31 protein-coding genes are annotated in these 43687 nt (G+C 73.0%); 21 read left to right on the top strand and 10 right to left on the bottom strand.

Annotated features, from left to right (window positions below):
* Positions 1-494 precede the first annotated feature (494 nt).
* Both recA and recX read left to right on the top strand, forming a co-directional pair.
* Positions 495-1619, top strand: coding sequence for a recombinase RecA (gene recA, locus AC5K6T_RS31440; protein WP_493214430.1), 1125 nt, complete (start codon positions 495-497; stop codon positions 1617-1619).
* A 4-nt stretch (positions 1620-1623) separates the two neighbouring features.
* The gene (gene recX / locus AC5K6T_RS31445) at positions 1624-2361 is read left to right on the top strand and encodes a recombination regulator RecX (protein WP_493214431.1); all 738 of its coding nucleotides are present in this window, start codon (positions 1624-1626) and stop codon (positions 2359-2361) included.
* Between the two features lie 596 nt (positions 2362-2957).
* Here recX and AC5K6T_RS31450 read toward each other — a convergent pair.
* The 5 genes from AC5K6T_RS31450 to AC5K6T_RS31470 form a co-directional block, all read right to left on the bottom strand.
* Positions 2958-4622, bottom strand: a complete 1665-nt coding sequence (locus AC5K6T_RS31450) for an FAD-dependent monooxygenase (protein WP_493214432.1) — start codon at positions 4620-4622, stop codon at positions 2958-2960.
* A gap of 213 nt (positions 4623-4835) precedes the next feature.
* Complete coding sequence (locus AC5K6T_RS31455) at positions 4836-5753, bottom strand: amino acid ABC transporter permease (RefSeq protein ID WP_493214433.1); 918 nt, start codon at positions 5751-5753, stop codon at positions 4836-4838.
* Positions 5750-6427 (bottom strand): amino acid ABC transporter permease, encoded by a 678-nt coding sequence (locus AC5K6T_RS31460; protein WP_493214434.1) that lies wholly within the window; start codon positions 6425-6427, stop codon positions 5750-5752. Before AC5K6T_RS31460 ends, AC5K6T_RS31455 begins: the two co-directional genes overlap by 4 nt.
* Positions 6428-6506: 79 nt before the next feature.
* Positions 6507-7352 (bottom strand): glutamate ABC transporter substrate-binding protein, encoded by an 846-nt coding sequence (locus AC5K6T_RS31465; RefSeq protein ID WP_493214435.1) that lies wholly within the window; start codon positions 7350-7352, stop codon positions 6507-6509.
* 224 nt (positions 7353-7576) lie between these two features.
* The gene (locus tag AC5K6T_RS31470) at positions 7577-8353 is read right to left on the bottom strand and encodes an amino acid ABC transporter ATP-binding protein (RefSeq protein ID WP_493214436.1); all 777 of its coding nucleotides are present in this window, start codon (positions 8351-8353) and stop codon (positions 7577-7579) included.
* A gap of 287 nt (positions 8354-8640) precedes the next feature.
* Between AC5K6T_RS31470 and AC5K6T_RS31475 the strand changes: the two genes are divergently transcribed.
* Entirely contained in the window at positions 8641-9327 is a 687-nt protein-coding gene (locus AC5K6T_RS31475; RefSeq protein WP_493214437.1) for a response regulator transcription factor, read from the top strand.
* A 9-nt stretch (positions 9328-9336) separates the two neighbouring features.
* Positions 9337-10755 carry a sensor histidine kinase gene (locus AC5K6T_RS31480; RefSeq protein WP_493214438.1) on the top strand — a complete coding sequence of 473 codons (1419 nt, stop codon included), beginning with the start codon at positions 9337-9339 and terminating at the stop codon, positions 10753-10755.
* Positions 10756-10932: 177 nt separating this feature from the next.
* On the opposite strand, the gene AC5K6T_RS31485 is transcribed toward AC5K6T_RS31480, so the two are convergent.
* A complete protein-coding gene (locus AC5K6T_RS31485) occupies positions 10933-11931 on the bottom strand; it encodes a TAXI family TRAP transporter solute-binding subunit (RefSeq protein WP_493214439.1) in 999 nt (332 codons plus the stop codon).
* A gap of 69 nt (positions 11932-12000) precedes the next feature.
* Between AC5K6T_RS31485 and AC5K6T_RS31490 the strand changes: the two genes are divergently transcribed.
* The 3 genes from AC5K6T_RS31490 to AC5K6T_RS31500 all read left to right on the top strand — a co-directional run bounded on the left by AC5K6T_RS31490 (position 12001) and on the right by AC5K6T_RS31500 (position 15173).
* Positions 12001-12420, top strand: coding sequence for a pyrophosphohydrolase domain-containing protein (locus AC5K6T_RS31490; RefSeq protein WP_493214440.1), 420 nt, complete (start codon positions 12001-12003; stop codon positions 12418-12420).
* A 91-nt stretch (positions 12421-12511) separates the two neighbouring features.
* A complete protein-coding gene (gene miaB / locus AC5K6T_RS31495; protein ID WP_493214441.1) occupies positions 12512-14041 on the top strand; it encodes a tRNA (N6-isopentenyl adenosine(37)-C2)-methylthiotransferase MiaB in 1530 nt (509 codons plus the stop codon).
* A gap of 412 nt (positions 14042-14453) precedes the next feature.
* The gene (locus AC5K6T_RS31500) at positions 14454-15173 is read left to right on the top strand and encodes a class III extradiol dioxygenase subunit B-like domain-containing protein (RefSeq protein WP_493214442.1); all 720 of its coding nucleotides are present in this window, start codon (positions 14454-14456) and stop codon (positions 15171-15173) included.
* 457 nt (positions 15174-15630) lie between these two features.
* Here the strand turns inward: AC5K6T_RS31500 and AC5K6T_RS31505 are convergent, their stop codons facing one another.
* Together AC5K6T_RS31505 and AC5K6T_RS31510 are read right to left on the bottom strand one after the other, a co-directional pair.
* Entirely contained in the window at positions 15631-15912 is a 282-nt protein-coding gene (locus AC5K6T_RS31505) for an antitoxin (RefSeq protein ID WP_493214443.1), read from the bottom strand.
* Positions 15913-15936: 24 nt separating this feature from the next.
* Complete coding sequence (locus AC5K6T_RS31510; protein WP_493214444.1) at positions 15937-16206, bottom strand: hypothetical protein; 270 nt, start codon at positions 16204-16206, stop codon at positions 15937-15939.
* A gap of 179 nt (positions 16207-16385) precedes the next feature.
* Between AC5K6T_RS31510 and miaA the strand changes: the two genes are divergently transcribed.
* From miaA to hflX, 6 genes are all read left to right on the top strand, one after another.
* Entirely contained in the window at positions 16386-17324 is a 939-nt protein-coding gene (gene miaA, locus AC5K6T_RS31515) for a tRNA (adenosine(37)-N6)-dimethylallyltransferase MiaA (protein WP_493214445.1), read from the top strand.
* A 108-nt stretch (positions 17325-17432) separates the two neighbouring features.
* The gene (locus AC5K6T_RS31520; protein ID WP_493214458.1) at positions 17433-17936 is read left to right on the top strand and encodes a hypothetical protein; all 504 of its coding nucleotides are present in this window, start codon (positions 17433-17435) and stop codon (positions 17934-17936) included.
* Between the two features lie 560 nt (positions 17937-18496).
* Positions 18497-19381, top strand: coding sequence for a diaminopimelate epimerase (gene dapF / locus AC5K6T_RS31525; protein WP_493214446.1), 885 nt, complete (start codon positions 18497-18499; stop codon positions 19379-19381).
* 423 nt (positions 19382-19804) lie between these two features.
* The gene (locus AC5K6T_RS31530) at positions 19805-22051 is read left to right on the top strand and encodes a RelA/SpoT family protein (protein WP_493214447.1); all 2247 of its coding nucleotides are present in this window, start codon (positions 19805-19807) and stop codon (positions 22049-22051) included.
* Between the two features lie 362 nt (positions 22052-22413).
* Entirely contained in the window at positions 22414-23919 is a 1506-nt protein-coding gene (locus AC5K6T_RS31535; RefSeq protein WP_493214448.1) for a M1 family metallopeptidase, read from the top strand.
* A gap of 411 nt (positions 23920-24330) precedes the next feature.
* Positions 24331-25824: a GTPase HflX gene (gene hflX / locus AC5K6T_RS31540; RefSeq protein ID WP_493214449.1), complete on the top strand. Its 1494-nt coding sequence runs from the start codon at positions 24331-24333 to the stop codon at positions 25822-25824.
* 354 nt (positions 25825-26178) lie between these two features.
* On the opposite strand, the gene AC5K6T_RS31545 is transcribed toward hflX, so the two are convergent.
* Positions 26179-27399, bottom strand: a complete 1221-nt coding sequence (locus tag AC5K6T_RS31545; protein WP_493214450.1) for a trypsin-like serine peptidase — start codon at positions 27397-27399, stop codon at positions 26179-26181.
* 559 nt (positions 27400-27958) lie between these two features.
* Here AC5K6T_RS31545 and AC5K6T_RS31550 point away from each other — a divergent pair.
* From AC5K6T_RS31550 to AC5K6T_RS31565, 4 genes are all read left to right on the top strand, one after another.
* Entirely contained in the window at positions 27959-29542 is a 1584-nt protein-coding gene (locus tag AC5K6T_RS31550) for an aminotransferase class III-fold pyridoxal phosphate-dependent enzyme (RefSeq protein ID WP_493214459.1), read from the top strand.
* Between the two features lie 300 nt (positions 29543-29842).
* Positions 29843-31933 carry an IucA/IucC family protein gene (locus AC5K6T_RS31555; protein ID WP_493214451.1) on the top strand — a complete coding sequence of 697 codons (2091 nt, stop codon included), beginning with the start codon at positions 29843-29845 and terminating at the stop codon, positions 31931-31933.
* Positions 31934-31992: 59 nt separating this feature from the next.
* A complete protein-coding gene (locus tag AC5K6T_RS31560; protein ID WP_493214452.1) occupies positions 31993-32859 on the top strand; it encodes a GNAT family N-acetyltransferase in 867 nt (288 codons plus the stop codon).
* A gap of 404 nt (positions 32860-33263) precedes the next feature.
* A complete protein-coding gene (locus AC5K6T_RS31565) occupies positions 33264-35240 on the top strand; it encodes an ATP-dependent DNA helicase (protein ID WP_493214453.1) in 1977 nt (658 codons plus the stop codon).
* Between the two features lie 486 nt (positions 35241-35726).
* Here AC5K6T_RS31565 and lexA read toward each other — a convergent pair whose 3' ends face one another.
* On the bottom strand, positions 35727-36506 hold the full coding sequence (gene lexA / locus AC5K6T_RS31570) for a transcriptional repressor LexA (protein WP_493214454.1): 780 nt from the start codon (positions 36504-36506) through the stop codon (positions 35727-35729).
* Positions 36507-37188: 682 nt separating this feature from the next.
* On the opposite strand from lexA, the gene nrdR reads away from it, so the two are divergent.
* The 4 genes from nrdR (at position 37189) to AC5K6T_RS31590 (ending at position 43685) form a co-directional block, all read left to right on the top strand.
* On the top strand, positions 37189-37752 hold the full coding sequence (gene nrdR / locus AC5K6T_RS31575; RefSeq protein WP_493214455.1) for a transcriptional regulator NrdR: 564 nt from the start codon (positions 37189-37191) through the stop codon (positions 37750-37752).
* 336 nt (positions 37753-38088) lie between these two features.
* Positions 38089-40983, top strand: a complete 2895-nt coding sequence (locus AC5K6T_RS31580; protein ID WP_493214456.1) for a vitamin B12-dependent ribonucleotide reductase — start codon at positions 38089-38091, stop codon at positions 40981-40983.
* A gap of 196 nt (positions 40984-41179) precedes the next feature.
* Positions 41180-42016, top strand: a complete 837-nt coding sequence (locus AC5K6T_RS31585) for a hypothetical protein (protein ID WP_493214457.1) — start codon at positions 41180-41182, stop codon at positions 42014-42016.
* Positions 42017-42116: 100 nt separating this feature from the next.
* Positions 42117-43685, top strand: a complete 1569-nt coding sequence (locus AC5K6T_RS31590) for an IS1182 family transposase (protein WP_493214460.1) — start codon at positions 42117-42119, stop codon at positions 43683-43685.
* The last annotated feature ends 2 nt before the right edge of the window (positions 43686-43687 follow it).

The raw sequence follows: 43687 nt of genomic DNA on the forward strand, positions 1-43687 counted from the left end.
CGGTGGTTCGGTGCGTCGGCGGCGGGCGGGCGCGGTGGGTCCGCGGCGCGCGGGCGGTGTGCCTGCCGGTCCGGCCGGGCGCAGGCGCACGTCGGCCGGGATGCCCGTCGTACGTGCGACGGCCCCCGCCGCAGAGCGGCCCCGCCGGGCCTTTGCCGGGCTGCCGCCGACTCGTGCGGCGGGCCGTTGCGGCAAACCGTTCGCCGCACCGTTCGCCGAACCTTTCGCCGAACCGTTCGGCGGGCCGTGCCGGGAGCCCGTTTCGCGGTCACCGCCGCGGGTGCTCCGCGGCGGTGCGGAGCGCTTGACACAAAAATCGAACATCCATTCTTATGGAGGTTCCGGCAAGGCTCTCGCCGGGTGCTTTCGTGCGGTTCATGACGAGAAACGCCCGAGTTATCCACAGGCCGGACCTGCGTCGGGGCGCATTGTCAGTGGCAGGCGCTAGCGTCTTTGACGTGAAGCGATCGACTCAAGCAAACCGGGTGGAACCCATGGCAGGAACCGACCGCGAGAAGGCCCTGGATGCCGCGCTCGCACAGATTGAACGGCAATTCGGCAAGGGCGCGGTCATGCGCATGGGCGAGCGGTCCCAGGAGCCCATCGAGATCATCCCGACCGGATCGACCGCCCTCGACGTGGCCCTCGGCGTCGGCGGCCTGCCGCGCGGCCGTGTCGTCGAGATCTACGGACCGGAGTCGTCCGGCAAGACCACGCTGACCCTGCACGCGGTGGCGAACGCGCAGAAGGCAGGCGGCCAGGTCGCGTTCGTGGACGCCGAGCACGCCCTCGACCCCGAGTACGCGCGCAAGCTCGGCGTCGACATCGACAACCTGATCCTCTCCCAGCCCGACAACGGCGAGCAGGCCCTGGAGATCGTGGACATGCTGGTCCGCTCCGGCGCCCTCGACCTCATCGTCATCGACTCCGTCGCCGCACTCGTCCCGCGGGCGGAGATCGAGGGTGAGATGGGCGACAGCCACGTCGGGCTGCAGGCCCGCCTCATGAGCCAGGCCCTGCGGAAGATCACCAGCGCGCTCAACCAGTCCAAGACCACGGCCATCTTCATCAACCAGCTCCGCGAGAAGATCGGCGTGATGTTCGGCTCCCCGGAGACCACGACCGGTGGCCGGGCGCTGAAGTTCTACGCCTCCGTGCGCATCGACATCCGGCGCATCGAGACCCTGAAGGACGGCACGGAGGCGGTCGGCAACCGCACCCGGTGCAAGGTCGTCAAGAACAAGGTCGCCCCGCCCTTCAAGCAGGCCGAGTTCGACATCCTCTACGGCCAGGGCATCAGCCGTGAGGGCGGCCTGATCGACATGGGCGTGGAGCACGGCTTCGTCCGCAAGGCAGGCGCCTGGTACACGTACGAGGGCGACCAGCTCGGCCAGGGCAAGGAGAACGCGCGCAACTTCCTGAAGGACAACCCCGACCTGGCCAACGAGATCGAGAAGAAGATCAAGGAGAAGCTCGGCGTCGGCGTGCGCCCCGAGGAGCCCGCCGCCGAGCCGGGCGCCGACGCCGCGGTCTCCGCTCCCGCCCAGGACGCCAAGCCGGCGACGGCCCCGGCAGCCGCGAAGGCGGCCAAGCCGAAGACCGCGGCCGCCAAGAGCTGACCGCGTGACACGGCGAACCGACTGGGCCGAGTACGCCCACCCCGGCACGCCCCGGCAGCCGGGGCGGGAGGACGACGGGGTCGCCGACGGGCACGGCGACGACCGGCCGGACGGTGCACCACGGTCCGGTGGCGACCGCTCACGCAGGGGGCGTGGGCGCCGTCGGCGCGGCGGACCGGGCCCGTACCCCGCAGACGGAGACGCCCCCACCTCGTCGAGGGCCGGGACGGGGGAGCCTCCGGGGGACCCGGTGGAGCAGGCACGGGCGATCTGCCTGCGTCTGCTCACCGGGACCCCACGCACCCGCAAACAGCTCGCGGACGCCCTGCACAAGCGGGAGATCCCCGAGGACGCCGCCGAGGCCGTGCTGTCCCGGTTCGAGGAGGTCGGCCTCATCGACGACGGCGCGTTCGCCGACGCCTGGGTGGAGTCCCGTCACCACGGGCGGGGCCTCGCCCGCAGAGCCCTCGCCCAGGAGCTGCGCACCAAGGGTGTCGACTCCTCACTGATCGACTCGGCCGTCGGCCGGCTCGACTCCGCACAGGAGGAGGAGACCGCCCGCGACCTCGTCACCCGCAAGCTGCGTGCCACCCGGGGCCTTGACCGTGACAAGCGGCTGCGCAGACTCGCGGGCATGCTCGCCCGCAAGGGCTACCCCGAGGGCATGGCACTGCGCGTGGTCCGGCAGGCGCTGGAGGAGGAAGGAGAGGAGACCGGCTTCATGGAGGACGAAGGGCTCTGAGACGCCGCCGGAAACCTGCCGTCCGGCCCGCCTCGACCCTCCCCGGCCTGTGACTCTCCCCACCTGGACTCCGTGCGAGCCCACCTCTCCGGATCCGCGGTCCGGCTGGATCCGTGGCCCGGCGCAGGCGCGCGGAACCGGCGCGAAGCGACGGCCGTACGACGCAACAGCTCAGCACCCAGGTGGACACGGCGCGCTGAAGGAGCCGGTCCGGCCCACTCCGCGCCCGAACCCCCTGCGGGCGCGTGGCCCGGGGCAAACTGGCCGCAGCCCCGCAGCCCCGCAGCCCCGCAGCCCCGCAGCCCCGCAGCCCCGCAGCCCCGCAGCCCCGCAGCCCCGCAGCCCCGCAGCCCCGCAGCCCCGCAGCCGCTGTGGCGTGACGGCCGCGGCACGGCGGCAGGACTCGGCGCGCCGGTGCTCAGCGGATTCGGCGCCGACCTCGCCGACGCGCGTCGGCCAGGTCCCGGCCACGTGCCGCCCGAACCCGAGCGAGTGCCACGAAGAGCAGACCGACGACGAGGCGCGGGGAGCAGACCGACGACGAGGCGCGGGCCGGCCGTCGCACGGCGTGCACGGATCACGCTGCCCAGGAGGAGTCACGGCCCGGCGGACGCCGGCGACGCCGAAGCCGCGGGCTCCGTCCGGACCGGTCCGCCGAGGGCCGCCTCCGCCGCCGCGTACAGGTCGGCCGGGCGTACCCCGTTCAGGGCCGTGACCAGGTGGCCGTCCGGCCGGATCAGCAGCACGGTGTGGGCGGCCGCACCGGGATAGCTCTCCGCGACCAGCAGCTCCGCCGGATGCGGAAGGGCGGTCACCGCCGCGGCCAGACGGGGCATGAGGCCGGCCGACACCCAGTGCCGGCGCTCCCACACCCCGGTACCCGGCGCGACCAGCACCACCAGCAGCGCACTCCGGCCGAGGCGCTGACGCAGCGGGACGAAGCTGCCGTCCTCGGCCGTGACCGTCACATCGGCGACCGGCGCGCCCGGCGCCGTGTCCACCGGCACCTCCGCCTCGATGTGGCGCGGCGCGAGCGGGGAGTCGCCGTGGACGCCCGGCGCACCCAGCGCCCCCAGCCCGAGGTGGCCGTCGGTGAGCAGCGTGTCGTGCCCCCGGCCCGCTCCGGGCACGTAGGTGCGCAGCCCCTTGCCGCCGCGCAGCAGCGGCAGCACCTGGTCGGCGGCGCGCAGCCGGGCCGCCACCACCGCGCGCCGCTCGGCCTGGTAGCTGTCCAGCAGGCTCTCGTGCGGCCCGTGGTGCCAGGCCAGGGCCAGCTTCCAGGCGAGGTTGTCGGCATCCCGCAGCCCTTCGTCCAGGCCCTGGGTGCCCAGCGCGCCGAGCAGATGCGCGGCGTCACCGGCGAGGAACACGCGGCCCGCCCGCCAGCGCCGGGCCAGCCGGTGGTGCACCGTATGCACGCCGGTGTCCAGCAGCTCGTACGGCGGAGTGACGCCCTGCGACCAGCCCGCGAGTGTCTCCCTCACCCGGGCCACCAGCAGTTCGGGCGTGACCAGGTCCTTGCCCGGCGGCAGCAGCCAGTCGAGCCGCCAGACCCCCTCCGGCAGCGGACGCGCGGTCACCTCCCCGGCCGACGGGCCCGACATCCGCCACGGCGGCGTCCGATGGAGCAACGCGCGGCCGGGCCAGGGAAGTTCCGTGCGCAGTGCGGCCACGGCGTGCCGCTCCACCGCCGTACGGCCGGGGAAGCGGATGTCCTGGAGCTTGCGCACGGTGGAGCGGGGGCCGTCGCAGCCGACCAGGTAACTGCCCCGCCACCAGGTGCCCCGCGGACCCCGGGTGCGGGCGGTGACCCCGGAGGACTCCTGCTCCAGGCCGTCGAGCCTGCTGTCCACGGCGAGGCGTACCAGGCGCTCACCCGCCAGCGCGGCGCGCAGCGCACCCGTGAGGACATGCTGGGCGAGGTGCAGCGGGGCGGCCGCCGGCACGGCCTCGCCCGTGGTGTTCGGGGCGTCAGCGGGGTGGGGCGCGTCCGGGACGGCCAGGTCGATCTCACGCATGACCTGCCGGCGCCGCATCGAGCGCCAGCCGGTCCAGCGGGCGCCCGCCCGCGCGAGCGGCACCCCGGTCAGCCGCTCCACCAGTGCGGCGGTGTCCTCGCGCAGCACGACGGTCCGGGCGAGCCGGGGCTCGTCCTTGCCGGGTCCCTCGTCCAGGACGACGGACGGCACCTCCTGGCGGGCCAGCGCCAGGGCGAGCGTGAGCCCGACGGGCCCCGCTCCGACGATGATCACCGGATCCACGGCGCGGCGCCCCCTGCTCGTGACGGCGTCTCAGGAGACAGATGTGAACAGGAGGTTTGAGCAGGGTGCACGATCACAGAACGTATGCAACCCATTGCCGGTGCTTGCGTCAAGTGACGAAGGCAGTGGCGCGAACGCCACTGCCCTCATGTCGTCTGTGCGGGCCTGCCACGGGCGGGGAACCCGGCGCCGGACGCCGCGTGAGCCGCCCCGTCAGCCGCCGCCGGTGCCACTGCCGCCGCCGGTGCCGAAGCCGCCCTGCACCGCGGCGGGGTTGACCTCCTCCGGCTCCTCGGCGGCCAGCACCGCGCCGGTGGACCGCTTGCTGCGCCGCAGCCGCTTCTCCAGCCAGCCCGCGAAGCTGGTCAGGGCGAAGTTGACGACGATGTAGATGATCGCCACGACCACGAAACTGGGAATGACGTTGGCGTAGAACGCCGCCAGCGTGCCGCGGGAGTTGAGCAGCTCCGTGAAGCCGATCATCACACCGCCCAGTGCGGTGTCCTTCACGATGACGACGAGCTGGCTGACGATGGCCGGCAGCATGACCGTGACCGCCTGCGGCAGCAGGATGGTGGTCATGGTCTGCCCCTTGCGCAGCCCGATGGCCTGGGCGGCCTCCGTCTGGCCCTTGGGCAGCGCGAGGATGCCGGCGCGGACGACCTCGGCGAGGACCGAGGCGTTGTAGAGGACCAGACCGGTGACGACCGCGTACAGCGGCCGCTCGCTGGTGCTGACATCGGTGGAACGGGCGTAGAACTCGTTCGCGAACAGCATCAGCAGCAGGACCGGGATGGCCCGGAAGAACTCGATCACCACGCCGGCCGGGACCCGCACCCACCGGTGGTCGGACAGCCGGGCGATGCCGAAGAGCGCGCCGAGCGGCAGGGCGATGACCATGGCGAGCGCCGCGGCCTTGAGCGTGTTGACGAGGCCGGGCAACAGGTACGTCGTCCAGGCCTCGGTCTCGGTGAACGGCTTCCACAGCTTCCACGCCAGCTGGCCGTTGTCGTCCATGACCCGCCAGATCCACCACAGCAGCACGGTGAGTCCGGCGAAGAAGGCGACGGACAGCAGCAGGTTGCGCCGCCTGGCCCGGGGGCCCGGGGCGTCGTAGAGGACCGAACTCATCGCTTCACCGCCAGTCGCTTGCCCAGCCAGCCGAGGAGCAGGCCGGTGGGCAGGGTCAGTACCACGAACCCGAAGGCGAAGACCGCACCGATCAGCAGGGTCTGGGCCTCGTTCTCGATCATTTCCTTCATCAGGTAGGCCGCCTCGGCCACGCCGATCGCCGCCGCCACGGTGGTGTTCTTGGTCAGCGCGATCAGCACGTTGGCCAGCGGGCCGATGACCGCGCGGAACGCCTGCGGCAGCACGATCAGACGCAGCACCTGGGTGAAGTTGAGGCCGATCGCGCGCGCCGCCTCCGCCTGCCCCACGGGCACGGTGTTGATGCCGGAGCGCAGCGCCTCGCAGACGAAGGCCGCGGTGTAGGCGACCAGGCCGAGGACGGCCAGCCGGAAGCCCTGGACCTTGAAGTCGTCCGGGGCGCCCATGGTCACCCCGAAGATGTCGGCCAGGCCGAGCGAGGTGAAGACGATGATGACCGTGAGGGGGATGTTACGGACGATGTTCACGTACGCGGTGCCGAAGCCGCGCATCAGCGGGACCGGGCTGACCCGCATGGCGGCCAGCAGGGTGCCCCAGACCAGTGAGCCGAGGGCGGAGAAGACGGTCAGCTGAACCGTCACCCAGAACGCGCCCAACAGGCTCGGGTCGTGGTAGTCAGAAAGAAAGTCGAACACTGTCTCCCGCGCTTCCGGGTGTAGGGGTGTGCGGGCACGCCGCCCCCGCGCGGGGGCGGCGCACCGGTCGTCCGGAGCGTCAGCTCTTGATGTCGCCGATCGCCGGAGCGGGCTCGTTCTGGTAGCCGGCCGGGCCGAAGTTGTCCTTCACGGCCTGCTCCCAGGCGCCGTCGCCGACCATCTTCTCGAGGGCCTTGTTGATCTTGTCGAGGGTGGCCGTGTCACCCTTCTTCACACCGATGCCGTAGTTCTCGTTGCTGAGCTTCAGGCCGGCGAGCTTGAACTCGCCCTTGTACTGCTCCTGGGAGGCGAAGCCCGCCAGGATCGAGTCGTCGGTGGTCACCGCGTCCACCGCGCCGCTCTGCAGACCCGCGATGCACTCCGAGTAGGAGCTGTACTCCTTGAGCTGGGCGTCCGGGGCGATGTCCTTCTTGACGTTCTGGGCCGAGGTGGAGCCGGTCACCGAGCACAGCTTCTTGCCGTTGAGGTCGGTGCCCTCGCTGATGTCGGAGTCGGCCTTGATCAGCAGGTCCTGGTGCGCCAGCAGGTAGGGGCCGGCGAAGTCGACCTTCTGCTTGCGCTCGTCGGTGATCGAGTACGTGGCGGCGATGAACTGCACGTCCCCGCGGGACAGGGCGTTCTCCCGGTCGGCGCTCTTGGTCTCGACGAACTCGATCTGGCCGGGCTCGTAGCCGAGCTCCTTGGCCACGTAGGTGGCCACGTCGACGTCGAAGCCGGAGAAGTCGCCGCCGGCCTCCTTCAGGCCGAGGCCGGGCTGGTCGTACTTGATGCCGATCTTGATCTTGTCGCCACCGGAGCCGCCGGAGCCGCTGTCGCTGTCGTTGTCGTCGCCCCCACAGGCCGTCGCGGTCAGGGAGAGGACGAGCGCGGCGGCGGCCGCGGCGGAGACCTTGCGGAGCTTCATGGTGAACATCCTTCGTGTGGAGAGGAGATGCCGTGGAGCGGGTGACACGCACGTCGCGGGCGGCGACGCGGGCTTCTCGGGGTGACGCACGCATCGCGGGCGACGCGGGCTTCTCGACGTGACACGGACGTCACGCCGGGGGTGACGCTGGCTTCTCGGGCGGCGTGCCCCCGGGGGCGTCGGGAACGCCGCGGTCGGGGCGGACGCCGCGGGTGCGGCGGGAGTCAGTGGTGCAGGATCTTCGACAGGAAGTCCTTGGCGCGGTCGCTGCGCGGATTGCTGAAGAACGACTCGGGCGAGGCCTCCTCGACGATCCGGCCGTCGGCCATGAACACCACACGGTTGGCTGCCGACCGCGCGAAGCCCATCTCATGGGTGACGACGATCATGGTCATGCCGTCGCGGGCCAGCTGCTGCATGACCTCCAGGACCTCGTTGATCATCTCCGGGTCGAGAGCCGACGTCGGCTCGTCGAAGAGCATGACCTTGGGGTCCATGGCCAGCGCGCGGGCGATGGCGACGCGCTGCTGCTGACCGCCGGACAACTGGGCGGGGTACTTCTCCGCCTGGCTGGCCACGCCCACCCGGTCCAGCAGGGCGCGGGCCTTCTGCTCGGCCGCCTTCCTGTCCGCCTTGCGGACCTTGAGCTGGCCGAGCATGACGTTCTCGAGCACGGTCTTGTGCGCGAAGAGGTTGAAGGACTGGAACACCATGCCGACGTCGGCCCGGAGCCGCGCGAGGGCCTTGCCCTCGGCGGGCAGCGGCCTGCCGTCGATGGTGATGTCGCCGGAGTCGATCGTCTCCAGCCGGTTGATGGTGCGGCACAGGGTGGACTTCCCGGACCCGGAGGGCCCGATGACCACGACGACCTCGCCACGCGCGATCGTCAGATCGATGTCCTGGAGTACGTGCAACGCGCCGAAGTGCTTGTTGACGCTCTTCAGGACGACCAGTTCGCCACTCGCGGCCGTCTTTTCCTCGGCCACCGATACTTCGGTCATCGCTCTCGGGCTCCGTCCTCCTCGGTTTCGGAGGACAGTAATAACCCCGTACGACCAGCGTCATTACATCTGAGGGGAATCTGAGCATCACGATCCGATAGCAATCGGACACGTGTCGTGGCTCCGGCGGCAGGGGCGCATATCGGCCGGATAACGGAACCGGCGCACGACTGGAACCCTCTTGACGCCGTCGACGTCCATCGGCGTGACTGCCTTGATGCACGCGCGCGCGTGCCCGTGTGTCTAACCGTCGAGACCCTACGCGCGATGAACCGAAGGAGGCCGGGATGCGACTGCTCCTCGTCGAGGACGACAACCACGTCGCCGCTGCCCTGTCCGCGGTGCTGGCGCGGCACGGCTTCGACGTCACACACGCCCGCAGCGGCGAGGAGGCCCTGCGGGCACTCGTCCCCGAGGGGGAGGGCTTCGGGGTCGTCCTGCTCGACCTCGGACTGCCCGACCAGGACGGCTACGAGGTCTGCGGACGCATCCGCAAACGCACCAGCACACCGGTCATCATGGTCACCGCGCGTTCCGACGTCCGCTCCCGCATCCATGGCCTCAACCTGGGCGCCGACGACTACGTCGTCAAGCCGTACGACACCGGGGAACTGCTGGCACGCATCCACGCGGTCAGCCGGCGCACGGTCCCCGGGGACGCCGGGGCCGGCGGCGAGGACGTGCTCCGCCTGGGATCCGTACGCATCGAACTGCCCACGCGCAAGGTCAGCATCGACGGCTCGGCGATCCCGCTGACCCGCAAGGAGTTCGACCTCCTCGCCCTGCTCGCCCAGCGGCCCGGGGTCGTCTTCCGCCGCGAGCAGATCATCAGCGAGGTGTGGCGCACCAGCTGGGAAGGGACCGGGCGCACCCTCGAGGTGCATGTGGCGTCCCTCCGGTCCAAGCTGCGCATGCCCGCGCTGATCGAGACCGTGCGCGGCGTCGGGTACCGCCTCGTCGCCCCCGCCGCATAGCGGGCCCGGGTGCGCACACGACTGCTCCCGCTGCTGATCGTCCTGATGGCGGCGGTCCTGCTGGCACTCGGACTGCCCCTCGCCGTCAGCGTGGCCGCGGGCGAGCAGCAGCGCGTGATCGTCGACCGGATCGACGACACCGCCCGCTTCGCCGCCCTCGCCCAGTACGTCCCGCCCACCACGACCGGCCCCGGCACCACCTCCCCCGACCACCGCACCCTCAGCCGTGAGCTGACCAGCTACCACGAGGTCTACGGCATCCGCGCCGGTGTCTTCTACCGCAACGGCTCGCCGATGACCCACGCGCCCGGCGACTGGCTGCTGCCCGACGAGGGCGAGGTGCGGCGGGCGTTCGATGAGGCCCTGCTCAGCCGGCGCAGCCAGGACCCCCAGCAGATCTGGCCCTGGCAGCGCCGGTCCCTCGTCGTCGCCTCACCCGTCATCCGCGACGGGGACGTCGTCGCGGTCGTCGTCACCGACTCGCCCACCGGTGCGATGCGCTCCCGCATCCTGCGCGGCTGGCTGCTGATCGCGGCGGGCGAGTCCGCCGCGATGCTCCTCGCCGTCGGCGCCGCGCTGCGCCTGACCGGCTGGGTCCTCAGACCGGTGCGGATCCTGGACGCGACCACGCACGACATCGCCACCGGAAGCCTGAAGTCCCGGGTCGCCGTGGCGGGCGGGCCGCCGGAGCTCCGGCGGCTGGCCCGGTCCTTCAACGAGATGGCGGACAACGTCCAGGACGTGCTGGAACAGCAGCGCGCCTTCGTGGCTGACGCCTCCCACCAACTGCGCAACCCGCTCGCCGCGCTCCTGCTGCGGATCGAGCTCCTCGCGTTCGAACTGCCCGAGGGCAACGAGGAGATCAAGTCGGTGCAGGCCGAGGGGCGCCGCCTGGCCCAGGTCCTCGACGACCTCCTGGACCTCGCGCTCGCCGAGCACGCCCAGGCGGACCTGAGCCTGACCGACATCGGCGCGCTCACCGCCGAGCGGGTCGCCGCCTGGGCCCCGACCGCCGGGGCGAAAGGCGTACGACTGGTGGGGGAGTGCCCGCCGACCACCGCCTGGGCCGACCCGGTGGCGCTGTCCAGCGCCCTGGACGCGGTGATCGACAACGCGGTGAAGTTCACCCCCGGGGACGAGTGCGTCGAGGTCCGCGTCGCGTCGAACGGCGACCTCTGCACCATCGTCGTCGCCGACCGGGGGCCGGGGCTGACCGACGAGGAACTCACCCGCGTCGGCGACCGCTTCTGGCGCAGCGGGCGCCACCAGAACATCAAGGGATCCGGGCTGGGACTGTCCATCACCCGGGCGCTGCTGCAGGCGTCCGGCGGTTCCCTCGCCTACGGTCACCACGCGCCCCACGGTCTGCGCGTCACCGTGACGGTTCCCCGGACGGAACCGGCCGGGCGGGCGGGGACCGCGCCGTAGCCGGGGCCCGCCGGCGCGGCGGCCGCCCCGGGGCGGATGCGGTGGCCGCCGGGGGGCGGGCGGCGGGAGCGCCGCGGCCCACCGCACGGTCGGACGGGGCCGGTCACGGCCCCGGTCACGGCCCCGCGCCCTGCCCGCAACGCCCCGCCCGCCGCGTCCTGCCCGCAACGGCGCCGTCTACGGCTTGACCGACCGGTAGTAGCGCCGGGCTCCCTCGTGCAGGGGCACCGGAGCGGTGTAGATCGCCGTACGCAGGTCGACGAGCTGCGCCGAGTGGACGTCCGAGCCGATCTTGTCCCGGCTCCTGATCACGGTCCGGGTCAGCCACTCGGTGAGCCGCGGGTCCACGTCCGAGCGGGTGACCAGGAGGTTGGACACCGCCATCGTCGGTACGGCCGTGCCGTGCTGGATGGCCGGGTAGGCCGACTCCGGCATGGTGGTGGCCCGGTAGTAGCGGGTGGCCCCGCCCCGACGCTGCAGCCGCGCCACGAAGTCCGCCTCCAGCGGTACGAACCGGAAGGCGAAGTCGTCGGCGAACTCCTTCAGGCCGTCGGTGGGCAGCCCCCCGGACCAGAAGAACGCGTCGATCCTGCCCTCCTTCAGCCCCTGCGGGCCGGTGTCGATGCCGTCGTAGAACGGGGTGATGTCGTCCTCCGGGTCGATGCCCGCGGTCCTCAGCACCTGGGTGGCGATCAGCCGCACGCCCGAGTTCGGCAGGCCTATGGCGACCCGCTTGCCCCGCAGGTCCCCCACCGACTCCACGTCCGAGTCGCTCGCCACGACGAGGTGCACGTAGTCGTCGTAGAGGCGGGCGACGCCGCGCAGGTCCTCGGCCCGCGGACCCGACTCCGCGCGGTACGTCTCCACCGCGTCGGCGGCCGCGATGGTGAAGTCGGCCGTGCCCGCCGCCAGCCGCGTCACGTTGATCTGCGAGCCGCTGCTGACCTGGAGTCGCACGTCCAGGTCGGGCATGTCCCGCTTCAGGGCGGACCGCAGCAGCGTGCCGTACTTCTGGTAGACGCCGAGCGGCGTGCCCGTGCTGATGGTGATCCTGCCGCTCGGCGGTTCGTCCCCGAGGGGCAGCAGCCACCACAGCAGCAGCGCGACCGCCACGAACGCGGCGCCCGCGCCCTGGAGGGCACGGCGCCTGCCGACTCGGGGGAACGCCTTGGCCATGGGCGCGATCCTGCCAGCTGAGGTGACCTGCTGACCAGGGGCGAGGGGGGACGGCGGTACAGTCGCGGCATGACTCGCTCGCCCGCCCGTCTGGTCCGGGAGTTCCACCTGGCCTTCGCCCTGGACGCCCGCAGCACGCCCACCGAGGTCGCCCCGGAGCTGGCCGCGCACCGTGGCGAGCTGCTCGCGGAGGAGGCCGGCGAGGTCGCCGAGGTGGCGGTCACCGGCCCCCTGGACCGGCTCGCGCACGAACTGGCCGACGTCGTGTACGTGGCCTACGGCACCGCGCTCGTGCACGGCATCGACCTGGACGAGGTGATCGCCGAGATCCACCGCTCCAACATGACCAAGCTGGGCCCCGACGGGCAGGTCGCCCGCCGCGCCGACGGCAAAGTCCTCAAGGGCGAGCACTACGAGGCGCCCGACGTCTCCGCCGTCCTGCGCCGTCAGGGCTGGGCGCCCGGCGCCCCGGCCGACGCCCAGGCCTGAGACCGGGCGCGCACCGGCCCGGCCCCGCCGCCGGACGGGTGATCCCCCTCGGCGGCCTCGGGCCCGCCCCGGACCGCCTACCCTTGAACGCATGACCAGCAGCAGCGACCGGAGCCCGGCAGTGGACGTGCAAGGAACCAAGACGTACGAAGTGCGCACCTACGGGTGCCAGATGAACGTCCACGACTCCGAGCGGTTGTCCGGACTGCTGGAGGACGCCGGATACGTCCGCGCCCCCGAGGGCACGGACGGTGAGGCCGACGTCGTGGTCTTCAACACCTGCGCGGTCCGGGAGAACGCCGACAACCGCCTCTACGGCAACCTCGGCCACCTCGCGCCCAAGAAGGCGCAGCGTCCCGGAATGCAGATCGCGGTCGGCGGCTGCCTGGCCCAGAAGGACCGCGACACCATCGTGAAGCGGGCGCCCTGGGTGGACGTCGTCTTCGGCACGCACAACATCGGCAGACTGCCGGCGCTGCTGGACCGCGCCCGCGTGCAGCAGGAGGCGCAGGTCGAGATCGCCGAGTCGCTGGAGGCGTTCCCCTCGACGCTGCCGACCCGCCGCGAGAGCGCGTACGCCGCCTGGGTCTCCATCTCCGTCGGCTGCAACAACACCTGCACCTTCTGCATCGTCCCGGCGCTGCGCGGCAAGGAGAAGGACCGCCGCCCCGGTGACATCCTCGCCGAGGTCGAGGCCCTGGTCGCCGAGGGCGTCTGCGAGATCACCCTGCTCGGCCAGAACGTCAACGCCTACGGCAGCGACATCGGCGACCGCGAGGCCTTCGGCAAGCTGCTGCGCGCCTGTGGCGCCGTCGAGGGCCTGGAGCGGGTGCGCTTCACCTCGCCGCACCCGCGTGACTTCACCGACGACGTCATCGCCGCCATGGCCGAGACACCGAACGCGATGCCGCAGCTGCACATGCCGCTCCAGTCCGGCTCGGACACCGTCCTGAAGGCGATGCGCCGCTCCTACCGCCAGGAGCGCTTCCTGGGGATCATCGAGAAGGTCCGCGCCGCGATCCCGCACGCCGCGATCACCACCGACATCATCGTCGGCTTCCCCGGCGAGACCGAGGAGGACTTCGAGCAGACCCTGCACGTCGTCCGCGAGGCGCGCTTCGCGCAGGCCTTCACCTTCCAGTACTCCAAGCGGCCCGGCACGCCCGCCGCGACCATGGAGGGCCAGATCCCCAAGGAGGTCGTCCAGGCGCGCTACGAGCGGCTGGTCGCCCTCCAGGAGGAGATCTCCTGGGAGGAGAACAAGAAGCAGGTCGGCCGCACCCTGGACCTGATGGTCGCCGAGGGCGAGGGCCGCAAGGACGGCACCACCCACCGGCTCTCCGGCCGCGCTCCCGACAACCGCCTGGTGCACTTCACCAAGCCCGAGCAGCCGGTGCGCCCCGGCGACGTCGTCACCGTCGACGTGACCTACGCCGCCCCGCACCATCTCCTCGCCGAGGGGCCGGTCCGGGCCGTGCGCCGCACCCGCGCGGGAGACGCCTGGGAGCGCCGCACCGCCGAGGAACAGCAGAAGAAGCAGGGCGTCATGCTCGGCCTGCCCAAGATCGGTATCCCGGCTCCGCTGCCGGTGGCCGACGCCAGCCCCTGCGGCTGCGACTGACCGGGGGAGCACCCCCGCACAGGCCGGAGCCCACCGGGAACCCGTCGGGCCGCCGCCGGCCGTCCCCGCGTACGTCGCGCGTGGGGGGGGGATGCCGATCGACCTCGCGCCCGCGGCGCCACCCCCTCCCGTGCGGGTGCGGGGCGGCTGGGCCGGTCGGCAGCGAGCGCGGTGAGGCGTCCCCGGCGCGGGCGGGAGCACGCACGCCCCGCGTTCCTGCGCGAGCACAGCGTGCTGCACCGTCCCTGCGCGCCCTGCGCGCGCGGGAGCAGGCCCGGTCCGGGTGACCGGCCCCCTACGCCGCCCCCGCGCGGGTGCGGGCGCGGTGCGTGCACGGCCGCGGCGGAGACGGCTCCGGACCGGCCGTCCGTGCGGGCGTGCGCGGGGGCGGGGGACCGCTACGCTGCCGATCATGCTTGCCGCCGCCGCAGTCTGCCCCTGCCCGCCTCTGCTGGTCCCCGAGGTCGCCGCGGGTGCCGCGTCCGAACTCGACGCCGCCCGTGCCGCGTGCGCCGACGCCGTCGGCTTGCTGGCCGCCGCCCGGCCGGACCTGCTGGTGGTCGTCGGACCGGACACGGAGGCCGGGCCGGCGGTGTACCCGCAGGGCACGCCGGGGTCGTTCCGTGGCTTCGGTGTCGCACTGGAGGTGAGGCTGGGCCGGGTGGCGGCCGGGCGCGGCCGCCCGGCCGGAGCGCTCCCCCCGTCGCTGGCCGTCGGCGCCTGGCTGCTGGAGCGGGCCGGATGGGCGGACGCCCCGGTCGAGGGTCTCGGTGTGGGGGAGGCGCTCGACGCCGTGCCGTGCGGCGAGGCCGGGCGTACCGTCGCCGCCCGGGCGGAACGCGTGGCGCTGCTGGTCATGGGCGACGCCAGCGCCTGCCGTACGGTCAAGGCGCCCGGCTACCTCGACGAGCGTGCCGAGCCGTTCGACGCGCAGGCCGCACGGGCCCTGGGAGCGGCGGACCTCGCCGCCCTCGCGCAGCTGGATCCGGACCTGGCCCGCGAGCTGAAGGTCTCCGGCCGGGCCCCCTGGCAGGTCCTCGCGGGCGCCGCCGACGGCGCAGCGCTGTCCGGCACCCTGCTCTACGAGGACGCGCCGTACGGCGTCGGCTACCTGGTGGCGGCCTGGTCGTAGGGACGGGCCGCTTCGGAGCCGGGCGGGCCGCGGGCCGGGTCCTGCCGGGTGCCGCTGTGCCCGGTGCCGCGCTGCCGGATGCCGTGCTGCCGGGTGCCGTGCGACGGGCGTGGGGAACCGCCCGGCCGCAGGGGCTGCCACAGGGCGGCGGGCGGCGGGCGGCGCGGTGTGCCGTGGGGTCGTGGGGCCGTGCGGTCGTGGGGTACGCCCAGCGGCCCGCACGCCGTGGGCATCCCGGCATACGTCGTCGCGCCGCGGGGCCGCGACGACCCGGACAGGAGCGAGGCCGGCAGCAGGCCGTGCAGGGCTGCGGCGGGCCGGACCGACGAGACCGACGAGACGGACCGACGAGACGGACCGGGGAGACGGACCGCGGGCGCCGGCGGCCGGTCGCGGAGCCGTCAGGCGCCGGACCGTCGGCTGCGGCCCGTCGACGGTGCGGGCCGCAGCCGGGCCGTCAGGACGTCGGGGGCGGGGCGTCCGGCGGTGTGCCGGAGCCCGACGTGGTGCCGTCGCCCCCGGCCGGGCCCGGCCGGTGCGCGAGCCGGTGCACGGCCTCCTTGGCCTTGTCCGTGCCCGTCCGGATCCTGTCGCCGTACTTGCCCCTGGTCCTCTCGTCGACGGCCCTCGCCGCCCTGTCCAGGCCGTGCTGGACCTTGCCCCCGTGCTGCTGTGCCAGACCGGAGACCTTGTCCTTCGCCGGGGTGAGCTTGGCCTTCACGTCGTCCAGGAGCCCCATGGTCCGCCCTCCGTCGCGGTGAGGTCAGGTGCGGGCGTCCTCGCCGGCCCCGCTGTCGGCCGCGTCGCCCGCGGACTGCTGCCGCGGGATGCCGCCGTCTGCGGCCGTGCGGACCACAGGTCCGTCGCCCCGCGCGGCCTCCCTCGCCGCGGATCCGGCCTCGACCGCCTCGGTCCCGGCCGCTTCGTCGGCCGCGTCCGACCCGGCGCCGGCCTCGGCCCCGGCCGCGGGCTCCGGAGCGTCCTCCGTCGCAGCGGCGGTGGACCTGCGCAGAAGTCGTTCGAAAACGCCCACAATCACTCCATAGGGTACTCGTGCGGGTGGATGGCGCGGCGTCCGGTGCGGCCGGTCGTGCGGCCGGCCCGCCGCCGCCCCGCGGTCTGCGGGACATCCCGCATCGGGGAACGACACCGGACCGTCGCAGTGACGTCATCCGTTCGGGGGCACTCGTCGAGGTTTGGGAGACTGGTGCGGTGAGCAGCGCAGCCCCCGCCCCCCGAGTCATCGCCGTCGTCGGCCCCACGGCGGCCGGAAAGTCCGATCTGGGCGTCTTCCTCGCCCGGCAGCTGGGCGGCGAGGTCGTCAACGCGGACTCGATGCAGTTGTACCGGGGGATGGACATCGGCACCGCCAAGCTGACGTCCCAGGAGCGCGCCGGGATTCCGCACCACCTGCTCGACATCTGGGACGTCACCGTCACCGCGTCCGTCGCCGAGTACCAGCGGCTCGCACGGGAACGCATCGACGCCCTCCTCGGCGAGGGGCGCTGGCCCGTCCTGGTCGGTGGCTCCGGTCTCTACGTCCGCGGCGCCGTCGACAACCTGGAGTTCCCCGGCACCGACCCCGGCGTGCGGTCCCGGCTGGAGGAGGAGCTGGTGCTGCGCGGCCCCGGGGCGCTGCACGCCCGTCTCGCCGCAGCCGACCCCGGGGCGGCCCGCGCCATCCTGCCGAGCAACGGCCGCCGGATCGTCCGTGCGCTCGAGGTGATCGAGATCACCGGCCGTCCGTTCACCGCGAACCTGCCCGGTCACGACTCGGTCTACGACACCGTCCAGATCGGCGTCGACGTGGCCCGTCCCGAACTGGACCAACGCATCGCCCGCCGGGTCGACCGCATGTGGGAGGCCGGTCTCGTGGACGAGGTGCGGGAGCTGGAGGCGCACGGGTTGCGCGAGGGGCGGACGGCCTCGCGTGCGCTCGGCTACCAGCAGGTTCTCGCGGCCCTCGCGGGGGACTGCACCCTGACCGAGGCGCGCGACGAGACCGTCCGGGCCACCAAGCGCTTCGCGCGCCGCCAGGATTCGTGGTTCAGGCGCGACCCACGGGTGCACTGGCTGAGTGGGGCTGCGGCGGATCTCACAGAACTTCCGCATCGAGCACTGGCGTTGGTCGAACGACCGGTTACAGCCTGATCACGTCATGGCATCGGGACGCCCCGGTCGTCATCGGGGCCCCCGGTGCCGTGCCATCATCGAGCTTCGATCGACCAAATGGAGTCCGAGTTGGGAGGGCGCGTGGCGATGGAGGCCGGCCCTCGCGACACCGCACAAGACACCGAGTCCGTCACCGCCGCCGGCGGCCCGGCGGAGCCGGAGGACCAGCGTCTGAGTGCGGACGGGCCCGACGAGACCCCGGACGGGGTCAGCGACGACGGTCCCGAGCCGGAGGAGATGTTCGCGGGCGGCCCCGAGGTCGAGGTGGAGCTGCGTCCGCAGCGCCGCCTGCGGATCTGGCAGCTCGCACCCATCGTGGGCCTGGCCGCGCTCGGCTCCCTGATGTTCGCCTTCCCGCTGGCCTTCGACTTCGGCGACAGCGGCGCCGTGATCGCCATGCTGGGGCTGCTGATCTCCTCCTGTGCCGCCGGCTGGGGGATGATGGCGGCCCGCCGCGTCGGCTACACCTGGCCCGGGCTGCCCCAGCGGGGATCGGGCCGGCGCTCCGACTGGCGGGTGGTGGTCACCTACGCCGTGGTGGTGCTGGCGGTGGTGGTGCTGGCGGTGTGGCGGGTCGCGCGACTGCGCTGACGCGCCGCCCCGGCACCCCGCGGCCCGCACCACGGCGACGCCGCCCGCGCCGGAGTCGTCGTCGTACGGAGTCTCCCCGGGCGCTTCTCCCCTCCCGCTGACGGACACCGGGCCGTGGTGCCCTCTGCGCCGTGGCGCCGCGTGCACCGTTGCGGTGGAGCGCCCTGAGGCACGGTCGCGTCCTCCTGCTGCGCTGTCCCCTCCGCTGCGCTGTCCCCTCCGCGGCCCGCCGTACCGCCGCAATCGCCGTACCGCCGCAATCGCCGTACCGCCGCAATCGGCGGATCGCCGGACCGCCGATTCGCCGCGGCGCCCGCAGCGGCCCTGCCGCCCGAGCGTCGCGGCGCCGACACCGGCCGCCCGCCCCGCTCCGCTTCGGGTGACGCCGGCGGGCCCCTGGCCGCCCGGCGCCGCCCGACGGGCCTCCGGCTGACGCGGACCAGGCCCGTGGCTGACGCCGGGTCGGGCCCGGTGCGCCGTGTCCGGGCCGGTGACGCGGCGTACCGGCCGTCGGCGGCACGGCGCGCCGGACCGGCCTCGCCACCCCGTACGATCGAGGAATGAGCACGCGGATCGCCTTCCTCAAGGGGCACGGCACCGAGAACGACTTCGTGATCGTCCCGGACCCCGAGAACACCGTCGACCTGCCCCCGGCCGCCGTGGCAGCCCTGTGCGACCGCCGCGCGGGTGTCGGAGGCGACGGGCTGCTGCACGTGGTCCGCTCCGCGGCGCACCCCGAGGCACGGGGGATGGCGGCGGACGCGGAGTGGTTCATGGACTACCGCAACAGCGACGGGTCCGTCGCCGAGATGTGCGGCAACGGCGTACGGGTCTTCGCGCGCTACCTCCAGCGCGCCGGGCACGTCACCGAGGGCGACCTCGCGGTCGCCACGCGCGGGGGCGTGAAGCGCGTGCACCTCGCGAAGAACGGCGACGTCACCGTCGGCATGGGCCGGGCGGTGCTCCCCGAGGGCGACGTCACGGTCGAGGCCGGCGGGCACAGCCGGCCCGCGCGGAACGTGAACATGGGCAACCCGCATGCGGTCGCCTTCGTCGACGACCTCGCCGACGCGGGGCCGCTGCACCAGGCGCCGCCGTTCAGCCCGGCCGAGGCCTACCCGGACGGCGTGAACGTGGAGTTCGTCGTGGACCGCGGCCCTCGCCACGTCGCCATGCGGGTGCACGAGCGTGGTTCCGGCGAGACCCGCTCCTGCGGCACCGGCGCCTGCGCGGTCGCCGTCGCCACCGCCCGCCGGGACGGCACCGACCCGTCGCTCACCGGCACCCCGGTCACCTACACCGTCGACCTCCCCGGCGGCCGGCTGTCGATCACCGAACAGCCCGACGGCACCGTCGAGATGACCGGACCCGCCGTGATCGTCGCCGAGGGCGAGCTCGACGCGGAGTGGCTCGCGGACGCCGTGGCCGGCCGGGCCACGCTCTGAACCGCCGACCCCGCTCCGGCCGCCCCGGTGACGGCCCGGCAGCGCTGTCGGTGGCGCTCCGGCCCGCCTTCACGATCTGCTGTCACCGCCTTCCGGGGCCGCGTCCGGCGAGGCCCCGGGGCGTCCGGCGGACGACCGCCGGCGTCCCGTCCCGCCCCTGGACGCGGCACGCCCCGCCCCGAGGGGAGCGACCGGACTCCGGTTCGAGACCCGGTCCCTCCGGGGAGGGGGAAGTGGCAACCGCAAACCTCCCGGCCTTCGCTCGAATGGGTGATCCGTTTCACGCTCGGCGAGAGACGGCCAGCCGGGCGTGATGGGCTCGGTAGCATCAAGCACCGGCCCGGACGGGGGACGGCCGCCGACCCCTGAGCCGTGTCCGCCCTGGGGCACCCCGTCGGCCGGTCCACGCAGCCGGAGGTGCCCATGAGTGCGGAGGCCACGAACCCCGCGACCCCAGGCCCGGCGGCGAGTGCCCTGACCGGGCTGCCGACCACCGCGTCGGTCCCCCGCAAACGGGCCCGCCCCCGGATCGACCTGCGGCGTCTGGGCCGGGCCGCGCTGCTCGGCCCCGCCGCCCGCGGCCGGCTCCCCGACGCCATCGGCCATGTGGTCGACGCACACCGCGCCCACCATCCCGAAGCCGACCTGGACCCGCTGCGCCGCGCCTACGTCCTCGCCGAGTCCTCGCACCGCGGGCAGATGCGCAAGAGCGGCGAGCCCTACATCACGCACCCGCTCGCGGTGACCCTGATCCTGGCCGAACTGGGCGCGGAGACCACCACCCTGACCGCGTCCCTGCTCCACGACACGGTCGAGGACACCGATGTGACGCTCGATCAGGTAGGCGAACAGTTCGGCGCGGAGGTCCGCTTCCTCGTCGACGGCGTCACCAAACTGGAGAAGGTCGACTACGGTGCGGCCGCCGAGCCCGAGACGTTCCGCAAGATGCTCGTCGCCACCGGCAACGACGTCCGTGTGATGTCGATCAAACTCGCCGACCGGCTGCACAACATGCGCACCCTCGGCGTCATGCGCCCCGAGAAGCAGGAGCGCATCGCCAAGGTGACCCGCGACGTCCTGATCCCGCTCGCCGAACGCCTCGGTGTCCAGGCCCTGAAGACGGAACTGGAGGACCTGGTCTTCGCGATCCTCCTCCCGGAGGAGTACGCGTACACGCGCGCCCTGATCGTCGAGAACACGGCCCGAGCGGACGACCCGCTCGCCGAGATGGCCGACGAGATGCGGGCCGTGCTGCGTGAGGCCGACATCGCCGCCGAAGTCCTCATCCGGCCCCGGCACTTCGTCTCCGTCCACCGGGTCTCCCGCAAACGCGGGCGGCTGCGCGGCGCGGACTTCGGACGGCTCCTGGTGCTGGTGAACGAGGACGCCGACTGCTACGGCGTGCTGGGCGAACTGCACACCTGTATGACGCCGGTGGTGTCGGAGTTCAAGGACTTCATCGCCGTACCCAAGTTCAACCTCTACCAGTCGCTGCACACCGCGGTCGCCCGCGCCGACGGCCAGGTCGCCGAAGTCCTCATCCGCACGCACCAGATGCACAAGGTCGCCGAGGCCGGCGTGGTCGCCCTCGGCAACCCCTACGCGCCCGCCCCCGACGACCCCGCCGACGGAGAACGCGAGGACCCCACCCGGCCCGGCTGGCTCAGCCGCCTCCTCGACTGGCAGGAGGCCACCCCGGACACGGACACCTTCTGGTCCTCCCTGCGTGCGGACCTGGCACAGGACCGCGAGATCACCGTCTTCCGCCCCGACGGCGGCACCCTGGGCCTGCCCGAGGGCGCCACCTGCGTGGACGCGGCCTACGCGCAGTACGGCGAAGACGCGCACGCCTGTATCGGCGCCCGCGTGAACGGCCGGCTGGCGACGCTGAGCACCGTGCTGCGCGACGGGGACACCGTGCAGCTCCTCATGGGCCAGGACCCCGCCTCCGAGCCGTCCCGGCAGTGGCTGGACCACGCGCACACCCCCGCCGCGCGGATCGCCATCCAGCGCTGGATCGCCACCCACCCCGCCACGGCACCGGAGGCCGTGCCGGAGACCCGCCGGACCCCGCAGGCCTCCGGGGACGTGCCCGCCGTCCAGCGCGTACGCGTACCGGCACCGGAGCGCCGCTCCCGGTCCACGCCGCCCGCCGGCAGCGGCGGACAGCCGGACGGCACGCCCGCCGGACCCGGTGCCGCCCGGCCCCGTGGCGAGGGGGCGGTCGCCGTGGACCGGCCCGGCGCGGCCGTCCGGCTCGCCGGCTGCTGCACCCCCGTACCGCGCGACGAGGTCACCGGATTCGCCGTGCGCGGCGGTGTGGTGACCGTGCATCGCGTCGCGTGCCCCGCCGTGAGCCGTATGACGGAAGCGGGCCGCGCGGAGGTCGCCGTGGCCTGGGGGGACAACACCGAGTGCCGGGTGACGCTGTTCGCCGAATCGTTCGTCCGGCCGCATCTGCTGGCGGACCTGACCGAGGCGATGGCCCTGCAGGGTGCCGAGATCGTCTCGGCGACCGTCGAACCGCCCAGTCACCAGCACGTCCGGCACACCTACACCGTCACCCTGCCCGACGCCGCCGGGCTGCCCGACCTCCTGCGCGCCATGCGCGACGTCCCCGGCGTGTACGACGTGAGCCGCGCCCAGGCCGACGGGGCGCAGAGCATGTGAGGCCCACGCGGGGCGCCCTCGGCGCACTCCGTGGTCCCTCTGGTCCTTCTGGTCCTTCTGGTCCTTCTGGTCCTTCTGGTCCTTCTGGTCCTTCTGGTGCCTCTGCTCCCTCTGAGTCACTCTTGGTCCCCCCGATCTTCCCGGAACCTCCCGCCCAGGACGATGTCTCCCGTGGTCGTGGTCGTGGCCGTGGTCGTGGTCGTGGTCGTGGCCGCTCGGGCCGCTCGGGCCGTTCCGTCCGACGGCCGCCGGGGCCGCGTCCCGTGCCGCGCGTCCACGCCCCGTCCCCGGGGGGAACCCGTTCGGGTGGGCCGGGCGCGCGTCGGCGGCGCAGCGCGGCGGCGCGCTGGTAGCCGTGAGGCATGCCGCTCACTTCCCGTGTCACCACGCGCGCGTGTCGTACCCGCCCGGTCACCCGTTCCCGCCGCCTGACGGCTGCCCTGCTGGCCTCCGCGGTCTCCGTCTGCCTGGTCGCCGCGAGTGCTCCGCCGGCCCAGCTGGGCGTCGGCGACCGCCTCTACCCGCACCTGGGCAACCCCGGCTACGACGTGGCCTCGTACGACCTGTCGTTCACCTACAGCGGCTCCAACAGCAAGCCGCTCCGGGCCGTCACCACCATCGACGCCCGGACCACCACCCGGCTCGACCGCGTGAACCTCGACTTCGCGCACGGCACCGTCGACTCGGTCGAGATCGACGGCCGGCCCGCCGGTTTCACCACCGTCGGCGAGGACCTGGTGGTGACTCCACGGCAGTCCCTCGGCCGGGGCGACTGGATGCGCATCACCGTCCGGCACATCAGTGACCCGGTGCCCCCCGGGGGACGGGACGGCGGCTGGGTGCGGACCGCGGACGGGCTCGCCATGGCCAACCAGGCGGACGCCGCCCACCTGGTGTTCCCCTGCAACGACCACCCCTCCGACAAGGCCATGTTCACCCTCCGGGTCGCGGTCCCCGACGGCTACACGGCCGTGGCGTCAGGCCTGCGGACCGGCGTGGACCGCGCACCCGGCAGGACCACCTGGACGTACCGGACCGGGCATCCCATGGCCACCGAACTGGCCCAGGTCTCCATCGGCCGGTCCACCGTCCTGCGCCGCACCGGACCGCACGCCCTGCCCGTCCGCGACGTCGTCCCCACCGCGCACCGCAAGGCGCTCGAACCGTGGCTGGAGAAGACCCCCGGACACATCTCCTGGATGGAGAGCAAGGTCGGGCGCTACCCCTTCGAGACCTACGGCGTGCTCATGGCCGACGCCGCGACCGGGTTCGAGCTGGAGACGCAGACCCTCTCCCTGTTCGAGCGGGGTCTGTTCACCGAGCCCGCCTACCCGGAGTGGTACGTCGAGTCGATCATGGTGCACGAGCTGGCCCACCAGTGGTTCGGCGACAGCGTCACCCCGCGGACCTGGTCCGACCTGTGGCTCAACGAAGGACACGCCACCTGGTACGAGGCGCTGTACGCGGAGGAGACGGCCGGCCGGCCGGTGCAGGCCCGGATGAAGGCCGCCTACGGCGCCTCCGACCGCTGGCGGGCCTCCGGCGGGCCTCCCGCGGCCCCCAGGGAGCCCCGCCCCGGCAGCAAGATCGGGATCTTCCGGCCGAACGTCTACGACGGCGCCGCGCTCGTGCTCTACGCCCTGCGCCAGGAGATCGGCCACCGCGCCTTCGACCGCCTGGAGCGCGTCTGGGTCAGCCGCCACGCGGACTCCACCGCGACCACGTCCGACTTCGTGGCGCTGGCCGAGCAGATGTCGGGGCGCGACCTCGGCACCTTCTTCCAGGACTGGCTGTACGGAGAGAAGACCCCGCCGATGCCCGGCCACCCGGACTGGGAGGCAGCACCGCCCACCGGGGTCCGGAAGTAGGCCCCGCCGTGACCGGGAGACAGGGCACCGCGCCCGGTACGCCGCGGCGCGGGCGCCAGGCCGTCCGGCCGGCACCCGGTCACCTGCGCGCCCGCACGGGCGGGGTCCTCCGCCGGGACCCGGAGAGGGCCCGGCCGTCGGCCGGCTGCACGCCGCGCCCGCCTCCCGCGGGCGGCGGCCCGCCTGCCGGCTGCCGCGCCCCCGCCCCGTGCCGGGTGACCTGCCTCCCGGGGCGAGGCCGCGCGCAGGCCGGAGATCCGGAGATAAGGCGGTGCCGGGGCGGGGCGAGCCGTGCGACCATCTTCGGGCGGACGCGGCGCCGGTCCGGGAATCCTCCGGGGCGTGCGCACGTTGTGTTCCATGAGGGAGTCTCCCTCGGTCTTCATCCATCCCCATCGACGTAAGGACCCAATGACCTCCTCTTCTTCCCCTTCCCAGGACAACAAGCGCCTCGCGCACAGCTACCCCGAGAGTCTTCGGGCCGATGCCCTGATGGAAGAGGACGTCGCCTGGAGCCACGAGATCGACGGAGAGCGGGACGGCGACCAGTTCGACCGCTCCGAGCGCGCGGCTCTGCGCCGTGTCGCGGGCCTCTCCACCGAGCTCGAGGACGTCACCGAGGTCGAGTACCGGCAGCTCCGTCTGGAGCGGGTCGTCCTCGTCGGCGTCTGGACCACGGGGACCGTGCAGGACGCGGACAACTCCCTCGCGGAGCTCGCCGCCCTCGCGGAGACCGCGGGCGCGCTCGTGCTCGACGGCGTGATCCAGCGCCGTGACAAGCCCGACGCGGCCACCTACATCGGCTCCGGCAAGGCCGAGGAACTGCGGGACATCGTCATCGAGTCCGGCGCCGACACCGTCATCTGCGACGGCGAGCTCAGCCCCGGCCAGCTGATTCACCTCGAAGACGTCGTCAAGGTCAAGGTCATCGACCGTACCGCCCTGATCCTCGACATCTTCGCCCAGCACGCCAAGTCCCGAGAGGGCAAGGCGCAGGTCGCGCTCGCGCAGATGCAGTACATGCTGCCGCGGCTGCGCGGCTGGGGTCAGTCGCTGTCCCGGCAGATGGGCGGCGGCAAGGGCGGCGGCCTCGCCACCCGTGGTCCCGGTGAGACCAAGATCGAGACGGACCGCCGGCGGATCCGCGAGAAGATGGCGAAGATGCGCCGTGAGATCGCGGAGATGAAGACGGGCCGCGACATCAAGCGCCAGGAGCGCCGGCGCAACAAGGTGCCGTCGGTGGCCATCGCGGGCTACACCAACGCCGGGAAGTCCTCCCTGCTCAACCGTCTCACCGGCGCGGGCGTCCTGGTCGAGAACGCACTGTTCGCGACGCTGGACCCGACCGTGCGCCGGGCCGAGACCCCGAGCGGCCGGCTGTACACGCTGGTCGACACCGTCGGCTTCGTCCGGCACCTGCCCCACCATCTGGTCGAGGCGTTCCGCTCCACCATGGAGGAGGTCGGCGACGCCGACCTGATCCTGCACGTGGTCGACGGATCGCACCCGGCTCCGGAGGAGCAGCTGGCGGCCGTGCGCGAGGTGGTCCGGGACGTCGGCGCGACCGAGGTGCCCGAGATCGTCGTGATCAACAAGGCCGATGCCGCGGACCCGCTGGTCCTCCAGCGCCTGATGCGTGTCGAGAAGCGTTCTCTCGCCGTCTCGGCCCGCACCGGCCAGGGCATCGACGAGCTGCTCGCGCTGATCGACAACGAGCTGCCCCGGCCCTCGGTCGAGGTCGAGGCGCTCGTGCCGTACACCCACGGCAAGCTGGTCGCCCGCGCGCACGACGAGGGCGAGGTGATCTCCGAGGAGCACACCGCGGAGGGCACCCTGCTCAAGGCGCGGGTGCACGAGGAACTGGCGGCGGAACTCGCGCCGTACGTTCCGGCGGCCCTGGCCTGACCGCTCCACGGCCTCCCCCCGGCAACGGCTCGGAGGGCCGGCCCTGCGGCGCCCGCGGCCGCACCGCTAGGAGGCCCCGGCAGACGAGAGGCCCGCCTTCAGAGGCGGGCCTCTCGCCGTGCCGGGCCGTCGTGGCACCCGGCAGGCCGTCCCGTCCGGCGCCGGCCGCAACCGACGGGCGGCCCGGCATGGTGCACAGCCGCCCCCACCGAGCCGCCGGAACCGGCAGTCTGCCGCATCCGGAAGCCCGCGCCCGGCGGGGCCGCCGCCCCTTCCGGGGCCGTTGCCCTCCCCGGCCGTCGCCTCGGCGGGCCGCGGCGTCCGGCAGACTGCGCCGGGTGCCGCAGTGGGCGGTCACCGCCCCGCGTACTTCTCACTCACCTCGGTGAACACACCCTCGGCGACCTCGCCCAGCCGCGGCCCCGCGAGCCAGCCGCTGCTGACCGGGCCGATGGAGGTGTTCGACACCAGCGCGGGCCTGCCGTCCGAGCCGGTCGCGATCCAGCCGCCACCGGAGGAGCCGCCCGTCATGGTGCAGCCGATGCGGTACATCGTCGGGTCGGAGACCTTGAGGGACAGCCGGCCCGGCTCGTCGGTGCACTGGTACATCGCCTGGCCGTCGAACGGTGCCGCCGCCGGGTAGCCGGTCGCGGTGACGCTGTCGACCTCCGGCACGGCCGGGGCGTCGAAGTCCACCGGCAGCGCCGAACCGACCGTCTCCTCCAGGGACTTGCCGGAACCGCCGGCCTCCGGTGTCACATGGATCACCGCGAAGTCGTACGAGGCGCCGTCACCGCCGGTCGCGCCGCCCTGCTCGATCCACTGGTCGGAGGTCTGCACCCAGTCGCCCCACCAGACACCGTACGGAGCCACCTGCTCCTTCGTGGCGCTCTCCAGCTCGGCGGCGGACAGCCCGGAGTCGTTGTACGACGGCACGAACGCGATGTTGCGGTACCAGCCGCCGCTCCTGCCGGCGTGCACGCAATGGCCCGCCGTCCACACCATGTTCGACCGGCCGGGGTGAGCCGGGTCCTGCACGACCGTCGCCGAGCAGACCATCGTGCCCTCGGGCGAGTCGAAGAAGACCTTGCCCGCCACGGGGGCACCCGAGTGGTAGGGCGTGGGAACGGCCTTCGCCGCCACCGGCTCCGGCGTCGGGTCGGTCACCCCCCGGTCACCCGAGAGGTCGTCGTCGACACCCTTGTCCGGCTCCTCCGCGTCCCGCATCCGGTCCGGGTCCCACAGGTCCTCGATGATCGGGTTGATGAACTCGTCGGCCTCGCGCAGCCAGTCGTCCCTGTCCCAGTCGCGCCAGGCGCCGTTGCGCCACTTGTCGACGTCGATCCCGTGCTCCTTCAGCCGCTCCTTGATGTCGTCCGGGATCCGCAGCTTGTTGTCACCGGCCACCGAGGAGGCAGACGGTTCACCGCCCGCCGTGTCGTCCCCCGACTCGCACGCGGTCGCGGTCAGCGCGAGCGTCGACGCGACTGCCAGGGCGGCCAGGACGGGAGAGGTCCGGCGGCGCCCGCCTCTGCCCCGGCCGCTGGCGGTGGTCGACGGCCGTATGGATCGCATCTGCTGACTCCCCCTGATGTGGACGAACGTGGCGCTGGCGGTCCGGACACGCGTGCGGCGCCGCCCTGGAACGGCACCTCACCCTATGCGGTCGCTGTGGGGGACTTCCGACGGAACGGCAACGGTTCGGCTACAGGCGATCTGACCTGGAACGCTGCCCAGTTGGAGCCTGCCGGGCACGCCCGGTCGCGCCACGCGACGCCGTGGCGCGGAGTCTGCGCCGCGCCCGCGCGGTACAGGTGCGCGGGCGCGTGCGCCGATGGCGTGGACCCGGTGCCGGCAGAGACCTCGGGGCAACCCGTAACCCCGTCGCCGGTACGCGGTTGGTAGCGGTGGGCGGGCGATTCGAATGCCGCCGGGGGGCGGGAGCCGGCAGAGGACCAGGAACGACCCGGGCTGCGTCGGCGCACCCGGAACCCGGCCGGGCCCAGGGGGAGACCGGGGACGGACCGGTGCCCGGACAGGTCACGGACGCCGGTCGCGTGGCGGGCGGGGAGCGCGAGGGACCTCTCGCCTCCGGACAGCGGGAGGACGGACAACGGTGACGGTGACCGAGGACATGGCGCGTGGCCGGACGGCGCGGGACTCAGCAGCGCGCACCTACGCACGCGCCCTGCCGGTCGTGCCGGTACGCGCGCGCGGGCTGACCGTCGAGGGCGCCGACGGCCGCCGGTACCTGGACTGCCTCTCCGGAGCCGGCACACTCGCCCTCGGACACAACCACCCCGTCGTCCTCGAAGCCATCCGTGAGGTCCTCGACTCCGGCGCCCCGCTCCACATCGCGGGCCTGCGTACCCCCGTCGAGGAGGCCTTCGTCGCCGAACTCCTGCGCACCCTGCCGCCCGCGCTGGCCCCGCACGCGCGCGTCCGCTTCTGCGGTCCGTCCCGTGCGAGCGCCCTTGAGGAGGCCGGCCGTCTGGTCCGGGCCGCGACCGGCCGCACCGAGGTGCGCGACCTCGACGCCATGCGCCCCCCGCACACGACACTCCTTCCGGACGGCGACCGGGAGGGAGGACCGGCCCCACGGGCGGAGGCCGACGCCGCTGCCGACGGCGGCCCTTCCTTCGCACGCCACGTACGCACCGAGGAGTGCGCTTCCTGTGCCCTTCCGGACGGGCAGGGCGGGCGGGACGCCTCCGGCGTGCGGAGCGATCCCGGCGGACCCGGTGCGCCGTACCCGGCGAAGTCCGATGCCCTACGAGACGTCAGACAGGCCCGCGACGCGCCGGATGCGCCCGGCCCGGCGGACGGACCGGGCCGTGCCGGTGGCTGCGGCACGGGCACGGGCAGGGGGCAGGCCTGTGGAGGGCATGACGAGGAGGGGCACACCGGCGGCGGAGGCCATGGCGGTGGGGGCGGCCTCGCCGGAGCCGTCGTAGCCGGTGTCCGGGGCGCCGACGGCACCACGCCGACCTGCGACGACTGGACCCGAGAGGTCCGCCGGCTGACCCGCGGCCTGGGCGTCCCGCTGATCGCCGACGAGAGCGAGACGGGCGTCGGCCGCACCGGGGCGTTCTGGGCGGTCGAGCACAGCGGCATCACACCCGACGTGATGATCCTGTCCAAGGCCATCGGCGGCAGCCTGCCCCTGCCCCTCGTCGTCCACCACGCCGACCTCGACCCCGGAACCTCCGCCGACACGCTCCGAGGCAACCAGCTCGCCATGGCCGCGGGCACGGCCACCCTGCGCCACGTACGGGAGAACCGTCTGGCCGAACGCGCCGCTTCCCTGGGACACCGCCTGCTCGGACAACTCCGGGACCTCGCCGGAAAGTTCCCCTGCGTCAGAGGCGTACGCGGCCGGGGGCTGATGACCGGGATCGAGTTTCGTTCGCCGGGGGCGGACGCGCACGCGGACCCGGGCCCGCGTCCGGGGGCGAGCTCGCACTCCGGCGCGCGGTGGAATCCCGGCACTCGGCGCTCCTCCGCCCGTGAACTGGCCGCCGCCGTCCAGCACGAGTGCCTGCGGCGGGGGCTGATCGTCGGCCTGAGCGGCCGCGACTCTCACGTCGTGCGCCTCCTCCCGCCGCTGACCATCAGCGACGAGCAGGCGTCCGCCGTGATCGAACGCCTCTGTGAAGCGGTGGAGACGGTGGCCCTGGGCGATCCGCCGCCCGTGCTCGTCCCTCCTCCGCCGTGCTGAGTCCGCCCGCCGGGCCGGCCCGGCCGCGGCGGTTCCGGCGAGCCCGGTTCGCGGCCTGCGGGCTCGGCCCAACGTGCCGTACGACGGCCCCTGCCGGCGGCAGGCAGGGCGGGCCCGGTGGGCCCGGGCCGGCTCCGGACCCCTCCCCCCGCCCCCGCCGACCACCGCATCCGCGGCACCAGCCTGAGGACCTCATTGAACACCGCCTCCCCGCATCAGCCGTCCCCGCATCAGCCGTCCCCGCGCCAGTCGTCCCCGCGCCGGCCTCAGCCGCCCGCGGTGACGCCGACGCCCGCACCCATGCCTGCGTCCACGCCGCCCCAGGCGTCGTCGGGCCCGGACGGCCGGGTCGCGTCCTCACCGGGGACCCCGGCCCCGCGGCCGGACGCCTGGGTCCCGGGGCACCCCGGCCCTGTGCACCCCGGCCTTGCGCACCCTGGCCTTGCGCACCCCGGCGTTGTGCACCCCGGCCCGGTGCACCCCGGCGTTGTGCAACCTGACCCGGGGCCCCCGCTTCCGGCGCATCCCGATCCCCTCGACCACCCGGACGCGTCCGTGGCCGCGGAGGCCGCCGCCCTGGAGAACCTGCTCCGCTGCTGGGTCCGGGAGGCCGGCCTGCCCGCACCCCGAGACGGGGTCCTCCGCGTCCCCCTCCCGGCCTCGGGCACCGAACTGCACGTCCCCGTGCACTACTGGTCGCCGACCGGCTGGCACCGCTTCGGCCCCCCGTCCCTGGCCGAGTCGCCCGCCCACGCACCCGCGGTGGATGCCGTCCTGCTCGCCGCCCTGCTCGCCCGCGAGGGGCAGACAGGGCCCGGCGACTCCGGGACCTCCCCGGACTCCGGGACTCCGGGCATCGCGCAGCCGGCGCCGTCCGCCGCGAGGCCCGCGGCACGGACCGGCACGCCCGCGGGCCCCGGGGCCGCCGACCTGGTCGCCCGGGTCGCCGACTCGGTCCGCCGCACGGCCGCCTTCCTCAGCGAGCGGCGCGCCCGCCCCGCCGAGGGAGCCGACCCGTTCCTCTCCGCCGAACAGGCGCTTGTGTTCGGACACCCTCTGCACCCGACCCCGAAGAGCCGCGTGGGTCTCAGCGAGTCCGAGGGGCCGCTCTACGCACCCGAGGCGCGCGCGTCGTTCCCGCTGCACTGGATCGCCGTCGCGCCGTCCGTGCTGGCCGCCGACTCCGCCTGGACCGAGCGCGGCCGACCCGTTCCCGCGTCCGTGCTGACCGCCCGCCTCGCCGGGCGGGGACTGCCGCTGCCCGACGGACGCGCAGCACTTCCGCTGCATCCCTGGCAGCTGACGGAGATCCGCAACCGGCCGGATGCCGCGGCCCTGTTCGACTCCGGACTCCTGAAGGACCTCGGCCGCCACGGAGAGCCGTGGCATCCCACCTCCTCCGTCCGCACCGTCCACCGCTCCGGTGCTCCCGCCATGCTCAAGCTGTCGCTGGGGCTGCGGATCACCAACTCCCGGCGCGAGAACCTCCGCAAGGAACTCCACCGGGGGATCGAGGTGCACCGGCTGCTGCGGGCGGGCCTGGGGCCCCGCTGGCACGCGGCCCACCCGGGCTTCGACATCGTCCGGGACCCCGCCTGGCTCGCCGTGGACGGGCCGGACGGCAGCCCGGTACGCGGACTCGACGTGGTGATCCGGCACAATCCGTTCGGCCCGTCGGACGCCGTGGCCTGCGTCGCCGGACTCGTCGCGCTCCGTCCCCCGGCCCCGGCGCCCGCCCGGGACGGACAGCGGAGGGCCGGCGGCGCGGCGCTGCGATCGCGGCTCGCCGAGCTGGTCAGCGGCCTGGCCGACCGCACCGGCCGGTCTCCGGGCGCCGTCGCCGCGGAGTGGTTCCTGCGCTATCTCGAACAGGTCGTCCGCCCCTTGCTGTGGCTCGACGGGGAGGCGGGGATCGCGCTCGAGGCCCACCAGCAGAACACGCTTGTGGTGCTCGATGCCCACGGCTGGCCGGCCGGCGGCCGTTACCGTGACAACCAGGGCTACTACTTCCGCGCGTCCCGCCGGACGGAACTCGACGCGCTGCTGCCCGGGATCGGCCGGGACAGCGACACGTTCGTCCCCGACCAGGTCGCCGACGAGCGGTTCGCCTACTACCTCGCCGTCAACAACGTATGCGGTCTGGTGGGCGCGTTCGGGTCGCAGCGGCTCGTCGACGAACGGGTGCTGCTCGCGGCGTTCCGCGGCTTCCTGGAAGGAGCCGCCGCCGGTCCGGCACCTCTGCGCAGCACCCTGCCCGCCCGACTGCTCGACTCACCGGTCCTGCGCTGCAAGGCCAACCTGCTGACCCGGCTGCACGGGCTCGACGAACTCACCGGCCCCGTGGCCACCCAGTCGGTCTACGTCACCATCGCCAACCCCCTGCGTTCCTGACGGCTGTGACGGCTCCGTTCTGCCACGGCTCTGCGCAACTCCTCGGGAGGAGCATCCCCGTGTCTTTCACCGGCCCCAGGGCCGACCCGTGTTCCGGCGCCGTCGGACACGTCGGTGTCGGCCCCGGCCCCGGCATCGGCCCGGACGTCGGCCCGGACGTCGGCCCGGACGTCGGCCCGGACGTCGGCCCGGACGTCGGCACCGGCCTCTGCGCCGGTGCCGAGGACACACTCGACCTGCGGCTGCCCGCCGGGTTCCTCGGCGGTCCCACCCCGGACCCCACCGTGTCCGGTGGCCGCGCCGCCGAGGGCCCCGGGGGGCGGGGCACCACCGGACCGGCGCCGGGACCGGCCGACGACCTGCTCGACCGTGTGGGGGCCTGGGGGCCGGTCACGACCCCGGCAGGCACGTTCCAGCTGGCCACGGTGCGCCCTGACCGGGATCTGCCGCTCGTGGCGCGCTGGATGAACGATCCGGCGGTCGCGGCGTTCTGGGATCTGGCCGGTCCGCCCCGGGTGACGGAGCGGCATCTGGCCGAGCAGGTCGCGGGCGACGGACGCAGCGTTCCCTGTCTGGGGGTACTGAACGGCAGCCCGATGAGCTACTGGGAGCTGTATCGCGCGGACCTCGACCCGCTGGCCCGCCACTACCCGGCCCGGCCGCACGACACCGGCGTCCACGCCCTCGTCGGCGGTGCCCGCGACCGGGGGAGGGGGCTGGGCGGCATGCTCCTCAGAGCCGTCGCCGATCTCGTCCTCGACCGGCGTCCCGCCTGCGCGCGGGTCGTCGCGGAACCGGATCTGCGCAACACCCCCTCGGTGGCGGCCTTCCTCACCGCGGGCTTCCGGTTCCACGCGGAGGTCGACATGCCCGGCAAGCGGGCTGCCCTGATGGTGCGGGACCGCGCCCTGCGCCGCCTCCTGTGACAGGCACCCTGAGCCGTCACGCCGTATGCCGTCACGCCGCATGCCGTCACTCCTCGACTCCGTTCCGTCGCCCGACCGGGGGTGCGCCGGTCCCGGACGCCGTGACCCGCCCGGACCGGCATCGCGCCGCAGACCCGGGACCGGCATCGATCCGCAGATCCTGGACCGGCGACCGGCGACCGGCGACCGGCGACCGGCGACCGGCGACCGGCGACCGGGGTCGGTCCGGCCCGGTCGGCCCGGGCTCGGGCGGCGGGGCCGGGCGCAGCTGCTTCCGCGGGCGTCCGGACCGCTCTCGTTCCGCGCCGGCCCTTCACCCACAGGAGACCCACTGCCTTGATCCCGCCCCTCGCAGCACTCGCGATCACCCGTTTGTCAGTGCCGGGCCGTAGGGTGGTCGCGCTATGACAAAGCCCTCTCTCCCCGAACTCCTGCATGCCGCCGTCGGCGCCGTCGGCGGGACGGAGCGTCCCGGCCAGGTGGCCATGGCCGAAGCCGTCGCGGAGGCGATCGACGACGCCTCGCACCTGCTGGTCCAGGCCGGTACCGGCACCGGAAAGTCGCTGGGCTATCTCGTGCCCGCGCTCGCACACGGGGAGCGGGTCGTCGTCGCGACCGCCACGCTGGCCCTCCAACGGCAACTCGTGGAGCGGGACCTGCCCCGTACGGTCGACGCCCTGCACCCGCTGCTGAGACGTCGCCCGGAGTGCGCGATGCTGAAGGGCCGCTCGAACTACCTGTGCCTGCACCGCCTCCACGAGGGCATGCCCCAGGACGAGGAAGAGGGCCTGTTCGACCAGTTCGAGGCCGCCGCCCCGACCAGCAGGCTGGGCCAGGACCTGCTGCGACTGCGCGACTGGTCCGACGAGACCGAGTCCGGCGACCGCGACGACCTGACGCCGGGTGTCTCCGACCGGGCCTGGGCCCAGGTGTCGGTCTCCTCGCGTGAGTGTCTCGGCGCCACGAAATGCGCGTACGGCGCCGAGTGCTTCGCCGAGATGGCCCGGGAGCGGGCCAAACTGGCCGACGTCGTCGTCACGAACCACGCCCTGCTGGCCATCGACGCGATCGAGGGAGCCCCGGTGCTGCCCCAGCACGAGGTGCTGATCGTCGACGAGGCGCACGAGCTGGTGTCCCGCGTCACCGGAGTCGCCACCGGCGAACTGACCCCCGGACAGGTCAACCGCGCGGTCCGGCGCGCCGCCAAGCTGGTCGACGAGAAGGCCGCCGACCAGCTCCAGACCGCCGCCGAGGGCTTCGAGCGGCTCATGGAGCTGGCGCTGCCCGGCCGCCTGGAGGAGATCCCCGAAGACCTCGGGTACGCCCTGATGGCGCTCCGCGACGCCTGCCGTACGGTCATCTCCGCGATCGGCGCCACCCGGGACAAGTCCGTCCAGGACGAGGACGCGGTCCGCAAGCAGGCTCTCGCCTCCGTGGAGACGGTGCACGACGTCGCCGAGCGGATCACGCACGGCTCGGAGTGGGACGTCGTCTGGTACGAGCGGCACGACCGCTTCGGGGCCTCTTTGCGGGTGGCTCCGATGTCGGTCTCGGGTCTGCTGCGGGAGAAGCTCTTCACCGACCGCTCGGTGGTGCTGGCCTCCGCCACCCTCAAGCTGGGCGGCGACTTCAACGGTGTCGGGGCGTCGCTGGGACTCGCTCCGGAAGGCGTGACGGGTGACGACGCGCCGTCCTGGAAGGGCGTCGACGTCGGCTCACCCTTCGACTACCCCCGGCAGGGCATTCTGTACGTCGCCAAGCATCTGGCGCGCCCCGCGCGGGACGGCGACCGCGGGGACATGCTGGACGAACTGACCGAGCTCATCCAGGCCGCCGGCGGCCGCACGCTGGGCCTGTTCTCGTCCATGCGGGCCGCTCAGCTGGCCGCCGAGGAGCTGCGGTCGCGCATCCCGGAGTTCCCCATCCTGCTCCAGGGGGAGGAGACGCTGGGCGAACTGATCAAGAACTTCTCGGCGGATCCGCGGACGTGTCTGTTCGGCACGCTGTCCCTGTGGCAGGGCGTCGACGTCCCCGGCCCCAGCTGCCAGCTCGTGGTGATGGACAAGATCCCGTTCCCGCGGCCGGACGACCCGCTGATGAGCGCCCGCCAGAAGGCCGTGGAGGAGGCCGGGGGCAACGGGTTCATGGCCGTGGCCGCGACACACGCGGCACTGCTCATGGCCCAGGGCGCGGGCCGGCTCGTCCGGGCGACGGGGGACCGTGGGGTCGTCGCCGTGCTCGACCAGCGGCTGGCCACGGCGCGCTACGGGAGCTATCTGAAGGCGTCGCTTCCCGACTTCTGGTACACCACCGACCGGAACCAGGTGCGGAAGTCGCTCGCGGCGATCGACGCGGCGGCCAGGCAGTCCGAGGGCGCTTGAGCACGAGGGGCGAACCGAAGGGACGAACCGGAGCCGGACGTACCCGGACGCCGTCCGGGCACCGGAACACGGCCGCATCCGGCACCGGGACGGGCGGTGTCCCCGAGATGCTCCCCGAGGCGGCAGGCGGCAGGCGGCAGGCGGCAGGCGGCAGGCGGCAGCGCGACGGCGGCTCGCGGTTCCGTGAGGCCGGTGCGGTGGGGCGGCGGGCACCTGCTCGTCCCTGGGGCGTGTGCCCCGGCGTGAGGCCCTGTCGTGCCGCCCGGAGGGATGAGCACCGCGCCCGTTCCGTCGTGTGACCGCGCCCCTCCCGACGGCGGCCTGAGACGTGGCCGACGGGAGCAGCGATGACCGGGCGGCAGGTGCCCCGGGGGCGGAGGCGGCCCGGACAGGACACCAGGACAGCACAGGACCCCGGAACCGGCGCAGAGGTTCCGGGGCCCGGTCAGGGAGGCGGGTTGTCGGCGGGCCCGCCGGCCGGTGCGGTCAGACGCGGCGCAGTACGGCCACCACCTTGCCGAGGATGGTCGCGTCGTCTCCGGGAATCGGCTCGTAGGCGGAGTTGTGCGGGAGCAGCCAGACGTGGCCGTCCTCGCGCTTGAAGCGCTTCACGGTGGCCTCGCCGTCGAGCATGGCGGCGACGATGTCGCCGTTCTCGGCCACGGGCTGGCGACGGACGGTGACCCAGTCGCCGTCGCAGATCGCGGCCTCGATCATGGAGTCGCCGACGACCTTCAGCACGAACAGTTCGCCGTCGCCCACCAGCTGCCGCGGCAGCGGGAAGACGTCCTCGACGGACTCCTCGGCGAGAATCGGCCCGCCGGCGGCGATGCGGCCGACGAGCGGGACGTACGACGCGGCGGGCTTGCCCGTGGTGTCGGTGGGCTGCACGGTGGCGGCCTGGTCGGAGCCGCGGACCTCGTAGGCGCGCGGGCGGTGCGGGTCGCGGCGGAGGAAGCCCTTGCGCTCCAGCGCCATCAGCTGGTGCGCGACCGAGGACGTGCTGGACAGGCCGACCGCCTGGCCGATCTCCCGCATGGACGGCGGGTAGCCGCGACGCTGTACGGAGTCCCGGATGACCTCGATCACTCGGCGCTGCCGGTCGGTGAGTCCGGAGCTGTCGGCCCGGATGCCTGGAGGTCGCCCCGGGAGCGAGCGCTTGTGCCCTTCGGGATTCACGGCTTCGTTCATCGCATGCACCGGCTCGGCTCGGCCCTGGGAGCGGTCCTGGGCGGTGATGGTGGCGCTGTCTGTGGTGGTGGTCACGTCGGCCCCTCTCGATTGTCTCCCTGCCCGGACAACGGTAGTTGCTTTCGAAAGGTTGCGCCAAACACACGTTCGAGTGAAAAAACGCGATTCGCCTGCCGCGATCGAGTGTCCGGGTGTATGGGCGCCGCGCCGCTCGACGGTCAAAAGGGTGCATTGCTGTACCCTTCACCGCCGAGGCCCGCCCCCCTGGGGTGCGCACCAGTCTGCCATCCTGCCGCCCTGTGGAGTGCCCTGCGGAGCGGTGTGCCGCCGCTCCCGTCGCGGGGCGTGCGGGTGGACCCACGGTAGCCGTGCCGCCTCGCGCGCCCCGGGTCCTCCGCGGGCCGCAGGCGTGTCGGCGCGTCACGGGCCTCACGGGTGCCTCGGATGCCCCGGAGGGCGGCGCCTGAGCCGGTGCGGGGCGCCGCCGCTGCGGGCCGGCCCGCGGTGAGGGGGCCCGGGGGGCGGCGTTCCCGTGCGGCGCGGGCGTCCTGCCGCCGGCGGCTCGGGGCGACACGCGGTTCGGCGTGCGTGTATGGGCCAAGCCCCACATGTAGTGGTTGGATTGCGGCAGCAGCCCACAAGTTGTGGTCCCCTGGTGCTTCGCGCCCTCCGGCATCACCTATGCTTGTGGCTGCTTCGAGGGGCCCCGCAGGGCTCCTGGGGTTGTTGAGTCTGCTGTGAGGAGGGTTGGGAATCCATGCACTGCCCCTTCTGCAGGCACCCCGACAGCCGGGTGGTCGACAGCCGTACGACCGACGACGGCACGTCGATCCGCAGGCGCCGTCAGTGCCCTGACTGCACTCGCCGGTTCACCACCGTGGAGACGTGTTCGCTCATGGTCGTGAAGCGGTCCGGGGTCACCGAGCCGTTCAGCCGTACGAAGGTCATCAACGGCGTCCGCAAGGCATGCCAGGGGCGGCCCGTCACCGAGGACGCGCTCGCCCAGCTCGGCCAGCGCGTCGAGGAGGCCGTACGGGCCACCGGAAGCGCCGAGCTCACCACCCACGACGTGGGCCTGGCCATACTCGGTCCCCTCCAGGAACTCGATCTCGTGGCCTACCTGCGGTTCGCGTCGGTCTACCGCGCCTTCGACTCTCTGGAGGACTTCGAGGCCGCCATCGTGGAGCTGAGACGGGCCGGCTGCCCCGGTGCCGGCGGTGAGGCCCCGTCGACGGCCGACCGGGGGAACCACGACGACGAACACCGGGGCGGGGACGCGGACGCCGTCCGTGCCCCCGCCGCCACCCGGTCCGCCGGCTGACGGCGACGCGCCGGGCCTGCACGCGGCCCGGCCGGCCGGACCGGGGCGGCGGACGAGCGAGGACGGAAGAGCAGCCGGGACGGCGTACCGGACCGGCACGGCGGACGGATCGGGACGGCGGACGGAGCGGGCAGGCGGCTCGCGACGGAGGACCGGCGCCGACGGCCGGAAGTGAACGGCGGACGGATCGGGACGGCTGGGGCCGACCGGATCGCGTCGGCCGCGAGAAGACCTGCTGCGGGCTCCATGTGCGCGCCCGCAGCACCAGACACAGAACATCGTGCCACGGGAACATCGGGGCATTTCAGGGCGTTTTCGCCCGTACAGGGAGGCGGCATGACAGAGACGGCGAGCGGACCGGCACGAGGCTCCCGGGCCAAGGGTGCCAAGGCCGGCAAGGGGCTCCGTATCGAGCGCGTCCACACCACCCCTGGCGTGCACCCGTACGACGAGGTCCGGTGGGAGCGCCGTGACGTCGTCATGACCAACTGGCGCGACGGCTCGGTCAACTTCGAGCAGCGCGGCGTGGAGTTCCCCGACTTCTGGTCGGTGAACGCGGTCAACATCGTCACCAGCAAGTACTTCCGCGGTGCTCTCGGCACCCCGCAGCGCGAGACCGGCCTCAAGCAGCTGATCGACCGCATCGTGAAGACGTACCGGAAGGCGGGGGAGGACCACAGGTACTTCGCCTCGCCCGCCGACGCCGAGATCTTCGAGCACGAACTGGCCCACGCCCTCCTGCACCAGATCTTCAGCTTCAACAGCCCCGTCTGGTTCAACGTCGGCACGCCCCAGCCGCAGCAGGTCTCCGCCTGCTTCATCCTGTCCGTCGACGACTCCATGGAGTCGATCCTCGACTGGTACAAGGAAGAGGGCATGATCTTCAAGGGCGGCTCCGGAGCCGGCCTGAACCTCTCCCGCATCCGCTCCTCCAAGGAACTGCTCTCCTCGGGCGGGAACGCCTCGGGCCCCGTCTCCTTCATGCGCGGCGCCGACGCCTCCGCGGGAACGATCAAGTCCGGCGGCGCGACCCGCCGGGCCGCGAAGATGGTCATCCTCGACGTCGACCACCCCGACATCGAGGACTTCATCCAGACCAAGGTCAACGAAGAGGAGAAGATCCGCGCCCTGCGCGACGCGGGCTTCGACATGGACCTGGGCGGCGACGACATCACGTCCGTCCAGTACCAGAACGCCAACAACTCGGTCCGCGTCAACGACGAGTTCATGAAGGCCGTCGAGGCCGGCGGCGCGTTCGGCCTCCGCGCCCGGATGACCGGCGAGGTCATCGAGACGGTCGATGCCAAGTCCCTCTTCCGCAAGATGGCCGAGGCGGCCTGGGCCTGCGCCGACCCGGGCATCCAGTACGACGACACCATCAACCGCTGGCACACCTGCCCGGAGTCCGGACGCATCAACGGTTCCAACCCCTGCAGCGAGTACATGCATCTGGACAACACGTCCTGCAACCTCGCCTCGCTGAACCTGATGAAGTTCCTGAAGGACGACGGCAAGGGCAACCAGTCCTTCGACTCCGAGCGGTTCGCCAAGGTCGTCGAGCTCGTCATCACCGCGATGGACATCTCCATCTGCTTCGCGGACTTCCCGACGCAGAAGATCGGTGAGAACACCCGGGCGTTCCGCCAGCTCGGTATCGGCTACGCCAACCTCGGCGCCCTGCTGATGGCGACCGGCCACGCCTACGACTCCGACGGCGGCCGCGCCCTCGCCGGCGCCGTCACGTCCCTGATGACCGGCACGGCCTACCGCCGCTCCGCCGAGCTCGCCGCGGTCGTCGGCCCGTACGACGGCTACGCCCGCAACGCCGACGCCCACAACCGCGTCATGAAGCAGCACGCCGACGCCAACGGCGCGGCCGTCCGGATGGACGACCTCGACACGCCGGTCTGGGCCGCTGCCACGGAGGCCTGGCAGGACGTGCTGCGCCTCGGCGGGAAGAACGGCTTCCGCAACGCCCAGGCGTCCGTCATCGCCCCGACCGGCACCATCGGCCTGGCGATGTCCTGCGACACCACCGGCCTCGAGCCCGACCTCGCCCTGGTCAAGTTCAAGAAGCTGGTCGGCGGCGGCTCGATGCAGATCGTCAACGGCACGGTCCCGCAGGCTCTGCGCCGCCTGGGCTACCAGGAGGAGCAGATCGAGGCGATCGTCGCCCACATCGCCGAGCAGGGCAACGTGGTCGACGCCCCGGGTCTCAAGCCCGAGCACTACGAGGTGTTCGACTGCGCCATGGGCGAGCGCGCCATCTCCCCGATGGGCCACGTCCGCATGATGGCCGCGATCCAGCCGTGGATCTCCGGCGCCCTGTCCAAGACGGTCAACATGCCGGAGACGGCGACCGTCGAGGAGGTCGAGGAGATCTACTTCGAGGCCTGGAAGCTGGGGGTCAAGGCCCTCGCCATCTACCGCGACAACTGCAAGGTCGGCCAGCCGCTGTCGGCGAAGAGGAAGGACGACGACAAGAAGGCCGAGGCCCCCGCCGAGGAGGCCACCGCCAAGGTCGAGCGGGTCGTCGAGTACCGGCCGGTCCGCAAGCGCCTGCCGAAGGGCCGCCCCGGCATCACCACCTCCTTCACGGTCGGCGGCGCCGAGGGCTACATGACCGCCAACTCCTACCCGGACGACGGCCTCGGCGAGGTCTTCCTGAAGATGTCCAAGCAGGGCTCGACCCTCGCGGGCATGATGGACGCCTTCTCCATCGCCGTCTCGGTCGGCCTGCAGTACGGCGTGCCGCTGGAGACGTACGTCTCGAAGTTCACCAACATGCGCTTCGAGCCGGCCGGGATGACGGACGACCCGGACGTGCGGATGGCCCAGTCGATCGTCGACTACATCTTCCGCCGCCTGGCGCTCGACTTCCTGCCCTTCGAGACCCGCTCCGCGCTCGGCATCCACTCCGCCGAGGAGCGTCAGCGCCACCTTGAGACGGGGTCCTACGAGCCGCTCGACGACGAGGACGTCGACGTCGAGGGCCTGGCCCAGTCGGCGCCGCGGGCCCAGGAACTGAAGGCGCTGGCCGCACCCCAGGCCGCCGGGACCGAGGCGGCCAAGCCCGCTCCGCAGCAGGCCCACACCAGCGCCGAACTGGTCGAGATGCAGCTCGGCATCCAGGCCGACGCCCCGCTCTGCTTCTCCTGCGGGACCAAGATGCAGCGAGCCGGCTCCTGCTACATCTGCGAGGGCTGCGGCTCCACGAGCGGCTGCAGCTGATTCCGGGCGCCGCTGAGGCATAGATTGCCTGGCCAGGGCGGTGGAGTCGGTTTCGCGGCTCCACCGCCTTCGGCGCATGTGATGCCTGGCTGTTGTGTTTGATGCAACGCGCCGCCGCGTCGAGGGCTTGTCGCTGCGATTGCTGTCGTGGCATCCTCCGGGACATGATCAAGAGAATCGAGTCCTCCGTCCGCCGATGAGCGAGACGGCCGGGATAGAACTGCCCGGATCACCGACAACGCTGTTCGACCATGCCCTCCGGCTGCATCAGCTGGCTCCGGGGGAGCCGCTTCATCGCGACGGGGAGCCGTACCCCGACGACGGGTCGCACCGTCACCGGAAAGGCCCGCGAACACCTGAGGACCGGCACTCGGCCGGCAAGGACGCGGCGTTCATCCTCGACGCACATTTCGCGCGGGCCTCTGCCTTTCCGGGTGAATTGGCCGATGCCTTCCACGACGTCTACATCCCAATCCACCCCGACGAGCACATCGCCGCTGCAGCCGAGCAGGCGGACAGAGAGCGCGTTCGTAAAACAGGCCGCTGGCTGGTGCGACATGGCACCGACCGATGTTCGGTCACCGTGGGACTGGCCCTGCTCGCTGCCGTGGGAACAGCCGATGACATCCCGTTGATTCAAACGATCGGACTGCTCTCCAACCGCTTCGGGCCACTGGCGGCGCATGCTTTCGAGAGTCGGCCAGGAGGAGTTGAGGCCCTGCTCTGGCTTGCCGAGCGAGTCACCGGCTGGGGGCGCGTCTATGTCGTCGAAGCTCTCTGCAGACTCGACGATCCGGCTGCCCGACCATGGCTGCTTCGCAGGGCCTGCGACGGCGACTTCCTCAACGGATACTTCGCCGGCAAGGTCGCGACAGTCGCCAGACTCCATGAGGCGCTTGCAGACCTCGATACCGACAGCGAGATGGTCGACCACATCGGTCGACTGCTCCATCTGATGAGCGACTGCGGGGGAATGGGCCTCACCCTCGCTCGCTACCCCCATTCGAGAGCGGTCCTAGGTGACTGGTGTTAATCGTGTGGGCTCGCGTTGGCTCTTCGATCTGTGCCAGGCTGCCGGGTGTTGGTCGCTGGGTGTGGGGAGAGGTTGAGCGATGGCGGTGGGCCGGACTCCGATGCAGCCGGGGTTGCTCTCCTCCACGGCGGGTTTCTGCGAGGGTCGGCTGGCGCCGAACTCGGTCTATGCGGTGCTGCACCGTGAGTGTGGTGCGTTGTTCCCGGATGAGATGTTCGCGGATCTGTTCGCGGAGGACGGTCGCAGGTCGGTGCCGCCGATGATCGTGGCGGTGGTGATGGTCCTGCAGCGTCTGGAGGGCTTGTCCGATCGTGAGGCGGTCGAGCGGTTCGCGTTCGATGTGCGCTGGAAGTACGCGGCCGGCGGGCTGGACTTCGATCATCCGGGGTTCGTGCACACCGTGCTGGTGGACATGCGGGCGCGGCTGGCCGCTTCCGCCCGCCCGGACCGGATCTTCGAGCGGACGGTGGAGGTGGCCGCTCAAGCGGGGCTGGTGGGCCGCAGGCGGGTGCTGGACTCAGCGCCCGTCTATGACGCGGTGGCGACGCAGGACACCATCACGCTGATCCGTTCGGCGGTTCGTGGCCTGCTGCGGGCGGCCGATCACGTACTGCGGGCCGCGCTGCGGGCGGTGATCTCCAGCGGGGACGCCTACACCAGTGCGGCCAAGCCGGCCATCGACTGGACGGACGCGGCCGAGCGGGAGGCCCTGATCGATTCGCGGGCCCGTGACGGGTTCGCGGTGCTGGCCGTGCTGGAGGGGCGGGTTCTGGGGCAGGAGGTGGACCAGGCCGCACGCCTGCTGGCCATCGTGCTGGGCCAGGACCTGGAAGAGGACGACGGGGTGTTCAGGATTGCCCGGAAGGTGGCCCGCGACCGGGTCATCTCCACGGTCGATCCCGAGGCCCGGCACGGGCACAAGACCGTCCGCCGCTCCTTCGACGGTTACAAGGGTCATGTGGCCGAGGACCCCGACAGCGAGATCGTCACCGCGACCGCGGTCACCGCGGGCAACGTCGGCGACGCCGAACCCGCCGCCGAGCTGCTCGACGACATCCTCCAGCCGGCCACCCCGGCCACCCCGGCCGAGCAGGCCGAGCAGGCCGAGGTCTATGGTGACGCCGCCTACGGGACCGGGCCGCTGCTGGCCGAGCTGGCCGATGCCGGCGTCGAGGTGATGGTCAAGGTGCAGGCGGCCAACGCGCCGGGCGGGCGGTTCTCCAAGGACGCCTTCAGCATCGACCTGGAAGCGGGGCAGGTCACCTGCCCGAACCAGGTGACCGCCGTGATCCGCTCGCACCGCGACGGCGGCGGGGCGGCCCGCTTCCGGGCCGCCTGCGCCACCTGCCCGCTCGCAGCCCACTGCACCACGGCCAAGGACGGCCGCGTGATCAGCATCGGCCCGCACGAGGAACACCTGGCCCGGGGCCGCGCGCGCAGCGCCGACCCGGCCTGGCTGGCCGCCTACCGGGCCACCCGGCCCAAGGTCGAACGCAAGATCGCCCACCTGATGCGGCGGCGGCACGGCGGACGCCGCGCCCGCGTGCGCGGCCGGGCCAAGATCGCCGCCGATTTCTCCCTGCTGGCCGCCGCCGTCAACATCGCCCGGCTCGGCGCGCTCGGAGTCACGTCCACAGCCGGTGGAAACTGGGCGATCGCGGCCGGCTGACC

The sequence above is a fragment of the Streptomyces sp. B8-7 genome, from assembly GCF_058833805.1.

Excerpts from the sequence above, each read along its gene's own strand:
- recA (WP_493214430.1), top strand. The coding sequence starts at position 495 with ATGGCAGGAACCGACCGCGAGAAGGCCCTGGATGCCGCGCTCGCACAG.
- AC5K6T_RS31455 (WP_493214433.1), bottom strand. The coding sequence starts at position 5,753 with ATGAGTTCGGTCCTCTACGACGCCCCGGGCCCCCGGGCCAGGCGGCGC.
- AC5K6T_RS31465 (WP_493214435.1), bottom strand. The coding sequence starts at position 7,352 with ATGAAGCTCCGCAAGGTCTCCGCCGCGGCCGCCGCCGCGCTCGTCCTC.
- AC5K6T_RS31470 (WP_493214436.1), bottom strand. The coding sequence starts at position 8,353 with ATGACCGAAGTATCGGTGGCCGAGGAAAAGACGGCCGCGAGTGGCGAA.
- AC5K6T_RS31475 (WP_493214437.1), top strand. The coding sequence starts at position 8,641 with ATGCGACTGCTCCTCGTCGAGGACGACAACCACGTCGCCGCTGCCCTG.
- AC5K6T_RS31485 (WP_493214439.1), bottom strand. The coding sequence starts at position 11,931 with ATGGCCAAGGCGTTCCCCCGAGTCGGCAGGCGCCGTGCCCTCCAGGGC.
- AC5K6T_RS31490 (WP_493214440.1), top strand. The coding sequence starts at position 12,001 with ATGACTCGCTCGCCCGCCCGTCTGGTCCGGGAGTTCCACCTGGCCTTC.
- miaB (WP_493214441.1), top strand. The coding sequence starts at position 12,512 with ATGACCAGCAGCAGCGACCGGAGCCCGGCAGTGGACGTGCAAGGAACC.
- AC5K6T_RS31500 (WP_493214442.1), top strand. The coding sequence starts at position 14,454 with ATGCTTGCCGCCGCCGCAGTCTGCCCCTGCCCGCCTCTGCTGGTCCCC.
- AC5K6T_RS31505 (WP_493214443.1), bottom strand. The coding sequence starts at position 15,912 with ATGGGGCTCCTGGACGACGTGAAGGCCAAGCTCACCCCGGCGAAGGAC.
- AC5K6T_RS31520 (WP_493214458.1), top strand. The coding sequence starts at position 17,433 with ATGGAGGCCGGCCCTCGCGACACCGCACAAGACACCGAGTCCGTCACC.
- dapF (WP_493214446.1), top strand. The coding sequence starts at position 18,497 with ATGAGCACGCGGATCGCCTTCCTCAAGGGGCACGGCACCGAGAACGAC.
- AC5K6T_RS31530 (WP_493214447.1), top strand. The coding sequence starts at position 19,805 with ATGAGTGCGGAGGCCACGAACCCCGCGACCCCAGGCCCGGCGGCGAGT.
- AC5K6T_RS31535 (WP_493214448.1), top strand. The coding sequence starts at position 22,414 with ATGCCGCTCACTTCCCGTGTCACCACGCGCGCGTGTCGTACCCGCCCG.
- hflX (WP_493214449.1), top strand. The coding sequence starts at position 24,331 with ATGACCTCCTCTTCTTCCCCTTCCCAGGACAACAAGCGCCTCGCGCAC.
- AC5K6T_RS31545 (WP_493214450.1), bottom strand. The coding sequence starts at position 27,399 with ATGCGATCCATACGGCCGTCGACCACCGCCAGCGGCCGGGGCAGAGGC.
- AC5K6T_RS31550 (WP_493214459.1), top strand. The coding sequence starts at position 27,959 with ATGGCGCGTGGCCGGACGGCGCGGGACTCAGCAGCGCGCACCTACGCA.
- AC5K6T_RS31555 (WP_493214451.1), top strand. The coding sequence starts at position 29,843 with ATGCCTGCGTCCACGCCGCCCCAGGCGTCGTCGGGCCCGGACGGCCGG.
- AC5K6T_RS31565 (WP_493214453.1), top strand. The coding sequence starts at position 33,264 with ATGACAAAGCCCTCTCTCCCCGAACTCCTGCATGCCGCCGTCGGCGCC.
- nrdR (WP_493214455.1), top strand. The coding sequence starts at position 37,189 with ATGCACTGCCCCTTCTGCAGGCACCCCGACAGCCGGGTGGTCGACAGC.
- AC5K6T_RS31580 (WP_493214456.1), top strand. The coding sequence starts at position 38,089 with ATGACAGAGACGGCGAGCGGACCGGCACGAGGCTCCCGGGCCAAGGGT.
- AC5K6T_RS31585 (WP_493214457.1), top strand. The coding sequence starts at position 41,180 with ATGAGCGAGACGGCCGGGATAGAACTGCCCGGATCACCGACAACGCTG.
- AC5K6T_RS31590 (WP_493214460.1), top strand. The coding sequence starts at position 42,117 with ATGCAGCCGGGGTTGCTCTCCTCCACGGCGGGTTTCTGCGAGGGTCGG.